At 46.6% G+C, this 57,671-nt stretch carries 59 protein-coding genes (2 of these 59 cut by a window edge); 21 read left to right on the top strand and 38 right to left on the bottom strand.

Annotated features, from left to right (window positions below; translation table 11 throughout):
- The 10 genes from FLM48_RS00810 to FLM48_RS00765 form a co-directional block, all read right to left on the bottom strand.
- Nucleotides 1-2,444, bottom strand: the 5' portion of a protein-coding gene (locus FLM48_RS00810) for a formate dehydrogenase subunit alpha (protein ID WP_028772827.1). The gene continues 424 nt to the left of window position 1, outside the view; only the first 2,444 of its 2,868 coding nucleotides appear in the window; the start codon lies at nt 2,442-2,444; its stop codon lies beyond the left edge, outside the window.
- 18 nt (nt 2,445-2,462) lie between these two features.
- Nucleotides 2,463-2,660, bottom strand: a complete 198-nt coding sequence (locus tag FLM48_RS00805; RefSeq protein ID WP_028772826.1) for a formate dehydrogenase — start codon at nt 2,658-2,660, stop codon at nt 2,463-2,465.
- A gap of 767 nt (nt 2,661-3,427) precedes the next feature.
- Nucleotides 3,428-4,441, bottom strand: a complete 1,014-nt coding sequence (locus tag FLM48_RS00800; RefSeq protein WP_179022874.1) for a formate dehydrogenase subunit gamma — start codon at nt 4,439-4,441, stop codon at nt 3,428-3,430.
- Between the two features lie 57 nt (nt 4,442-4,498).
- Nucleotides 4,499-5,089 (bottom strand): formate dehydrogenase FDH3 subunit beta, encoded by a 591-nt coding sequence (gene fdh3B / locus FLM48_RS00795; protein WP_028772824.1) that lies wholly within the window; start codon nt 5,087-5,089, stop codon nt 4,499-4,501.
- A gap of 27 nt (nt 5,090-5,116) precedes the next feature.
- Complete coding sequence (locus FLM48_RS00790; protein ID WP_028772823.1) at nt 5,117-7,966, bottom strand: formate dehydrogenase subunit alpha; 2,850 nt, start codon at nt 7,964-7,966, stop codon at nt 5,117-5,119.
- A 42-nt stretch (nt 7,967-8,008) separates the two neighbouring features.
- A complete protein-coding gene (locus FLM48_RS00785; protein ID WP_028772822.1) occupies nt 8,009-8,206 on the bottom strand; it encodes a twin-arginine translocation signal domain-containing protein in 198 nt (65 codons plus the stop codon).
- Nucleotides 8,207-8,384: 178 nt separating this feature from the next.
- Complete coding sequence (locus FLM48_RS00780) at nt 8,385-9,050, bottom strand: molecular chaperone (RefSeq protein ID WP_179022872.1); 666 nt, start codon at nt 9,048-9,050, stop codon at nt 8,385-8,387.
- 10 nt (nt 9,051-9,060) lie between these two features.
- On the bottom strand, nt 9,061-10,746 hold the full coding sequence (locus FLM48_RS00775; protein WP_051484525.1) for a 4Fe-4S binding protein: 1,686 nt from the start codon (nt 10,744-10,746) through the stop codon (nt 9,061-9,063).
- A 155-nt stretch (nt 10,747-10,901) separates the two neighbouring features.
- Entirely contained in the window at nt 10,902-11,501 is a 600-nt protein-coding gene (locus tag FLM48_RS00770) for a DUF3306 domain-containing protein (protein ID WP_179022871.1), read from the bottom strand.
- A gap of 2 nt (nt 11,502-11,503) precedes the next feature.
- Nucleotides 11,504-11,971 (bottom strand): DUF3305 domain-containing protein, encoded by a 468-nt coding sequence (locus FLM48_RS00765; protein WP_028772818.1) that lies wholly within the window; start codon nt 11,969-11,971, stop codon nt 11,504-11,506.
- A 305-nt stretch (nt 11,972-12,276) separates the two neighbouring features.
- Here FLM48_RS00765 and FLM48_RS00760 point away from each other — a divergent pair, with 305 nt between their 5' ends.
- Both FLM48_RS00760 and FLM48_RS00755 read left to right on the top strand, forming a co-directional pair.
- Entirely contained in the window at nt 12,277-13,116 is an 840-nt protein-coding gene (locus tag FLM48_RS00760) for a formate dehydrogenase accessory sulfurtransferase FdhD (RefSeq protein WP_372847440.1), read from the top strand.
- 39 nt (nt 13,117-13,155) lie between these two features.
- Nucleotides 13,156-14,061, top strand: coding sequence for a helix-turn-helix transcriptional regulator (locus FLM48_RS00755; protein ID WP_028772816.1), 906 nt, complete (start codon nt 13,156-13,158; stop codon nt 14,059-14,061).
- 25 nt (nt 14,062-14,086) lie between these two features.
- Here the strand turns inward: FLM48_RS00755 and FLM48_RS00750 are convergent, their stop codons facing one another.
- Together FLM48_RS00750 and FLM48_RS00745 are read right to left on the bottom strand one after the other, a co-directional pair.
- Nucleotides 14,087-14,581: a GNAT family N-acetyltransferase gene (locus FLM48_RS00750; protein WP_179022867.1), complete on the bottom strand. Its 495-nt coding sequence runs from the start codon at nt 14,579-14,581 to the stop codon at nt 14,087-14,089.
- A gap of 7 nt (nt 14,582-14,588) precedes the next feature.
- The gene (locus FLM48_RS00745; protein ID WP_218645322.1) at nt 14,589-15,038 is read right to left on the bottom strand and encodes a GNAT family N-acetyltransferase; all 450 of its coding nucleotides are present in this window, start codon (nt 15,036-15,038) and stop codon (nt 14,589-14,591) included.
- 116 nt (nt 15,039-15,154) lie between these two features.
- Here FLM48_RS00745 and folX point away from each other — a divergent pair, with 116 nt between their 5' ends.
- The 3 genes from folX to folM all read left to right on the top strand — a co-directional run bounded on the left by folX (nt 15,155) and on the right by folM (nt 16,972).
- The gene (gene folX, locus FLM48_RS00740; RefSeq protein ID WP_028772813.1) at nt 15,155-15,523 is read left to right on the top strand and encodes a dihydroneopterin triphosphate 2'-epimerase; all 369 of its coding nucleotides are present in this window, start codon (nt 15,155-15,157) and stop codon (nt 15,521-15,523) included.
- Nucleotides 15,524-15,550: 27 nt separating this feature from the next.
- Nucleotides 15,551-16,186, top strand: coding sequence for a GTP cyclohydrolase I FolE (gene folE, locus FLM48_RS00735; protein ID WP_211237692.1), 636 nt, complete (start codon nt 15,551-15,553; stop codon nt 16,184-16,186).
- 78 nt (nt 16,187-16,264) lie between these two features.
- Entirely contained in the window at nt 16,265-16,972 is a 708-nt protein-coding gene (folM, locus tag FLM48_RS00730; protein WP_179022865.1) for a dihydromonapterin reductase, read from the top strand.
- Between the two features lie 7 nt (nt 16,973-16,979).
- On the opposite strand, the gene FLM48_RS00725 is transcribed toward folM, so the two are convergent.
- From FLM48_RS00725 to FLM48_RS00715, 3 genes are all read right to left on the bottom strand, one after another.
- Nucleotides 16,980-17,351, bottom strand: coding sequence for a hypothetical protein (locus tag FLM48_RS00725; protein ID WP_179022863.1), 372 nt, complete (start codon nt 17,349-17,351; stop codon nt 16,980-16,982).
- A gap of 345 nt (nt 17,352-17,696) precedes the next feature.
- Entirely contained in the window at nt 17,697-18,848 is a 1,152-nt protein-coding gene (rlmF, locus tag FLM48_RS00720) for a 23S rRNA (adenine(1618)-N(6))-methyltransferase RlmF (RefSeq protein ID WP_179022861.1), read from the bottom strand.
- 73 nt (nt 18,849-18,921) lie between these two features.
- The gene (locus FLM48_RS00715; protein ID WP_372847462.1) at nt 18,922-19,299 is read right to left on the bottom strand and encodes a flagellar basal body-associated protein FliL; all 378 of its coding nucleotides are present in this window, start codon (nt 19,297-19,299) and stop codon (nt 18,922-18,924) included.
- Between the two features lie 232 nt (nt 19,300-19,531).
- Here FLM48_RS00715 and FLM48_RS00710 point away from each other — a divergent pair, with 232 nt between their 5' ends.
- The gene (locus FLM48_RS00710; protein WP_028772807.1) at nt 19,532-20,107 is read left to right on the top strand and encodes a chorismate lyase; all 576 of its coding nucleotides are present in this window, start codon (nt 19,532-19,534) and stop codon (nt 20,105-20,107) included.
- Here FLM48_RS00710 and FLM48_RS00705 read toward each other — a convergent pair.
- Nucleotides 20,104-22,275, bottom strand: a complete 2,172-nt coding sequence (locus FLM48_RS00705) for a trehalase family glycosidase (protein ID WP_179022859.1) — start codon at nt 22,273-22,275, stop codon at nt 20,104-20,106. The genes FLM48_RS00710 and FLM48_RS00705 overlap by 4 nt on opposite strands.
- A gap of 86 nt (nt 22,276-22,361) precedes the next feature.
- The gene (locus FLM48_RS00700) at nt 22,362-22,961 is read right to left on the bottom strand and encodes a YhgN family NAAT transporter (RefSeq protein ID WP_028772805.1); all 600 of its coding nucleotides are present in this window, start codon (nt 22,959-22,961) and stop codon (nt 22,362-22,364) included.
- A gap of 301 nt (nt 22,962-23,262) precedes the next feature.
- Here FLM48_RS00700 and FLM48_RS00695 point away from each other — a divergent pair, with 301 nt between their 5' ends.
- A complete protein-coding gene (locus tag FLM48_RS00695; protein ID WP_179022857.1) occupies nt 23,263-24,861 on the top strand; it encodes a metal transporter in 1,599 nt (532 codons plus the stop codon).
- A gap of 78 nt (nt 24,862-24,939) precedes the next feature.
- A complete protein-coding gene (locus FLM48_RS00690; RefSeq protein WP_179022855.1) occupies nt 24,940-25,710 on the top strand; it encodes an NRDE family protein in 771 nt (256 codons plus the stop codon).
- Here the strand turns inward: FLM48_RS00690 and FLM48_RS00685 are convergent.
- Entirely contained in the window at nt 25,707-26,129 is a 423-nt protein-coding gene (locus tag FLM48_RS00685; protein ID WP_179022854.1) for a DUF4440 domain-containing protein, read from the bottom strand. The genes FLM48_RS00690 and FLM48_RS00685 overlap by 4 nt on opposite strands.
- Before the next feature lie 68 nt (nt 26,130-26,197).
- Nucleotides 26,198-26,395, bottom strand: a complete 198-nt coding sequence (locus tag FLM48_RS00680) for a hypothetical protein (RefSeq protein WP_028773712.1) — start codon at nt 26,393-26,395, stop codon at nt 26,198-26,200.
- Nucleotides 26,396-26,566: 171 nt separating this feature from the next.
- Between FLM48_RS00680 and FLM48_RS00675 the strand changes: the two genes are divergently transcribed.
- Together FLM48_RS00675 and FLM48_RS00670 are read left to right on the top strand one after the other, a co-directional pair.
- Nucleotides 26,567-27,130, top strand: coding sequence for a lysophospholipid acyltransferase family protein (locus FLM48_RS00675; RefSeq protein ID WP_179022853.1), 564 nt, complete (start codon nt 26,567-26,569; stop codon nt 27,128-27,130).
- Nucleotides 27,131-27,270: 140 nt separating this feature from the next.
- On the top strand, nt 27,271-27,897 hold the full coding sequence (locus tag FLM48_RS00670; RefSeq protein WP_179022851.1) for a LysE family translocator: 627 nt from the start codon (nt 27,271-27,273) through the stop codon (nt 27,895-27,897).
- A gap of 51 nt (nt 27,898-27,948) precedes the next feature.
- On the opposite strand, the gene FLM48_RS00665 is transcribed toward FLM48_RS00670, so the two are convergent.
- Complete coding sequence (locus FLM48_RS00665) at nt 27,949-29,220, bottom strand: mechanosensitive ion channel family protein (protein WP_179022849.1); 1,272 nt, start codon at nt 29,218-29,220, stop codon at nt 27,949-27,951.
- Between the two features lie 202 nt (nt 29,221-29,422).
- On the opposite strand from FLM48_RS00665, the gene FLM48_RS00660 reads away from it, so the two are divergent.
- Nucleotides 29,423-29,962 carry a TonB-dependent receptor gene (locus FLM48_RS00660; protein ID WP_179022847.1) on the top strand — a complete coding sequence of 180 codons (540 nt, stop codon included), beginning with the start codon at nt 29,423-29,425 and terminating at the stop codon, nt 29,960-29,962.
- 55 nt (nt 29,963-30,017) lie between these two features.
- On the opposite strand, the gene hutH is transcribed toward FLM48_RS00660, so the two are convergent.
- From hutH to hutC, 3 genes are all read right to left on the bottom strand, one after another.
- Nucleotides 30,018-31,550, bottom strand: a complete 1,533-nt coding sequence (hutH, locus tag FLM48_RS00655; protein ID WP_179022845.1) for a histidine ammonia-lyase — start codon at nt 31,548-31,550, stop codon at nt 30,018-30,020.
- Between the two features lie 2 nt (nt 31,551-31,552).
- A complete protein-coding gene (gene hutU, locus FLM48_RS00650; protein ID WP_179022843.1) occupies nt 31,553-33,229 on the bottom strand; it encodes a urocanate hydratase in 1,677 nt (558 codons plus the stop codon).
- A gap of 82 nt (nt 33,230-33,311) precedes the next feature.
- A complete protein-coding gene (hutC, locus tag FLM48_RS00645) occupies nt 33,312-34,016 on the bottom strand; it encodes a histidine utilization repressor (protein WP_179022841.1) in 705 nt (234 codons plus the stop codon).
- A 186-nt stretch (nt 34,017-34,202) separates the two neighbouring features.
- On the opposite strand from hutC, the gene hutI reads away from it, so the two are divergent.
- Entirely contained in the window at nt 34,203-35,429 is a 1,227-nt protein-coding gene (gene hutI, locus FLM48_RS00640; RefSeq protein ID WP_179022839.1) for an imidazolonepropionase, read from the top strand.
- Between the two features lie 292 nt (nt 35,430-35,721).
- Nucleotides 35,722-35,922, top strand: a complete 201-nt coding sequence (locus tag FLM48_RS00635; protein ID WP_179022838.1) for a hypothetical protein — start codon at nt 35,722-35,724, stop codon at nt 35,920-35,922.
- Nucleotides 35,923-36,044: 122 nt separating this feature from the next.
- Here the strand turns inward: FLM48_RS00635 and FLM48_RS00630 are convergent, their stop codons facing one another.
- From FLM48_RS00630 to FLM48_RS00610, 5 genes are all read right to left on the bottom strand, one after another.
- On the bottom strand, nt 36,045-37,376 hold the full coding sequence (locus tag FLM48_RS00630; RefSeq protein WP_256871010.1) for an ADP-ribosylglycohydrolase family protein: 1,332 nt from the start codon (nt 37,374-37,376) through the stop codon (nt 36,045-36,047).
- Nucleotides 37,377-37,461: 85 nt separating this feature from the next.
- Nucleotides 37,462-37,959: a Tfp pilus assembly protein FimT/FimU gene (locus tag FLM48_RS22830; protein WP_179022834.1), complete on the bottom strand. Its 498-nt coding sequence runs from the start codon at nt 37,957-37,959 to the stop codon at nt 37,462-37,464.
- A 124-nt stretch (nt 37,960-38,083) separates the two neighbouring features.
- The gene (locus tag FLM48_RS00620) at nt 38,084-38,599 is read right to left on the bottom strand and encodes a GreA/GreB family elongation factor (protein WP_179022832.1); all 516 of its coding nucleotides are present in this window, start codon (nt 38,597-38,599) and stop codon (nt 38,084-38,086) included.
- A complete protein-coding gene (locus tag FLM48_RS00615) occupies nt 38,596-39,036 on the bottom strand; it encodes a hypothetical protein (RefSeq protein ID WP_051484606.1) in 441 nt (146 codons plus the stop codon). Before FLM48_RS00615 ends, FLM48_RS00620 begins: the two co-directional genes overlap by 4 nt.
- A gap of 92 nt (nt 39,037-39,128) precedes the next feature.
- Nucleotides 39,129-40,301 carry an alpha/beta hydrolase-fold protein gene (locus FLM48_RS00610; RefSeq protein WP_256871009.1) on the bottom strand — a complete coding sequence of 391 codons (1,173 nt, stop codon included), beginning with the start codon at nt 40,299-40,301 and terminating at the stop codon, nt 39,129-39,131.
- Nucleotides 40,302-40,521: 220 nt separating this feature from the next.
- Between FLM48_RS00610 and mtnC the strand changes: the two genes are divergently transcribed.
- Nucleotides 40,522-41,202 (top strand): acireductone synthase, encoded by a 681-nt coding sequence (gene mtnC, locus FLM48_RS00605; protein WP_179022830.1) that lies wholly within the window; start codon nt 40,522-40,524, stop codon nt 41,200-41,202.
- A 69-nt stretch (nt 41,203-41,271) separates the two neighbouring features.
- Here mtnC and FLM48_RS00600 read toward each other — a convergent pair whose 3' ends face one another.
- Nucleotides 41,272-42,432: a hypothetical protein gene (locus FLM48_RS00600; RefSeq protein ID WP_179022829.1), complete on the bottom strand. Its 1,161-nt coding sequence runs from the start codon at nt 42,430-42,432 to the stop codon at nt 41,272-41,274.
- A gap of 196 nt (nt 42,433-42,628) precedes the next feature.
- On the opposite strand from FLM48_RS00600, the gene FLM48_RS00595 reads away from it, so the two are divergent.
- Nucleotides 42,629-43,522, top strand: coding sequence for a LysR family transcriptional regulator (locus FLM48_RS00595; protein ID WP_179022828.1), 894 nt, complete (start codon nt 42,629-42,631; stop codon nt 43,520-43,522).
- Nucleotides 43,523-43,607: 85 nt separating this feature from the next.
- Here the strand turns inward: FLM48_RS00595 and FLM48_RS00590 are convergent, their stop codons facing one another.
- From FLM48_RS00590 to FLM48_RS00580, 3 genes are read right to left on the bottom strand one after another with little or no spacing between them, the layout of a single operon-like run.
- A complete protein-coding gene (locus FLM48_RS00590; RefSeq protein WP_179022827.1) occupies nt 43,608-44,939 on the bottom strand; it encodes an FUSC family protein in 1,332 nt (443 codons plus the stop codon).
- Nucleotides 44,940-44,941: 2 nt separating this feature from the next.
- A complete protein-coding gene (locus FLM48_RS00585; protein ID WP_179022825.1) occupies nt 44,942-45,814 on the bottom strand; it encodes an HlyD family secretion protein in 873 nt (290 codons plus the stop codon).
- A 10-nt stretch (nt 45,815-45,824) separates the two neighbouring features.
- Nucleotides 45,825-46,058 (bottom strand): DUF1656 domain-containing protein, encoded by a 234-nt coding sequence (locus FLM48_RS00580; RefSeq protein ID WP_218645321.1) that lies wholly within the window; start codon nt 46,056-46,058, stop codon nt 45,825-45,827.
- 316 nt (nt 46,059-46,374) lie between these two features.
- Here FLM48_RS00580 and FLM48_RS00575 point away from each other — a divergent pair, with 316 nt between their 5' ends.
- The 6 genes from FLM48_RS00575 to FLM48_RS00550 all read left to right on the top strand — a co-directional run bounded on the left by FLM48_RS00575 (nt 46,375) and on the right by FLM48_RS00550 (nt 52,194).
- On the top strand, nt 46,375-47,844 hold the full coding sequence (locus FLM48_RS00575; RefSeq protein ID WP_179022823.1) for an amidohydrolase: 1,470 nt from the start codon (nt 46,375-46,377) through the stop codon (nt 47,842-47,844).
- A 102-nt stretch (nt 47,845-47,946) separates the two neighbouring features.
- On the top strand, nt 47,947-48,627 hold the full coding sequence (locus FLM48_RS00570; RefSeq protein ID WP_179022821.1) for a trimeric intracellular cation channel family protein: 681 nt from the start codon (nt 47,947-47,949) through the stop codon (nt 48,625-48,627).
- Nucleotides 48,628-48,812: 185 nt separating this feature from the next.
- A complete protein-coding gene (locus FLM48_RS00565; protein WP_179022819.1) occupies nt 48,813-50,132 on the top strand; it encodes an amidohydrolase in 1,320 nt (439 codons plus the stop codon).
- 244 nt (nt 50,133-50,376) lie between these two features.
- Complete coding sequence (locus FLM48_RS00560) at nt 50,377-51,342, top strand: linear amide C-N hydrolase (protein ID WP_179022817.1); 966 nt, start codon at nt 50,377-50,379, stop codon at nt 51,340-51,342.
- Between the two features lie 159 nt (nt 51,343-51,501).
- The gene (locus FLM48_RS00555) at nt 51,502-51,933 is read left to right on the top strand and encodes a thioesterase family protein (RefSeq protein ID WP_179022815.1); all 432 of its coding nucleotides are present in this window, start codon (nt 51,502-51,504) and stop codon (nt 51,931-51,933) included.
- A gap of 15 nt (nt 51,934-51,948) precedes the next feature.
- Nucleotides 51,949-52,194 (top strand): GNAT family N-acetyltransferase, encoded by a 246-nt coding sequence (locus FLM48_RS00550; protein WP_028773737.1) that lies wholly within the window; start codon nt 51,949-51,951, stop codon nt 52,192-52,194.
- On the opposite strand, the gene FLM48_RS00545 is transcribed toward FLM48_RS00550, so the two are convergent.
- From FLM48_RS00545 to FLM48_RS00520, 6 genes are all read right to left on the bottom strand, one after another.
- Nucleotides 52,189-52,599 carry a thioesterase family protein gene (locus FLM48_RS00545; protein ID WP_028773738.1) on the bottom strand — a complete coding sequence of 137 codons (411 nt, stop codon included), beginning with the start codon at nt 52,597-52,599 and terminating at the stop codon, nt 52,189-52,191. The genes FLM48_RS00550 and FLM48_RS00545 overlap by 6 nt on opposite strands.
- 138 nt (nt 52,600-52,737) lie before the next feature.
- Entirely contained in the window at nt 52,738-54,531 is a 1,794-nt protein-coding gene (locus FLM48_RS00540; protein ID WP_028773739.1) for a long-chain fatty acid--CoA ligase, read from the bottom strand.
- 352 nt (nt 54,532-54,883) lie between these two features.
- Nucleotides 54,884-55,396 (bottom strand): hypothetical protein, encoded by a 513-nt coding sequence (locus tag FLM48_RS00535; RefSeq protein WP_028773740.1) that lies wholly within the window; start codon nt 55,394-55,396, stop codon nt 54,884-54,886.
- Nucleotides 55,396-55,713, bottom strand: a complete 318-nt coding sequence (locus FLM48_RS00530) for a hypothetical protein (RefSeq protein WP_179022813.1) — start codon at nt 55,711-55,713, stop codon at nt 55,396-55,398. The genes FLM48_RS00535 and FLM48_RS00530 overlap by 1 nt, the downstream gene beginning before the upstream one ends.
- Nucleotides 55,714-55,739: 26 nt before the next feature.
- Complete coding sequence (locus FLM48_RS00525) at nt 55,740-56,336, bottom strand: hypothetical protein (protein WP_179022811.1); 597 nt, start codon at nt 56,334-56,336, stop codon at nt 55,740-55,742.
- A gap of 162 nt (nt 56,337-56,498) precedes the next feature.
- On the bottom strand, nt 56,499-57,671 hold the 3' portion of the coding sequence (locus FLM48_RS00520) for a hypothetical protein (RefSeq protein WP_179022809.1). Its footprint extends 96 nt past the window's final position; 1,173 of the gene's 1,269 nt are visible here — the last part of the coding sequence; its start codon lies off the right edge, out of view — the gene reads right to left on this strand; its stop codon occupies nt 56,499-56,501.

Raw genomic sequence — 57,671 nt, 5'->3', positions numbered from 1 at the left:
TTATCTAGATCGTCACTAATCACCTTATCTTGGATAGTCTTGAACAAGGTCGGTAGACGATGAACTTGCATATCTTCATGAGTTGGGTACTTAGCAATAAGATCACGACGCGAGGTATACAGCGGCTCACGGTGAGTTGGGATCTCATCAGGGAAAGTCCATACACGACAACGGGCTTTAGCGTTACCGTATGGCACCATGTTGTGCGCTAGCGCAACACGAACAATACCGCCGCCTAAATCAGTAGCCCAAGTGCGGTTCTCTGCCAGTGCTTTCTCTTCGTCAGTTAGCTCGTCCCACCAGCCAAGTTGCTTGAGCATCTTGTCATCAAATTGTGGGTAACCATCTTGGATTTCAGCATCAACTGATGCAGAACCGTCAGCCAGAATGCTTTCACCTTCGTACTCAACACCAAAGCGAGCACGGAAGTTACCACCACCTTGGTTTACGTTCTTACCAGTACGGTAAAGAATTTGTGTACCTGGGTGCTTCTGCTCTGGCGTACCCCAGCATGGCCAAGGTAGACCGTAGGTCTCGCCTTTGTTAACGCCGCCTGGAGCTTCCAAAGTTTCAGCTGAGAAATCACCCCAGTTCATGGTGTGGTTACGAATACGCTCTGGGCTCCAACCTGTGTAACCAACACTGCGCATACCACGTGCGTACTCACGCATTACATCATCAGGGTTTGGCATGTTGCCATCGACTGCGATGTTTTTAGTGAAGGCTTCACCAATACCAACATGCTTAGCAAGGCGGTACATGATTTCTAAGTCATTCTTAGATTCAAATAGCGGCTCAACAACCTGTTGACGCCACTGGGCGCTACGGCCAGAGTTGTTTACCGAACCTTCGCACTCAAACTGAGTCGCAGCCGGTAAGATGTAAACACCGTCTTTACGGCGATGCATGACACCTGCCATTGTTGGATAAGGATCCACAACAACAACGGTTTCTAGCTTATCAAGTGCATCACGTACTTCCATCTGACGAGTTTCAGTGTTGATAGACTGACCCCAGAAGAAAGCTAAACGTAGATTGTCTTTTTGCGCTAGGTTGTCTTTCGCTTCTAACACACCGTCTTGCCAACGAGAACAAGGCATACCTGGTGTAGTCATAGGATCGCGACCTAAGTATGGCGCTTGGTCGAAACGTGCTTTGACGTCTTCGTACGGCAGATCCCATACGCGAGACCAGTGCTGCCAAGCACCTGTAGCTACGCCGTAGTAACCTGGTAGGTTATCGAACAATAGGCCCATATCTGTGGCGCCCTGAACGTTATCGTGGCCACGGAAAATGTTAGTTCCGCCACCTTGAATACCCATGTTACCGAGTGCAAGCTGTAAAATTGAGTATGCACGAGTGTTAGCATTACCAACTGTGTGCTGAGTACCACCCATACACCAGATAACCGTACCTGGACGGTGCTCTGCCATATGCTTAGCTGCTGCGTATACGTCTTCACGCTTAACGCCTGAAACGTGTTCAACTTCTTCAGGAGTCCAACGCTTCACTTCTTCGCGAATCGTGTCCATGCCCCAAGAACGGGTACGGATTGCGTCTTTGTCTTCCCAGCCATTTTCAAAAATGTGCCACAAGATACCGTAAACTAATGGGATATCGGTACCTGGACGTAATGGTAGGTGAATGTCTGCATGGGCAGCTGTACGAGAGAAACGCGGATCAGCAACAGTGATCTTAGCGCCACGCTCTTTAGCAATCATGATGTGCTGCATCGCTACTGGATGCGCCTCTGCTGGGTTAGCCCCAATCAGGAAGATATTTTTTGCGTTACGAATATCGTTAAACGAGTTCGTTTGTGCACCATAACCCCAAGTATTCGCTACACCGGCTACTGTGGTTGAGTGACAGATACGTGCAGAGTGGTCAACGTTGTTCGTGCCCCACATTGCCGCAAGCTTACGGTACATGTAAGCGCCTTCGTTAGAAAACTTAGCACTACCCATGAAGTAAACTGAATCTGGGCCAGATGTCTTGTTAATCTCAAGCATCTTGTCGCCAATTTCGCTAACAGCTTGTTCCCAAGACAGCTTCTTCCACTTTCCGCCTTCCAGCTTCATTGGATATTTCACACGCTTATTTGAATGTGTGTGATAACGTAAGCTCGCGCCCTTGGCACAGTGTCCACCAGAGTTAAATGGGTGGTCAAATGCTGGCTCTTGGCCAGTCCATACGCCATTTTGTACTTCTGCATATAGACCACAACCGACTGCACAAGCACTACAGATAGTACGCTTGATTTCGGTAGGAGCATCGTGCGGAATGGTTTTGGCTTCTGCTTTACGCATCATGCCAGTACCCAGTAAAGATACAGCAGCAATACCACCAGAGGTGATACCAGCGTGTTTCATAAATTGACGACGGCTGATCCCAAGCGATTTTTTAGCCGCTGTTGGTGCCTCGTTAGATTTGCGCGTTAATTGCATCGCAGTAATTCTCCTCGGTTAGCTACGCAAGCTGTCATAAAAGCTGCGAATATGCGCAGTTTCGTGGTAGCCATTGGTGTTTTTCTTAACAGGCGATGACTCAGTAGATTGAGTTGCGCTAACACCGGTAACTGCCAATGCTGCGGTTGCAGAACCGCCGATTGTCAGTGCCTTCAGCAGCGATCTGCGATTCAGATCTGGCTGTTGCTTTTTCATTCTTACTCCTAATGAGAAAATGACCCCATTTCAGGGTTACTGTAGGAGGCGGTTAGCTGCCTAAATAAGGGCAATATTGTCATCACTCAATCGTTAAGCAAATGTATATAAAACGTAGACCTACGCTTCGTATTAACCGCTTCCTGAAATGTCGAAGTCACTATAAGTAGAGTTAATTGACAGAATATTGATCTAAAGTAATTTCCGGTTCGGAATTAAGGGGGATTTGGAAGGATTTGTTAGCTAGATCATATAAAAAAACCAAGCTTAAAACAGCCTTAAACTTAAATTAAAAACACATTAAATCATAAGCTTAACTTTCCTTAAGATAAGCTTAAATTAGCACTGATTTTGTTAATTCAAGGTAAATATTGTTAGCGATTATCATTGCTTGAATACTAATTTTATTGGCCAAAATAACCAACTATCGGCGAGTAAATTGCTAGCTCAATAGCACCAAAGCGCTGGCTAACGGATGGGAGTAAAAAGCCTGCTATAACAGTAAAAATCAATCATTCTCATTAGCGTGAATTAACCTACTGTGTTCAGCATGATTGGCCGCAATAACATTACCCCAAGCCTGGCAATACTGCGGCAAAACAATCTCTGAACCTCTAGTGGGAAAACTCGCATACTGACTTAAGCCTTTGGTACAAAATAACAACAGGTTTAGCGCGGATAAATTGAAAGACACATCTAAAATACACATAAAAAAACACCTCACAGGTTGCCCTGCGAGGTGTTTATATTAACGCGGGTTAACGCAATTAATCTTTGTACTGTAAGGTGCCATTATCTCTGATTTCATCGAACCAAAGATTATGATGTTGCACAGCCCAGTTCTCGTCACAATAACCAGAAACCATAGCTTCCATACCGCCTTCACTGAGCACAGTTGCCATCCAAATATGCACAATCGTAAATGCAATAAGGATAATGGCACTGATACCGTGGATCAGTAACGCCGCCATAGAGGCTTCACGCGGTAAATCTAGTCCTGGAAGCACCAGCATGATACCCGATACACTGATAAACAGACCGAACAAAGTCAGTGTCCAAAACCACATTTTCTCACCGGCATTGGCAAAACCACTATCAGGGTGCTTACCTTTAAATGGTCCAAAGTTGATGTAACCACCTACCACTAAGAACCACTTCAAGTCGTACATCTTAAACGTTTGTAGCGGCATCCACTTCACCACACACAAAGCCCAAGAAACGATAAAGATTGGACCTACCCAATCATGCACAACTTTACTACCGTAAATCAGTGCGGCCCATATACCTTCTGCCACATAAGGCTGCAGTACATGTTTACCGAGCATGATATTTAACCCGGTGAAAATCAGGCCCATACAGGACAGCGCCATCACCCAGTGAAGCCAAATATCAGCTTTAGTCCAACGTAGTACCATCTTGCCTGAGAAACCTTTACTCAGTTTCGATGGACCGTTGACGAAATAGAACACTAAAAATGCGCCAAATACACCCAATACAGCTAAGCCCATTACTGGGGTGAGGTATTTGTTGCGAACATCTTTACCTTGGTTACCTGCCACATTGATAAGTACATTGGCATCAATGCCCTTATCTGTGCTGTAACCTTTTTCTCCACCTTTAACCGCACGCCAAAGATCGGCATCGCTCGAAGTCGAGTTTGCCATCTGTTGGCTAGTTTGGTCATCGGCAGCAGCAACCGTGGTTGCCATACCTAACCCTAAAGTTAAGACAACGGGCAATACCAGTAAAGCAAACAGGCCGCGCAGTGATTTCAATAACATAGTCACTCCCTTATCGGATAAGCACTAGGCGGTGAGCGCACTCACCGCCAAGTCTTATTACGCGCCAGTTTGTGGGGTGTAACCCCAAATTGCGCCTGGGTTACCGCGTGCAGCAATACGTTCACGGTAGATGGTCGATACGATCTCGGCATCACCCGCTAGCAGTGCTTTAGTTGCACACAACTCAGCACACATAGGTAGCTTACCTTCAGCAATACGGTTTGCACCGTACTTCTGACGTTCAGCATCAGAATGGTTCTCTTCTGGGCCACCGGCACAGAAAGTACACTTATCCATTTTGCCACGGCTACCAAATGCGGTTTTCTTAGGGAACTGCGGCGCGCCAAATGGGCAAGCATAGAAGCAGTAACCACAACCGATACAGGTATCTTTGTTATGTAGCACAATGCCGTCTTCAGTACGATAGAAGCAATCTGCAGGACAAACTGCTTGGCAAGGCGCATCAGTACAGTGCATACATGCTACTGAAATAGACGCTTCACCTGGTTCACCATCGTTAATTGTAACAACACGGCGACGTTGAATGCCCCACTCTAGCGCGGCATCGTTTTCGTTCTTACATGCAGTGACACAACCGTTACACTCGATGCAGCGTTTGGTGTCACACAAAAATTTCATGACTGCCATAATGGCTTATCTCCTCATCAAGTTCAGTTAGGCTTTCGTGATTTGACACAAGCTAGACTTAGTCTCTTGCATCTGTGTCACAACATCATAACCATAGGTCAGTACGGTGTTGGCAGACTCACCAATCACGTAAGGTACTGTGCCTTCTGGGTAGTTCTTCTCAAGGCTCTTGCCTTCGAATACACCCGCGAAGTGGTATGGCATGAAACTCTCACCTTCGATAACACGAGGTGTGACCATGGCTTTCACCGTAATCTTCGAGCCTTCTGGACTGTGAACGAATACGTCGTCACCATCACGAATACCGCGATCTGCTGCATCTGCAGGGTTGATCTCGATAAACATCTCTTGCTGAAGTTCAGCAAGCCATGGGTTAGAACGCGTTTCTTCACCACCACCTTCATACTCAACCAAACGACCTGAAGTCAGCGCTAATGGGAAGTCCTTAGCAAAGTCTTGGTCCTGAATTGATTTGTACAAGGTTGGTAGACGAGCAACCATACGGTCTTCATAAGTTGGATACTTAGATACCAAATCACGACGTGGCGTATATAGCGGCTCACGATGCACAGGGATATCATCTGGGAAGTTCCAAACGATACAACGTGCTTTCGCATTACCGTATGGGATACAACCGTGCTTAATGGCCACACGTTGAATACCACCAGAAATATCGGTCTTCCAGTTTTTGCCTTCAGCGTGTTGCTTCTCTTCGTCAGTCAGATCATCCCACCAACCCAGTTGCTTAAGCATCTTGTCGGTAAACTCTGGATAACCATCTTGGATTTCACTGCCTTTAGAGAATGAACCTTCAGCCAGAATATTGTTGCCGTCGTGTTCAACACCATAACGCGCACGGAAGTTACCACCACCGTCTTTAACGTGACGGCCAGTGCGGTACAGAATTTGTGTACCAGGGTGCTTCATCTCTGGTGTACCCCAACATGGCCAAGGTAGACCATAGGTTTCACCGCGAGCTGGACCGCCCGGTGCTTCAAGCGAGTTAATGTCGAATGTGCCCCAATTTTCTTGGTGCATCTTCAAACGCTCAGGGCTTTGACCTGTATAACCTACAGTCCACATACCTTTGTTGAATTCACGGGTGATATCTTCAATCAACGGCTCATCGCCATTAACCTTAATATGCTTACAGAATTCTTTTTCGATGCCCCATTTCTTCGCTAGCTTGTACATGATGACATGGTCAGGCTTAGCTTCGAATAGTGGCTCGATAACCTGAGTACGCCACTGTAGCGAACGGTTTGATGCAGACACTGAACCGTAAGTTTCAAACTGGGTCGCAGCAGGTAGCAAATACACGCCGTCAGTACGTTCGTGCATGACACCAGCCATTGTTGGGAATGGGTCAACAACGACCACGGTGTCCATCTTGTTCAATGCTTCACGCACTTCACGACCACGGGTTTCGGTGTTAACTGACTGACCCCAGAAGAATGACATACGGATGTTATCTTTCTGAGCAATCTTAGATTTGTCTTCCAATACACCATCATGCCAACGTGAACATGGGATACCAGTCGATGTCATTGGATCTTGGCCAAGGTATTGGTCTTGGTCGAAACGACCTTTAACCCACTCGTAGTCTAAATCCCATACGTTACACCAGTGCTTCCAAGAGCCTGTTTTCAGACCGTAGTAGCCAGGTAGCGTATCAAACAATAGACCAAAGTCAGTTGCACCCTGTACGTTATCGTGACCACGGAAAATGTTAGTTCCGCCGCCTTCTACACCCATGTTACCTAGGGCAAGCTGTAAGATACAGTATGAACGCGTGTTAGCATTACCTACGTGGTGCTGAGTACCACCCATACACCAAACGATGGTGCCAGGCTTAGTTTCAGCAAGCATTTTAGCGACGCGGCGCATTTGTGTTTCTGGTACACCAGCGACGTTTTCAACTTCAGCAGGTGTCCACTTAGCCACAGCTTCGCGAATACGCTCCATGCCGTATACACGTTGGTTGATAAAGTCTTTGTCTTCCCAACCATTTTCAAAGATATGCCAAAGCAAACCGTAGATGAATGGGATGTCCGTACCCGGACGAATATGCACGAACTCATCAGACTTAGCTGCAGTTCGGGTGAAACGAGGGTCGACAACGATGATTTTCGCGCCGCGCTCTTTACCTTCTAGGATATGTTGCATTGACACAGGATGCGCTTCAGTTGGGTTTGACCCAATGAACATCATGGCTTTTGCTTTACGAATATCGTTGAACGAGTTGGTTTGCGCACCGTAGCCCCAAGTGTTTGCAACACCGGCTACCGTGGTAGAGTGACAGATACGTGCAGAGTGGTCGACATTGTTTGTGCCCCACATAGCAGCGAACTTTCTGTACATGTAAGCTTGTTCGTTCGAGAATTTCGCACTACCCATGAAGAATACTGAATCTGGGCCAGACTCTTGACGAATTTGCAGTGCTTTAGCACCCACTTCTTCAATCGCTTGATCCCAAGATAATTTCTTCCACTTGCCGCCTTCCAGCTTCATTGGGTACTTAAGACGCTTCTCACCATGACCGTGCTCACGCAATGCAGCACCTTTTGCACAGTGACCACCAGCATTGAATGGGTGATCGAATGCTGGCTCTTGACCAGTCCACACGCCATTTTGTACTTCAGCGTAAATACCACAGCCCACTGAACAGTGAGAACAAATAGTACGCTTTACTTCAGTTGGTGCATCATAAGCTACATCTTTTGCTTCCGCTTTACGCATCATTCCTGCGCCAAGCATAGAAGCCGCAGCAATACCACCAGTTGCAAGACCTGCAGACTGTAGGAATTGACGACGGTTTAGACCTAGGGCAGGCTTATTTGTTACCGTTGCCTGGTCTGTTTTGCGGGTTAATCGCATCACACATCTCCTTTAATTATTCTTTAAGTATTAAGTGGTTGATTACTTGCTACGTAAAGAATCGTAATAACTACGAACATGATCTGTTTCGCGGTAGCCATCGCCTTTTGCTGTAGGCTCAACAGATGGCGCAGCCGCAACGGCTTGACCACTTACTGTCGCAACAGCACCAGCAGCACTACCCAATGCCAACGCTTTTAGCAGTTGACGGCGGCCCATGTCAGAAGCTTGCTTCTTCATAGTGTCTCCTAATTGTTTTTATTACTTAAGGTGTGACTTATGCCGCTACGTACCGTTGACTCTCACATCTCGTACGTAACAACATAAGTACCACCCGACTCTTGCAAGGGTTGCCCCTCATTTCTTGCTCGTCACTTCAACGACAAAATTCTAAAGTGACGTCATATCTACCCAAGTCCTATGAAGCGAGTTCACTGGTCGTTGGGGTGATTTTTTCTGCTTCACTGCCTGGGCAGTTAACAGGAATGTCTAAGCTCAATTGCTCAAATTCGTTGGCTTCAATGGCAAAGAACGCTTTAGCTAGCTGTGCCACAGTGGCATAGAAAGCGGCACTAGGTGTTGCTGCTAATGTGTCGCAGAAACGTTCAATCCAGCTACCAATGTGACGCTGATAGAAGGCAAGTTGACGATAGCCTGGTGCCTCAAGAATGAGTATGCCCATCACTTCACACAAAGCAGCGACGTGATCTTCTGGCTCTTTCACTTCTTCTTCGCGCTCAAAACCAAGCTGCATCAAGTCTTGACGTAACAGTGCTAGCGGCTTATCCATTAATGAGCCCGTCATAAACCAGCTGCCATAAGGTAAGATTTCACCACTGCCTACCCCCAAGAAGATGTTGAAATACTCATCTTCAAGTTGGTCACTGCTGAACTGGCCAGCCGCTAATTTCAGCGCTAACCAAGCTTTGGTCATCTCGCTGTCATCATTAGCGTCGACTTCCAAGTTCTGCAAAAACTCCAATAGCTCAGCGCTTGGCTGACTGCGTAAAAGTGCCGCTAATAAATGATAAATATCGGCTCTTAACTGATCGTTTTCTGATACTTCTCTTACTTGTTCGGTCATAGTTAAACTCTTATCGCAGTTGCTTTTCAGGATCTTGAAGGATGTCTTCAAACATATCTTTAACCCGGCAGTCGCCGCACATTTTTAAGCGCTCAGTGTTGGCACTAAATGCACTATGGCCACCGACTACATCCAGCATCCGTTGCACCATGGATTGGGTTGCGAAAGCGGTGCCACAACGAATACATTCGAATGGGGCTTCCTCTTTCAACGTTTGACGCTGTTGACGCGCCGCTTTATCAAAGTTGATTTGTGGTGTCAGGCTAATCACTTTTTCAGGACACGCTGATTCACACAAACCACACTGAACACAATCTTGTTCAACAAAGTTCAGTGCAGGTAAGTCACCGCCATCGGTCAACGCTTGTGTTGGACAAGTCGACACGCACGATAAACACAAGGTACAGTTTTCAGTGTTTACACTGACCTTACCAAATGGAATATTGCTCTTACTTAGGCAGCTATCGATTGATGCTGCTTGCTCATTGAGATGGTCAACAGCAGCGTACAAAGTGTCACGCTTGGTCGTTGGCGCAAATTCACCTGGCACAATCACTGGCCAGTTAGCACTGGTCGCAATCAGGCTTGTCAATTCACCCATATCAGCTTGGTTAACCACGCTAATGCGTTGTGGTTGACCCATCTCATCCAAAATATCGTTAGCTAACTTTTGCTCGCCGTTCAACATTTGCGTGAGCGTTGGTGCCGTGGCATCGGTATTAAGCACGATAATTTGGCGGGCACCCCATGCTAGTGCTGACATCCAGTGGTCCATACTGGCCACGGTAATTTCTTCCAGCTCAACAGGGATAATGGCACCGGGTAAATCTTCGCTAATTAACGCCGCGCCATTGGCTGCATCATGAAATAGAATCACAGGGGCAGTTTGCGCTTGCTCGCGGAAGCGGCCAACCAACTTATGTAAATATGAATGCAGCGCTTGTGGTGTAGGTAAATCGTATGCGATTGCGCCGGTTGGGCAAGCGTTAGTACAGCTGCCTGCGCCATGGCAAAGATAAGGGTCTATCTCAATCATCTTGTCGATGCTTTGAATCGCATCAGCAGGACAGAAGTTCAAGCAACGATTACAGCCATCAAGTCCATTACGGTGATGGGCACAAATTTCGCTATTGACCTTAACGTAACGAGGCTTATCAAACTCACCTATCATGCTAGGCAGCTGTTCGATAGCTTCATCAAGTTTGGCTTGGTCTTGACCCACATAGAAGTAACCTGGTGGCAGCATTTCTAAGTTGATAGATGGCGCCATGCTCAGGTCAAGAATCAGGTCAAAATGGGCTTTACGAATTGCCGCTAGGCTTAAGTCGATAGCGCTAGTTTCAGTGGCCGACTCCGGCTCAACTTTAACTTGGAACTGACCCAAGAAGCCTTTAATTTCAATTAATTTGTTGTAGTAACTTTCGATGTGCTCAGCCGACTGCATCACCTTTTCTAGGTGCGCTTCGTCTTGGCTGGTAATTGATTCGTTGGCAAGGATTGCCACCTGACCCATGTTGGTCAGACGGTCAGCCGCTAAACGGGCTAAATCTTCAGGCCCGATCACCAACACATTCCCTTCAGTGGTATAACTCACTGTGGGTGGGATCAGATTCTGTAGAATCTGGGTTTGCCCCAATACTTGCTGACGGACCTGCTTTAAGTCAGCTGATTCACTACTATTTAAATGTATGCTCACATTGCGTTCCTGAACAGTTTTGGCCGCTGCTGTCGGCTAGGTGGCTGATTTGCTCTAATGGCTGCGCTTAAATGCGCCAGCTTCACCTATTTATACTTATTACTACAGCAATTCACGTACCAAATTTATGGGTTTAATAACTCTCCAAACTTACCTTAAGCAACAGTTCCCTTTGTTCCACCGTCCACTTCTGGTTCATTTTGGGACACTTGCTCATTAACTTCGTCCAAAATGTCCGCGCTAGCGGTATCGGCGATTTTCGCCTCTTCAGCATCGGCTTCAGAGGTAATATCAGCAGTCATCTCTTCTGCTGACTCTGGGGTTTCTTCTTCGTCTTTAGTGACGTGACGGAAAATCTTTTTGGTGAGCTCCTGTGACACATCAGCACTCAACTTTGGTTGGTTGCTGTAATCTAATGCGTACTCAAGCAAACCATCAATTTCGTTGTAATGCGGCTGTTTCCATAGCGCACGCAGCGCAGCAGCTTTGGCCGCTGGGTCGACATTTTCAGCCATAAAACTCGCAAAGCTGCCACCCACTTCAATTTGCTCAGGATCTGGCAGCTCTTCAGCGCTAACAACTTTGGCTTCTTCGCTCTGTTCACCGGCGTCGAGCTCAGATGCTTGTGCTTGGGTCTCTAGGGACTCCGCTGCCGCTTGATTAGCTGCTTCAGTTTCTTCTGCTAGCTTCTCTTCTTCGACTTTCTGACGACGAAGGTTCCAACGTGATAACAAACCACTCGATTGTTCACTCATAATTAGCCTCGCCCATGACTGTTACTTTGACTTGGGCCTTCACCTTTACGGCGATTAACATGCTTGCGGCGATGGGCACTGATTTCGACTTCGCCGTGGCGGGTAATGAACGCTTCGATCCAGCAGGCAATGGCACTTGGCATTTGCATATTAAGTACCGGTGTGTCGCCCTCTAAACAGCCTGCTGCGACATTTTGGTCAGCCGAAATAGCTGCTGGTACCCAAGTACCATCTTCTAATTCGTCACAAACGATGTAGAGCATGGTGTTATCCATGTCTAGGTTGAGGCGGTAACTGGCTCGTTCATCTCGATACAATTCAAGCATCACCAGCTTGGCGCCTTCTGGGGCTTCATGGGTGGCGGGTAAAATCTGATCGATTTCCCATTGGACTGATGTCCAGCGACCCACAAGTTTCTCTGTTTTTTTCAAAGATACGTACATGGGCCATTGACTTTCGGTATGCTGCATTCCGTCTCCGTCTTGCTATGGAAAGCCGACTCTAACGGGGAGTCAGCGATTTTCCGCTCAGCGATGTCTATACAGCTGCAATATTGATGCCAGTTAAATAACGGCAATAGTTTGAACTAGATCATCATTTCCACAATAAGCGTAGGACAATTTGTCCAAGCCGCCAGTCTGATCGGGACAATAAAGGGCGCTCGCTGCCACAATAATCGACCAGATCACGCATTTAATTAAGAATCGCTGCATAAGGAATGAATATTGCTATGCTTGAGCCAGCCTTCAGTGACTAGAAATCAAATATGAGCCCAATGAAACGTAATCCAACCTTATTAAAAACCGATGTTGAGGTACCCTTGACCATTGCCGTAAAGGCCATTAATGAGCAAGGTGAAGCTGTTGATAAATACATTGCTTGTGAACGGCCACTGACGGTTTACCTCAACTGGCAACCCATAGTGACCTTGATGACTTTGGGTGCTCGGGCTGAGTCTTTAGCATTGGGGTACCTTAAAAATCAGGGATTTATTTCAGACGTCAAACAGCTGGAATCTGTGATTATTGATTGGGATGTCAACTCCGCCGCAGTATTAACCAAAGAGAGCACCGCAGATCTAGACGAAAAGCTGTCCGAGAAAACCGTCACCACGGGTTGCGGTCAAGGCACAGTTTATGGTGGCTTTATGGATGGGCTCGATGAGATTAATCTGCCACAACCGCAGCTAAAGCAAAGCATGATTTATCGTTTGTTGAAGAATATCAACGAATATAATGAAACCTATAAAAATGCCGGCGCAGTGCATGGTTGCGGCCTGTGTAAGGAAGATCAGATCACCGGTTTTGTCGAAGATGTGGGCCGCCATAATGCCGTAGATACTTTGGCAGGTGAGATGTGGCTTAACCAAGAAGTGGGTTACGATAAATTGTTTTACACCACAGGTCGCCTCACCTCAGAGATGGTAATTAAAGTGGCCAAAATGGGGATTCCCGTGCTGCTATCTCGCAGTGGCGCAACTCAGATGGGCTTAGAGCTAGCACAAAAGCTAGGGATTACCATGATAGCCCGCGCTAAGGGTCGCCACTTTCTGGTGTACAACGGCGCCGAGAATATAGAGTTTGATGATATGCCGCCAAAGCGCGCCGCCAAGTAACATGCCAATAGCCACTATTTTTGCCGGTAAGGACAAGCGATGACAGAGCCCAGTGAACTAATCTACATGAGCGCTAAACAAGTTGCTGAGTACTTAGATCTCAATGAGAAAAAAGTCTATGCCATGGCTAATGACCGCATTCTTCCTGCCACTAAAGTTACAGGTAAATGGTTATTTCCCAAGATTTTAATTGATCGCTGGGTGATGGATTCTTGCCACAGCGGCATGTTGTCCGATCGTATGCATATCACCGGCAGTGACGATCCTTTGCTGTCTATGTTGGTCGCCCGATTAATGTGCCGTATCGGTAAAAGTGACTTAGTCAGTTACAGTGCCACAGGCTCGCGAATGGGACTGGACTTATTGTCGCGCGGCTACGCTGATGTGTGTACCTTGCACTGGGGCAGTGTTGAAGAAAGCAACGTCAGACACCCCGCATTGCTTAAAGGTTACGCCAATCATCAACAATGGGTGATGGTACACGGTTACACCCGCAAACAAGGCTTAATGATGCGTGCCGACATGCATCAACGCTGCCAAGAAGAAGATAAAATTGTCAGTATGCCCTGGCGCTGGGTTGGCCGCCAAGACGGTGCAGGCAGTCAACAGCATTTGGAACATTGGCTGATGAAACAAGGGGCGGCGGTAAGCCATTTGAGCTTTTCGGTCACTGCCCATAGTGAACGGGAGCTGGCAGGATTTATTACTCGCAACGAAGCAGACATTGGTTTTGGTTGTCAGTCTGTCGCCATGGAAAGCGGATTGAGCTTTGTGCCGTTAATTACTGAATCATTTGATTTTGTTATGCCACAAGGCATCTATTTTAGACGCCAACTACAAGCGTTGTTCGACCTACTGTCTAGCACCCAAACTAAACAACTGGCGGCGACACTCGGCGGATATGACTTAACCGACTGCGGCAAGTTAATCTGGACCCCTTCATAACCGAGTTCGACCAACGCCGTGTGGATCAACTCAGGCTGAGCTGGTAGTGCAAACTTCCGTCAGCTTGAGTGTTATCCAATACAAAGCCTAATTTTTCCAATAAGTTAATTGATGCCAGATTATCTGCGCTGACCCCAGCTACGAGCCGATACCAAGGGCTTTCGCACTGACATAGGTCAATCAAGCCTAGCAGTAATTCAGTGGCCAAGCCTTGGCGCCAACAAGTCTGAGCCAGTAAATAGCCTATGTGCGCGTAAGTTGGCTGTATATAAAGAAATACCATACCAACCAATCGCTGAGTCGCTCGGCTATAAACCAAGAGCAGTTCACCATCTTGGTTGATTTTCTCTAGCCACTGCTGCGCAGCTTTTCGGTCACGAATCCCCTTAAAGGCATTAGGTAAGTCCCTAACAACTTCAGGTGTCAATGTTGCCACAATATCATCAAGCAAATTGGCGCAAACCTCGACTTGAGCCAAATGGCGCACCTGTAAACGTGAGGTCGTATAATCGTACTTCATGGTCACCCTATGTTTGAGAAAGTGGAGGTTTAATAACAAACCCACGTTCTATGCCGCTTTGCATGCCGACCGACTCATATAAACGGTGGGCACCGTGCAACTGCTCACCAGATAACAACATCACCTTATAGCAGTTCAATTGCCATGCGAACTCAATCGCAAAACCCAATACTTGTTGGCTCAGACCGCGACGACGAAACGCGCTAGCAGTGATTACGTGCTCAATCATCCCAAACGGGCGTGCGCCGTTGGTAAGGCCAATGTTGAGTGTCAGCGCGCAGCTGGCCGCCAATTGGCCCTCTACTTCGGCAACGACAACATGACAGTGAGGGTCTGCGCACATCTGCTGCCAAGTTTGCTCTGCCTGCGATTCGGTCAACAGCGGGTCCTGCGGACGCAGCTCATGATACAACGCCAAGACGGCGGCTAAGTCTTGGCCTGTGGCAACTCTAATCATCCAGATTACTCCAGCGTAATGCCTTCTTTGGCGACATGGCTATCCAAGAAAACAAACTGATCCTTATTCATATTTTCAACGTATCAGATTGAAAATGAGAAGGAACTACTATGAGCATCAGTAATGCAAAAATCAATGTCACCAATTTAAGGTTGCGCACCTTTATCGGCTTTAATCCCGAAGAACGTGAAAAACAACAAGATGTGGTGATCAACATAGAGATTCATTATCCAGCCTCACTGTCAGCCCAAACTGACGATGTGGCGAACGCGCTTAACTATAAGACCGTCACCAAGAAGGTGATTCAACACGTTGAAGAGGGGCGGTTTCTACTATTGGAAAAGTTGGTCTCAGACATTCTGGCCATTGGCTGTGAGCATCCGTGGGTGCGCTATTGCCAAGTTAAAGTAGATAAGCCCCACGCGCTACGGTTTGCCGACTCAGTCTCCCTCACCCTTGAAAGTCATTTAGCCGAGCGCCAATAACCATTTTCACTATATTTGGAGTCCATTATGTCGCCAGTTGCCGAGCAAGTTAGACAAGCACTTATTGCCCAAGGCCTAGAAACGCCACTTCAGCCTAGTGAGCTCAATAGCGAACAAAAATATCAGAAGATCAAACACCTAATGACCGATGTCGTCGCCACTTTGGGACTAGATTTGAACGACGACAGTCTATGCGAAACCCCGCACCGCATCGCCAAAATGTACGTTAACGAGATATTTTCAGGTCTAGACTACGACAACTTTCCCAGTATTGCCCAAATTGACAATAAAATGGGCCTCGATGAAATGGTCAAGGTCAGTGACATCAGCCTCACCAGTACTTGCGAGCATCACTTTATAACCATTGATGGTCTCGCGAAAGTGGCCTATATTCCCCACAAATCGATTTTGGGACTCTCTAAAATCAACCGCATTGTGCGCTTTTTTGCCCAACGTCCCCAAGTGCAAGAGCGTTTAACCCAGCAAATTCTGTTGGCGCTGCAAACCTTACTGGACACTCAAGATGTCGCGGTAACCATTACAGCCACTCATTATTGTGTCAAATCACGTGGGATAATGGACAGCCAGTCGGCCACACAAACCACCGCACTCGGCGGGAGTTTTAAAACTAATCCCGACACGCGAGCGGAGTTTTTAGCCTAGGCATGTTGGCCTGCGCTATTTTTCGCTAACATAAGGCTCAGTCATAACATGCAACAACCTTTAATCGATGGAGTTTTGATGACAAAAACGGTTCTCATCACCGGTGTGGGCAAACGCATTGGCCTCTACCTCGCCAATGCATTTATTCAGCAAGGCTGGCAAGTCATTGGCACGTATCGGAGCCATTACCCTAGCATTGACGCCTTAGCTGAATCTGGCGCAGACTTATATTGTTGTGACTTTACCGACAATCTACAAATTCAGCACTTCATTGAAAAAGTTTTGGCTGCCTACCCACAGCTAGATTGCGTTATTCATAACGCTTCTCTATGGTTGCCTGACAACGCAGACCTGGCTAGCAGCGACATTATGGCCACTATGATGCAGGTGCATGTGAGTGCCCCTTATCAGATCAATTTGGCCGTCGCACCGTTACTTCAAGCCGCTGAGCAGCAAAGTAATATTATCCACATTACCGATTATGTTGCTGAAAAAGGGAGTAAAAAACACATCGCTTATGCTGCAAGTAAAGCCGCAATGGAGAACATGAGCCTGTCATTTGCAAGCTTATTAGCACCCAAAGTCAAAGTGAATAGCATTGCACCGGCGCTGATCTGTTTCAATGAAGGAGACAGCGAGCAATACCAACAAAAAGCGCGCAATAAATCGCTCATGCAACAAGTTGGCGGTGAACATGAAATGTGGGACGCCATCCAGTATTTACTATGCAGTCACTACATTACCGGTCGGTCATTACCGCTTGATGGTGGGCGTCATCTTAAGTAGCGCCATATCACGGGGTCGGCTTGGCTTCGGCACTGAGACTAAATTGGTCCTCATCGGCTAAATGGCTACTGCTGCTCACATTAGGAGATAACATTAAGCGCTGCTGCAAAGGTTGCGACAGTCGTTCACTGTGGATTTCGCTATCAAGCTGCAGTAAACCTGAATCCAACAGCTGAGTTCGACATGTGATTGTCATCAACTCATCTGATAGGGTCACAGTTTCACCGATATTAAGCGTAGCAGTTTCACTAAATAGGCATTGATTGTGTTGAAAAAAGTGCAACCTCAACGCTATACCAGTGAGCTGCTGCTGTTGCCACTTGAGTGTTTGTTGACGCTTGGCTGCCGCCAAATAATACCCACCTAACGGACTGCTCATATATCCTTACTCGCTGCTTAAAATCCCTAAATTCAACTGTACCACAGCCCGGTTAATTCATACCAATCAGTATAAGAATTTGATCTACTCAGCGCGCTTTTGGCAAACTAATTCAAGGCGAATAACTGAAACAATGGTTGCTCCCTTGTGAGGTTATTCAACGCAGAAGTAGGTAGCCTAAAACGCGCCAGAATGGCGAGTTTTAGCGATTTTGATGCTGTGTTAACGAGCTTAACCGTAGAATAACTATGCTCTTCACTCGTTGCCTTGCCTCAGAACCGCTAAACTCTCGCTGAGTGACTAAATGTTTATACTGATTGGTATCAAATCAACAGCCTATCCTGATTAACGGTATTTTGCCCACAAAGCCTGCTGCTTAGCATCTAAAAACGTCCATGCTAACACCCTCGTCAACTTACTGCCTTGGGTCATATTAATAGTTTTGACCGAGATGGCAGCCACTTTGTCGAGTGCCTTGTAACACGCCGTTAGGTTTTCTTTTTTAGAAACCAGACTGGTAAACCACAAGCATTGCGTTGCAAAGGCCTTGCTCTCAGCGATCATATCAAGCAAAAACCGCTGTTCGCCGCCATCACACCAGAGTTCAGCTTTTTGACCACCAAAATTTAGCTTAGAGGTAGCCTTACTGGCTTGATGGCCCTTGGCGGCTCGATTGGCGGCCAAATTGGCGAGTTTACGCTGGCTCCCCTGACTGGCCTCGGCTAGCGATGCATGGAAAGGTGGATTACATAGCGTGATATCAAAGCGCTCATCGGCGCCGATAATACCGGTAAACATTTTCGAGCTTTGCTGCTGCAAGCGCACCTCAAGCGACTGAGACACCTTGGTATTAGCGGCTGCAATTTGCTGCACATTGCTAACCGATTGTGGGTCAATATCGCTAGCCACAAACTGCCAGCCATACTGACTAATCCCCAACAGTGGATAGATGCCATTCGCTCCAGTGCCGATATCTAACGCCTTAATTTTGTTTCCATACAATCGCTTAGGGATAGTTGGGACATTTTGTCCATCAAGCGGTTGCGCCGAAAGTAAATCGGCTAAATAGTGCAGATAATCCACCCGCCCCGGAATAGGCGGACATAAAAAACCCGCTGGGATATCCCAAGCATCGATTTGATAATGATGCTTTAGCAAGGCGGCATTAAGGTGTTTCACCGCATCAGCATCAGCAAAGTCGATTGACAGCTTACCGTACGGATTCGGGCGAACATAAGCGCTCAGCGGTGCATAAGCCTTAATAAGCGCGTTGAAATCGTAATCTTGTCGATGGATATTGCGCGGGTGCAGCCCCGTTTGATAAGCCGCAATGATTTGATGCTGAGCAAGGTATTTGCCGCTGGATTTTGAACCTTGAGTTTGACGCTGTCGCTTGCCGCTAGCAGGCTGAGGTTTACCCGCTTTAACAGTTTTATCAGCGTGTTTTTTTTCTGATGGGTGGGTGCGCACATAACTGTGCCGCGACGGTTTGCTCATAAGCTGGGTTACCCAAGGCCATGACAACAGCCACGGAGCCACCCAGGTGGCTCCGCAGTTTGCCTAGGCAATATTAATCGTATAAATACTTAGTGAATAGCAGGTTAACCACCATAGCCTTGCCCGTTTCGGCTTCAAGCAAATTATTGATGGTGTCGTAACACTCGCGGCGAATATCTTCTTTGCCAGTTAACGACTTCACTTTGTCCTCGGTTTGCGAACCAAGAATTTCTACAATGGCGGCACGCAATAGTGGATCGTGGCGTTCTAAAGCAATCAAATCTTCAGGATCTTTCACCATCAACTCCACGCCAATGCGCACAAAACCAAGCTTCTTTCGATTTGAAATGTAATTGGTGACAATTTCTGGCTCAAATCCGTAATAAGCATAGGTATCTAGCTTTTCTTCGTCTTCAGCAGAGACAGATGCAGAAAAAATGCTCAGGGCCATAACGAGCCACAGTGACACTAACTTTTTCATACCTAACAATAACTCCTAAATTGGCGCGCTGAACACACTCACTGCGCCAATTATGACAGAGGTGCGTGAATATTTCCTGTTCTGTTGTTGTTCTATGCCAATTCTCATTGATTTGTAAGCATCGAAACCATCGCTTTGCTTTCGAGAAAGGCCGAACACATGATAAACTGCTTCAGTTTGCTAGCATTGTACCGAGAAATGAATGAGCGTGACTAGGTTAAGCTTCCCCTACGGAGAAGCAGTTCAATGGTATACACCGGAAAAAATCGCCCCACTACCTGCATCAGCATTTAGAGAATGGTTATTGAGCACCGGCAGTCTCACTAAGAAACTGCGTGAACAATGCCTGCAGTTTGAGGTAAGAGTGCTAGGTGAAGGCAATTTAATGCCATTAGTCGGTGAGCTTCCACAGCAGCAACAAACTTGGGTACGTGAAGTATTGCTGTGCCTTGATGGCACCCCTTGGGTGTTTGCCCGAACGCTTATCCCGGCAGAGCTAATGTCGCAAAGCCAGTCTGACTTTATGGGCTTAGGCACTCGTCCCCTTGGCGAATTGCTGTTTACCAGCGATCAATTCACCCCAGGACATATTGAAGCCTGCCACTTTACTCCCTGTAATAAGCTGGCGGCCCTAGTCGAGCAACTGCAACAGGATGCGGCCCAACCACTATGGGGTCGTAGACGTTATTTTGAACATCATGACAGCCAATTGATTGTCAGCGAAATATTCCTGCCAGCCGCACAAGCTGCAATTGAAGCCCTGCCGCAACAAGCCTAGTGCGATTGTTGATGCAGCCAGTCGGTATACAGTAACAACAGCACTGACGCTGACCAGCTAAAGTTGGTGCAATGCAAACCTTCACCCGTGAGCGGATGATAATTTTCTCTTATCGGCTGCTGGGTTTGCATGCCCTCACCGGCACTGACTAGCTGCCGGGCTAATTGCTTGGCCTGCTGCTCATATCCATAACGCGCTAACCCATGTAAGGCAAAGTAGCTTTGGTCTAGCCACACGGGTCCTCGCCAATACTGGCTCGGCGCGAATGCTGGGCTATCAGCACTCACAGTGGGAAACGGCACTTTAGTGGCAAAAGCCGACTCATTAACATAACGTTCAATCATCTGTTTCGCTTGCGCGTCTGTTGCCACTCCAGCCCATAATGCCACCCAGCCCTCTACGCCACGACCGGCCTCAACTAAACGCCAACTGCGCTCGCCATTAAAGCGAACGTCATAGAAAAACTCACTCTGTGGGTCAAACATTTGTGTCTGAATTTTGTGTTTCAGCGTAGCCGCCTGTTGCTGCCATTGGAGGCTTTGTTGTTGCTGTCCTAATAGATCGGCGATTTGTGCTAGCCATTGCTTTTCGGCGTACAAGTAAGCATTGAGGTCTACCGACTCTTGTGAAATAGAGTAGCCCAGCAATTGCGGCTCCGTTGCCCCAGGGCCGATACCTACATTGCTGAGTATTTGCAGATCATCACTGTCATCAAAGCGGGGGGCATTATCCATACCTGACTCCCACGCGGCGGCTTCAATAATCGCTTGGCGATCAATGACGCCTTGCTTTACATGCATGGGATGGACGTTCGCGCCGTATTCAACTAATCCGTTGCCGTTATGATCCCGATTGCGATACCACCACTGATGATAGGCCACTAATTTAGGGTAGAAACGCTGCAGCAGTGCCAAATCTTGAGTTTGTTGATAGATCTGCCAGACAGCCCATGTGGCAAGTGGCGGCTTACCGTTACGTTCATTCCAATTGCCGCCGTCACCACCGCGGTTATCATCTTGATTGTAAAAAATCGCATCGGGTAGATTGCCAGCATCTTGCGGCCGCACGCTATCATGTTGGTCAAACTGATAGTCGAACATCGCGCTAACATTGGCCTGCGCTAATTGGGGGTCAAACTGGGCCAACGCCACCGCTTGCTTCCAAGTATCCCAAGCCCAAACTCCGTTAAACCATTTGTAAGTAATGGACGGGGTTATCGCATCATGAATAATCGCCCCAGCCGGGCTGCGCCAGTTATGAATTAAGGTTTGCATGCTTTTAGCGGCCATACGCTTGTCGAGCATACTGCCACCACGATTGAGGTTGGCCAGTCGTTGTTGCCAGCGGCTATGATTTGCATCTAATGAGCCATCAACCCCAGACCAGTCAAACACCCCTGCCGCCTTACGCGCTTTTTGGGTATGGAAGTAACGCTGAGCGCTGCGTAATGTGGTTTGCTCCAAAGGCGCCAACGTGATTACTTGGCTACTGGCTTGATATTGACTGTTATTAATCTGGATATCAGTGGCTTGCTCAAATAACAGCTCATACTGGGCATCAGCCAACATCAGTTGCCATTTTTCGCGGACTGGATTGAGCTGCCAACGCACACCATTGCCAACATTCTCGGTCGCAGCGATAAGCTGGTAATCTTTTAGGTTGGGGTGCGAATCGAATGGCTGCCCCTGCCAGTGCAGTTGCCACTGTTGCTGAGTATCACTGCGATTAATCAGGGTTGTACTGACCACGGCCGTGCGGCTATCACTAAATTGTGATTGAGTTTTCAAGGTCAAAGTTGGCCACTGAAACTCTTGCACTAAACTGCCAGAGACACTGTAAATATGCTGTTTAGTCGCCTCAGCTAACGACCAGCTTTTGCCACTAAGCCTATCCACAAGCGCTAACCTTTGTAGGGCATCACTAAAATGGACACTGTATTCTTGGGCAATGATCAATGGCCCCGTAAACGCACCAAAGTCCGTCTCATCAGCCGGTAAGTGAAAGCCGTGCCAAGCGCCTAAGTCGGTGTAAACGGCAGGGATAAGCAAATTGCCTTTAGCATCCCGTTGCTCCATCGACTGCGGCGTGCCCTGGTAATCCAGCAGGTTGGTATCAATCGACGTTGGCGCCAATGTGCAGGCGGCGCAGAGCATAACAGTAGCTAGCATAATGGATAATCAATTACTTAAATACGTTGGATACAATATTCAATAATTACAAACTATCAAGCATTATGCAAATAATGCCGATGCGGTTAGCCTTGCCCTGTATGAGCAATATAGTTAGCCACACCGTCGAGGAACATCTGCACCGATAGCATAACTAACACCATACCCATTAGGCGCTCTACCGCTGTCAGGCCTTTTTCGCCGAGCACCTTAGTAAAGACTTTATAGAAGAGTAGAATCACCGCACTCGCGCCCCAAGCCGCAAACAGGGCGATAGTCCAATCTCCCATTCTGGTACTGTCTGTGTGTGCCAGTAAGATCAGCGCAGCTAGCACAGAAGGACCGGCCATGAGCGGAATCGCCATCGGCACAATAAAGGGCTCTTCACCTGCGGCGAGGCCTACAACACCACCTGGCTGTGGAAATATCATTCTGATAGCAATCAAAAACAGAATGATACCGCCGGCAATGCTAACGGACTCAGAGCGTAAATTGAGAAAATTAAGAATGGCTTCACCAGCAAACAAAAACAGCAGCATAATCACTAATGCTATGAGCAGTTCGCGTATTAACACTCTACGGCGCTTTTTCGGCTCAATATGACGTAAAATTGAGGCAAAAATGGGCAAGTTGCCTAGCGGGTCCATAATTAAAAACAGCATCACTGCTGCAGAAAGAGTTTCCATGGCGAAAGCTTTTGTCACATGTAAAAACTATATTGTATAACCTTTTCAGCGCAACAATCATTACATAGGCCAACTTTTACAACAATTTCATTAGCATTTGTAGCAAAATGCTGTCGAGAAAAGCCTGTGGCTTAGCCTAGCCTCAGCGCAAGTTTACTGAGCTCACCAGCGGCCTTGCAGGGATAACGCGGTACAATAACTTGAATGTAAATCCCATTAGGCTGCCCAATTGCTCATGAACTAAATACAATTGGTATGATATACTCTGTCGCTTCCCTAGGCTCCTTCACTTATATTGCCCATGTTATATCTCGTTGCCAGCTGTATCGCACTATTGCTTGGTCCTTTGTTCTACCGTTTTTTCACAACGGGAGCTGGACTGCATAAAGGCTTAGATGGCTTTATTTTTGTTTCGCTTGGCGGCTTAGTACTCGTACACATTTTGCCAGAACTGCTGCAACACGGCGGCTTTATGGCCATTGTATTTGTGATGATCGGCATTTGGGGACCGACCTTAAGCGAACGCTTATTTCATCGATATTCTGAAGTCACCCACAACCTAACACTCACTTTAGGTATTGGCGGCTTACTCCTGCATACCATCACCGACGGTGGTGCTATGGTACTGGCACAACAAGAAGGCGCATCCACGCTATTAGCCCTAGGCATTATTCTGCATCGCTTGCCTGTGGGTTTAGCTATTTGGTGGCTATTAAAGCCACAAGTTGGCACCCGCTGGGCTTGGGTGGTCTTGCTGTCAATGATGGCACTTACCGGTGTGGGATACTTTGCAGGTGAGCAATTACTTACTCACCTAAGTTTGGATAACACGGTTTATCTACAAGCTTTTGTCACGGGCTCTATCCTACATGTGGTATTGCATCAGCCCCACGGACAACAAATTGATGACCGCCAAGGCAAATATGAGTACCAAGCCGGTATTGGCAGCCTACTTGGATTAGGTTTGTTGGCGTTATTGCTATTGGTGGACTCTGGCGGCCACGAACACCACCATCACGATCACAGCACTGAACAGCTTATTGGCTGGTTAACGACCATCGCACCGGTACTGTTACTGAGTTATCTGTTTGCAGCGCTGCGATTTACCCTGGGGTTATCACCGCAAAGTAAGCATCTGCCATTGCAATGGTTGCAACGCTTGCTCGGTCCGGAAGCCCTAATTATCACCGCGCTGCTGCTTGGCCCTGAATTTGCCCTGGCGCAACTGCTGATTTTAATGCTCATGGGGGCGATGCTAACCATGGCTAAAGTTACCCCCACCGATCCACACCTGCACTTACCGGCTCAAGGCTGGCGATTTGGTTTTGCCCACTTAGTTGACCGTAGTGCGCCGTGGATTGTGTTAAGCCTATTATTGGCTAACTTGATTGGCCACCCCTCTGTGCCCTTAGCAAACCCTTGGGTACAGGTGGCAGTATTATTAGCGCTATTTTTGCCGATGCGTTTTTGTAATTTAGGCGGCGCGGTATTAGCACTGGCCCTAGCATACAGTGGCTGGAGTAATGCCGCTGTAATGGTGGCTCTGATTGCCGCACCGGTGTTTAACCTCGCTCAGCTTAAGCTGATGTCGAAGTTGCAAATTGCATTGCTCAGCTTACTGATAACCGGTGGCATTTTTGTCACTGAGTTAATGCAACTAAACTGGCACATCGTACTGTCGGTGCCTGATAACACCAGTTTGATCGCGGTTATCCTGTTAGCAAGCCTGTTTGCGGCAAGTTTACTCAGGCTGGGGCCGAGAAAGTTTATGGCTAGAATTATGCTGTGGAAACCCAAAGCACATCACCATGATCATGATGGTAATCACTCCCACGGCCACTCACATGGTCATTCGCATGGCCATTCACATAGCCAAGAAAAAGGTCAGCATCACCATTAACCGTTGCAGCTTTTACTAGATCTTATGCGGTTGGCCGAGTAGATTGACCATTATCGGCCCCGCAATGAGACCTTACGTATGTGCATACTGTTTGTCGCCTATCAGGTGCATCCTGACTACCCGTTGATTGTTTGTGCTAACCGTGATGAGTTTCATCATCGTCCCACCCAAGGCCTGCATCTATGGCAACAACCACAAGGCATTATTGCAGGTAAAGATCTTGAAGCCGGCGGCACGTGGTTAGGAGTCAATCAGCAAGGAGAATTTGCCGCCCTTACCAATATTCGCGCCCCTGAATTACAGCAGCAAGATATGCGTAGTCGTGGCGATCTGGTACTTAATGCGCTCGACTCACAGCAGCCATTTGATCAGTTGTGGTTGACGCAGCACAGCGAGCAATACAATCCATTCAATCTGGTTTTTGAACAACACGATCAGCTGATGTGCTATAACAGCGTCAGCCAAACCAGCAGCCCGCTTAGCCGTGGATTTCATGCTATTAGCAATGGTGAGTTAGACGATGTGTGGCCTAAAATGGCCAAAGGTACCCAAGCCTTAGAGGATTACGTTAGCGGGCTACTACGTGATAACAGCGCGCCTAAAATGCAACAACTTGCCATGCTAATGAAAGATGAAAGCCGTGCTGCCGATGCGGATCTGCCACAAACGGGTGTAGCGTTAGAGTGGGAACGATTATTGTCAGCTATCTACATCAAGCATCCGGAGTATGGCACTCGTGCCACCAGCATTGTATTGCGCAATGCTAAGCAGCAAGTCGATATTATGGAGTTACGTTACGACGGCAAAGGCCGTCAACTGGGCTCTGATGTTTTACATGTCTCGGGTTAGTCAGAACTATGGTCATGGGTGATCACCCAACGATCATCGATGCGTTCCACTAGCAAAGTGAACACGCCATTAGGGTTATCTTTGGCCCGTTTTAGCTCCCAACGTCCCACCACTAATGCCGCATAATTACTCAGCATTTTGGTCTCTTCGATAGTGAACTTGAGCTGCCCTAGTGCCGCGGCATTAGGGTAGTTTTTCTTATAAGCCGCCAAGGTCTTTTCCCAGCCGTAGCTGAACTTATTGCCTGACACAAAGCGCATTTTTTCATTGTTCCAGTAGCCGCGCATGTAGTTATCGAGATCGCCTCGATTCCACGCCGCTTCTTGCTGAGATAATATTTCAGCAATATCATCGCTAGGTACCGCTTGCACCGAGGCGGCGATAAAGAGTACAAACAAGCCAATTGCTTTTTTAATCATCAGCTTCTCCACTATTGTGAATTTAAGTGTACTATACCTTATACCAATCAGTATAAACATTTAGTCACTCAGCGAGAGTTTAGCGGTACTGAGGCAAGGTCCTTAAATGCTCCTGCATTAATGACATTCACCACATCCATGTGGCTTGCAACGAGTGAAGAGCATAGTTGTTCTACGGTTAAGCTCGTTAACTCCGCATCAGAACCGCTAAAACTCGCCATTGTGGCGCGTTTTTGGCTACCTACTTCTGCGTTGAATAATTTCACAAGAGAACAACCATTGTTTCAATTATTCGCCTCGAATTAGTTTGCCAAAAGCGCGCTGAGTTGATCAAATTCTTATACTGATTGGTATTACATCACCAAATAACGCCCAATCCTACAAGTAAAACTATGATTAAAGGGTCCCAAGGCGTTAAATAATAAGAGTGAACCGATATGATACAAGCTCTATGCAAAATGCTGCTGACCGCAATAGGTTGGCAGGTAGAAGGCGCCATGCCCAAACAAGACAAGTACCTAGCGATTGTAGGACCACACACCAGCAACTGGGACTTCATCATCGGCGTGATAGCCCGTGGTGCCATTGGCGAGAAGATTAATTTCTTAGGTAAGCACCAGCTATTTATTGCCCCTTGGGGTTGGTTTTTTCGCGCCATTGGTGGCACACCGGTAGACAGGCGCAAAAGTAATAATCTCGTCGATGCTGTAGCGAAACTGTTTGCCAGCAACACCCAGTTCAAACTGGCGTTGGCCCCTGAGGGAACCCGTAGCCCAGTCACTCGCTGGAAAACCGGCTTTTACCACATCGCCAGCCAAGCACAGGTGCCCATTGTGACCGTAGGCTTAGATTTTGGCCGCAAAGCCGTGGTTATTGCTCCCGCGATGACAGTGAGCGGCGACATTGAACACGATATGGCCGCGATTCTCGGCTTTTTCCGCACTATCAAAGGCCGCCACCCTAAAAATATTCCGGATTATTCCGCCTCTGACCCTAAGTGATCGCGACTCGACCAGCATATAAAGTCACTGATGCTTGGGGCTTTAACAGCTAACAATGCGTCCAAAGCCAGTATACGGTTTGCTAAATCCGCCATCACTGGTTATAGTCCGCGTCACCACTCATTTTGTATACAATCCATATGAGCATTGAGACTTGGCTACTTTATCTGATGGCAATTCTATTAATTGCCATCTCTCCTGGCACCATGGCGGTATTGTCCATGAGCCATGGTATTCACTTTGGTAAAGTTCGCAGCCTAGCCACCGCCTTTGGCAGTGTTAGCTCTGCTTTGCTATTAATGTTTGCTTCTGCCGCTGGCTTAGGGGCATTGCTAAGCGCATCGGAATATGGCTTTACCATCCTTAAATACTGTGGTGCGGCATATCTGCTTTACCTCGGTATTCGCCTATTGTTAACCAAAGCTAGCGGTCACGGCTTAGACTTACAGCATATTAAGGGGAAAGGGTCTGCCAAACAGATGTTTAAAGAAGCATTTTTGGTTGGGATCAGTAACCCCAAAGATCTGCTTTTTTTTGGCGCTTTATTCCCACAATTTATTGATATGACCGCCCCGCAAGGACCACAACTCGCGATATTGGCCGTCACTTGGGCAATAGTCGATTTTAGTTTTGTGATGCTATACGCCAGTATGGCAAATGTATTGGCGCCTAGCCTAAAGACCAGTAATAAACTGCATTGGTTTGATCGTGCCAGCGGCGGGGTATTTATTGGCCTGGCAGCCATTTTGATCAGCAAGCAAAATTAACGACCCAGCCCGATGGGGTCACCACACCGGGCTGTTTGCTATAAAAATACGTTAACCTTGCTGCAAGCTACGCAAATCAGCACCACTCGGCGCTTGGAAGGCTTTTAAATTAAACTCTGGCAATATCGCGAAAATATGGTCGAAGATATCTGCTTGAATGTCTTCATAAACCGCCCAGCGAGTGTCATTGGTGAAAATATAAATCTCTATTGGCACCCCTTCTTTGCTCGACTCTAGCTGCCTGACCAGCAACGTCATCTCTTGATGTATTTGTGGGTGCTGCTTGAGGTACGCCAACATGTACGCACGAAACGTCCCAATATTGGTGAGCTTACGCCGATTTACCGGCGACTCCGCATCAATGACAGCGGCATTGTGCTGGTCTAGCTCCGACTGCTTCTGCGATAGGTAGCTCTTGAGGTGATTGATCTTACCTAAGCGCTGCTGATCTTCTTCAGTTAAAAAGCCTACCGTATCAATATCAATTACCACTGAACGTTTAATTCGTCTGCCGCCAGATTCAGACATACCACGCCAGTTCTTAAACGCATCAGACACTAAAGCATAAGCTGGGATCATGGTGATGGTTTTATCCCAGTTTTGCACTTTCACTGTGGTAAGTGACACTTCCTCAACCGAGCCATCAGCACCGTACTTGTCCATCTGAATCCAGTCACCTGGACTAACCATGCGGTTGGCAGCAAGTTGAATGCCGGCGACAAAGCCCAAAATGGTATCGCGAAACACCAACATCACTAAACCGGTTGCCACCCCTAAACCACTGAGGAAGATTAACGGAGATTGATTGGCCAATACCGAGATAGAGATAATAATGGCAACGAAAAATAAGAACAGTTTAAACAGCTGCACAAAGCTCTTGATTGGCAAGCGGCGGCTGACCAAATTGACATCGGCTATCTCGTTAACGGCATCAAAGGCACTGAAAATAGCCCTTACAAGCAAGATCACTATGGTCACGCTCAGTAAGCGGCTAGTTAAACTGCTCAGCAGATGGTATTCGGCCAGCGCCATCGGCACTAACAAGCTGAGCACCAATGCCGGGACGACATAGGCTAACTTTTCCAGCACTCGATAGCGCATGAAAATATCATCCCAAGAAACCCGAGAGCGCTGAATGACCACATTCATCGCCCGCACGACACCGCGGCGAACAAACATGTAGGCCAATAATGCAAAGACTAAGCTGGCCAATAACATGATAGAAGTTGAAGCGCCGTCACTTGGCACACTATTAATGCCCCATTGCGATAACCAGTCGCTCAGCTGAAGTCGTATCTCTTGATCTAAGGGTTGCTTTTCCATGTTGATTTTCCGTTGCCCACTAGCGATAAAATCCATTGCGTAAAAAATGACATCTACCCCAACCAGTCTACACTCGACCAACTAAAATGCTACAATTAATACACAAGTCTTTATTTTAAAATGAATTTTAGCACTTAAATTTGACTGGTAGAATCAGATTTACCACAATCGTTCGACTCGTTCAAATTGGGGGAATAGAGTAATGATTCGTACACTAATTGGCCTAAGTGCCATCGCCTGTTCGCTGCCAGCTTTGGCAAACACCTATACTGATGATGAAGATGTGCTTAAACGTAAGCCCGTTATGAGCGTCAGTGTCGACTACGTGCCCGCAGCAAACAACATGTACGGCGTTACATTCGCCCCTTATCATTATGACCCTGACTACAGTAACTGGGGTTATTATATTGGTTATGCCCGCAGCAAAGATGAAGATCTGGTCGTTGAAGAGCCAGGCGAAGCATACAGCCGAGAAACCCTTTGGCGTTTTGGCCTGAGCTATACCTTGGTCGACAATTTCAGTGTGTATGGCGGTGCCACTGCGTACATTTATGAATTGCACTCAACTAACAATATCACGCCTTTGTGTACCGACTGTAAACCGGTATGGGAAAAAGAGGATGATAAGACCTGGGGTGCCGAAGTGGGCTTTCGCTACATGATGGATATGGGTCTGATGATCGGCGCAGGGTATAATTCCGCCACAGAATCGGCAGTGATTAGCGTCGGTTTTGCCATGTAATACCACCAATAAAAAAGGGCCTGACGGCCCTTTTTTGTTGCTTTAAGCAATCCTCTTACAAGCTAGGTAACATACCTGCTGGTAAATACACATTATAGCTTGCGGTGAGCAACAACTCAGTTGCCGCTTCAATGTCTGGCCCAAAGAAACGATCTTTATCATAGTAAGTTACGCGCTCACGTAACTCAGCTTTAGCATGTGCGATTGCGGTAGCTGGTTGCAACGGCGCACGAAAATCTAAGCCCTGTGCCGCGGCTAATAACTCAACGGCCAACACGCCACGGGTGTTTTCTGACATATCTCGTAAACGGCGTGCTGCAAAGGTTGCCATCGACACATGGTCTTCTTGGTTAGCCGATGTAGGTAAACTATCTACTGACGCGGGGTGGGCATAGGTTTTGTTCTCTGATGCTAGCGCTGCAGCTGTCACCTGAGCAATCATAAAGCCTGAGTTAACCCCACCATTTTCAACCAAAAATGGCGGCAATTTAGATAAATTAGAGTCAATCAATAGCGCGATACGACGCTCGGCAATAGAACCTAATTCAGCAATCGCGATTGCCAGATTATCTGCGGCCATCGCTACAGGCTCAGCGTGGAAGTTACCGCCCGAAATAATATCGCCGGTATCTTGGAATACTAACGGGTTATCGGTTACACCATTGGCTTCGGTTTCAAGTACTTCTGCAGCATGGCGGATTTGAGTTAAACACGCCCCTAAAACCTGTGGCTGACAACGCAATGAGTATGGGTCTTGCACCTTCTCACAATTAACATGATCTAAGCTAATCTCTGATTCTTCAGCCAATAAATGACGGAATATCGCAGCGGAATCTATTTGGCCTTTTTGACCACGGGCAGCATGAATACGTGGATCAAATGGGCTGCGACTGCCCATGGCAGCTTCAACACTCATGGCGCCAATAACAGAACTCGCGGCGAATAGATCTTCTGCGTTAAATAGGCCTTCAAGTGCCAGCGCCGTTGATGCTTGGGTGCCGTTAAGCAGAGCCAAACCTTCTTTGGCGGCCAGTTCAATAGGCTTAAGACCGGCAATGGCTAAACCTTCAGCCGCTGTAATAATCTCACCTTTATGGCTCATCTCACCTTCACCAAGCAATGGTAAGCACATATGCGACAGCGGCGCTAAGTCGCCTGATGCCCCAACAGATCCTTTCTCTGGCACACAAGGATAAACTTCGGCATTAACCAAGGCGATGAGGAAGTTAATGACCTCGAGACGAATGCCAGAGAACCCACGGCTTAATGAATTGATTTTTAATACCATCATTAGACGCACGGTGGCATCTTGCATATACATGCCAGTACCAGCCGCGTGGGAAAGTACAATAGAGCGCTGCAATAATTGCAGGTCATCTGCGGCGATCTTAGTGTTTGCCAGCAAACCAAAACCGGTATTGATACCGTACACTGTGCGGCCTTCATCAAGCACTTGCTGCACTAAACCCGCACTGGTATTGATATCACCAATGGCACTTTGAGCCAACTCAAGGCTAACTTTACCACGGCTAATATCACGGATTTGTTTCAGGGTTAAGCTACCTGGGGTTAATACTAAATGGCTCATTATTACTTCTCCTCATTTAGCATTGGCAGATCTAGCCCCTGCTCTTTGGCACAATTTTTGGCAATATCATAGCCTGCATCAGCATGGCGCATAACGCCTGTCGCAGGGTCATTCCACAATACGCGACCTAAGCGCGCTGCGGCGTCATCGGTACCATCGGCAACAATCACAACACCTGAGTGCTGACTAAAGCCCATACCAACACCACCACCGTGATGCAGTGATACCCATGTCGCACCGCTTGCGGTGTTAAGTAGCGCATTCATCAGTGGCCAATCTGATACAGCATCTGAGCCATCTAACATCGACTCTGTTTCGCGGTTAGGGCTGGCTACTGAGCCTGAGTCTAAATGGTCGCGGCCGATAACAACCGGGGCTGAAAGCTCGCCATTCTTAACCATTTCGTTAAAGGCTAACGCCAAACGAGCACGATCTTTTAGTCCTACCCAGCAAATACGAGAAGGCAAACCTTGGAATGCGATACGCTCACGCGCCATATCCAACCAGTTGTGCAGATGCGGGTTATCAGGGATAAGCTCTTTAACTTTGGCATCGGTCTTATAAATATCTTCTGGGTCACCAGAAAGCGCCGCCCAGCGGAACGGGCCAATACCTTCACAGAATAACGGACGTACATAAGCTGGCACAAAACCAGGGAAGTCGAATGCGTTTTCAACCCCCTCTTCAAATGCCATCTGACGAATGTTGTTACCATAGTCGGTGGTAGCTGCGCCAGCCGCTTGCAGCGCTAACATCGCCTTCACCTGCACCGCCATTGACTGCTTAGCCGCTTTAACAACGGCAGCTTCATCAGTTTTACGCATCTCGATAGCTTGCGCTAACGTCCAGCCTTGTGGCAGGTAACCATTGAGTGGATCGTGCGCGGATGTTTGGTCAGTCACCACATCAGGGGTGATGCCGCGTTCAACGAGCTCAGCAAACACGTCTGCGGCGTTGGCAAGTAGACCAACCGAGACCGGCTTACCGCTGTTGTTAGCTTCATCAATCATCGCCAAAGCTTCATCAAGGCTGGTTGCCTTTTTATCTACATAGCGGGTACGAAGACGGAAATCGATACGGGTTTCATCTACTTCACAGGTGAGCACTGAATATCCTGCCATTGTCCCGGCAAGTGGCTGCGCGCCGCCCATACCACCAAGGCCACCGGTAAGAATCCACTTACCACTGGCATCACCATTAAAGTGCTGCTTGGCCATGGCAACAAAGGTCTCGTAGGTACCTTGAACAATGCCTTGCGAGCCGATGTAGATCCAAGAACCTGCTGTCATCTGGCCATACATGGCCAAGCCTTTCTTATCTAACTCATTAAAGTGTTCCCAGTTAGCCCAATGTGGCACTAGGTTTGAATTAGCAATGATAACTCGTGGGGCATTGTTGTGAGTCTTAAACACGCCCACCGGCTTGCCCGACTGCACTAGCAAGGTTTCATCATCTTCAAGACGTTGTAGCACTTCCACGATTTTGTCATAACACTGCCAATCACGGGCTGCACGGCCAATACCGCCATACACCACTAGATCTTCAGGTCGCTCAGCCACATCTGGATGTAAGTTGTTCATCAACATACGCATTGGTGCTTCCGTTAACCAACTTTTACAACTCAGCTTACTGCCAGTTGGCGCGATAATGCGACGACTAGGATCGTGTCTGTTATCCATTGGGACTACCTCGTTCAATTTGTTTTTATTTGATTATTGTTTATTGCTGTCTTGCTTGTGTTTACGTGCTGTTTCGGGCCAATTAACTGAAGGTCAAATGGCCACCTAATCTAAAGCGACTGCCAGGGTGTATTAAGCGTGCAAAGCTGACGACACCTTGGCGAGACCAAGTACGGCGACTAATTTGCAAACAGGGTTCACCGGCCGGGATACCCAGCAAATCGAGCTGTTGCTTCACCGCAAGTTTGGCTTCAATGGTGTGCTTCGCTTCGGTTAGCGGCGCCACCATAGATAAATATTCATGGGGAGTTTGTTGGGTAAAATCCTGCGCTAGATAATCGGGTACTAAGGCTGGGTTAACGAAACGCTCTTCTAACTGCAACGGCACCCCTTGCTCGCAATGTACCAATAACGAATGATAAACCTCTGCACCTTCTTCAAGGCCTAAGGCAATGGCAATCGCTCCAGTGGCCTGTGTTGATATCAGCTGCACTTGTTCAACGCTATAGCCATGGCCTCGATCTTTAATTTCATCGGCAATGTTGCGAATCGCCATCATTGATGACTGGCTTTTTAACCCCGCCACAAAGGTGCCTAACCCTTGCGAGCGCTCCAGCACCCCAGATTCAGTTAATTCGGTGAGTCCGCGCCGAGCAGTCATCCGGCTACAATTAAACTGTTCGGCCAACTGATTTTCCGATGGCACCCGCGTGTTCTCTGCCCAAGCGCCAGACTCGACCTGAGTTAAGATATATTGCTTAATTGCTGCAAATTTTGGCGTCGCCATCGGTGTTCCCTTTTTAAGCTACTGTCCCAACCCCGCATAACAACCGGTAAACAGCAGTGATTTACCCTGATCAAAAACTCGGCTACAATCCTAACTTGTATATACAAGTAAATACAAGCTAGCGATATATTTATTTTTGATGCTAGTATTCAATGTCGCCAAAAATAATGAATAAGAGAGTGCACCATGTCGTGGGATCAGGTCTGGATTGATATCAATATCGCTACAATGTCACCATCAATATCAACGCCTTATGGCGCTATTACCGATGGTGCCATTGCTGTAAAAGACGGTAAAATAGCCTGGATTGGTGCGCGGACTGAATTGCCAGAGTTTGACGTACTCGCGACCCCAATCTACAAAGGCAAAGGTGGCTGGGTTACACCAGGTCTCATTGATGCACATACTCACTTGGTATTTGCAGGCAACCGAGCTAACGAGTTTGAATTACGTTTACAAGGTGCCAGCTATGAAGAGATTGCTCGCAGTGGTGGCGGTATCATTTCAACAGTTAAAGCCTGTCGCGAAGCCAGTGAAGCAGAGCTGTTTGAGCTGGGGCGCCAACGCCTCAACGCTTTAGCCAAAGAAGGCGTCACTACGGTAGAAATCAAATCTGGCTACGGGCTCGATATTGAAACTGAATTAAAAATATTACGCGTTGCCCGCGAGTTAGGAAAACATCACCATGTCGACGTGAAAACCACCTTTTTGGGGGCCCATGCGATTCCCCCTGAGTTCAGTGGTGATAGCGATGCCTATGTTGACCTAGTGATCAATGAGATGTTGCCCAAAGTTGTCGCGGAAAACCTCGCCGATGCGGTGGATGTGTTTTGCGAAAATATCGCCTTTAATCTGGCACAAACAGAACGTGTACTTCAGGCGGCGAAAAAGGCAGGACTGACGATAAAACTCCATGCTGAGCAGCTCTCGAACATGGGCGGTTCAGCCATGGCGGCAAAACTCGGCGCTAAATCCGTGGATCACATTGAATACCTCGATGAAGCCGGTGTAAAAGCACTGAGTGAAAGCGGAACCTGTGCCACCTTACTACCTGGCGCGTTCTACTTTTTACGCGAAACCCAGCACCCACCAATCGACCTACTGCGCCAATACCAAGTGCCAATGGTGGTGGCCAGCGACTACAACCCAGGTTCATCGCCATTGTGTTCTAGTCTATTGATGCTCAATATGGCCTGTACCTTGCTGCGCTTAACGCCAGAGGAAGCCTTAGCCGGTATGACACGTAATGCCGCCAAAGCACTGGATATTGAGCAACAGGTAGGCGTATTAGCAGTCGGTATGCACGCTGATTTTTGCCTGTGGAATATCAGTACCCCTGCACAGCTAGCCTACACCTACGGCGTAGATGCCTGTGTCGATGTCGTTAAGAACGGTCAAATAGTGCATCAGTAATACCGACAAAAATTATATCAGGCTAGAAGTCACCTAGCTTGATATTATTTCCATACAGAAATCTAATTAAAGAACTATTTAATAAGTAATCAAAAATAATGATATTACTCATACTTTCTTCCTATTAAAGTTATCTTTACGAATATTTAAAACCCAATTTAATTCATCATCCTCATACCATTGACGGACCAACCTTTATTTTATACTTTCAATTGGCTAATTATTTATATTTATCATTAACATATAGATAATCACATTAAGGACATTCATACGAATGTAGATAAGGAATATCATGAATAAGAAATTAACTTTAGCTTTAGTTGGTATTGGTATGAGTATTGGTATGGCAACATCTGTGACCGCATCACCAGATGCGCGTTATTGTCAAATAGCTAAAAATAATGCCAACTACTATTGCAATGGCACTAATAATTATGAGCTTTGTCGTTATTGGGCAAATGAAGCTAAGCGCTGTGGTCCACTAGAGATCTAGTCAATATAAAAGCCAGCGAGTTATACTCTCTGGCTTTTTATGCTGAATTTAATCCAGCTTTAAATACATTTTTTCATGGTTAAATTAATATAATTAGCGTTTATTAAGGTAATCGTTCCCCATTAGTATGGCATCGGCTCTGCGGTATCAAAACCTAAGCCATTAACTTGTGGGATGCGCCATACTTGCCGCTCAGTATCGAGACTGCCACCAAGCTGCTCAATCACAACGTGATCAACAATTCCAACGCCTTTGGCTGCCATATCAGCAAAATTATCTATACCATTATTATCAAATCCGCCGCGGGTACGATGAATATTGAACTGGTCGGCAAACTGACGATCAAAAGCCGCTTCTATGCCTTGCTTACCAATGACAAAGCCCAGCAAACCGCCCCAAGTCGCGGCCGGGTTATCAGAATCCCAACCCGCTAAGCTGGCAATTTTAATGGTTTCCACAATATCTGCTTCGCCATAGAAAAAACTCACCAGACTCGCAGCAAAGTTAATCCCTGAAGCAAAGCAGCCATTACAATAACGTTGCTGCGCCGTAATATCGTAACCGTCTTCCTGGTTGAGTTGATATTTAACATATAACTCATCACGCACGGTTTCCCAGCGGGCACCAGTTAGGTAGCGGCTTTTGACAAAGTCATACATTTTAGCTGTATAAGATGAATTGGGTAATCGCTGCCGCGCCTGATCGGCAATGGCAAAAAGCTGTGGCTTTATCGACTTTGCTGGATCAATACCTGCCGCCAGCGCGTGCATGATGACATAAAACTCCGCCGCCCAAGCGGCATTTTCTCGCGCTGTAGTTCGGATCGGTAAATAGGCCATGTTCAACGCAACATCTGGGCGAGTAGGCGCAAACAGACCAAAAATTTCAGTGGTGAGTTGCGCATCAATCATCTCAAATTCTGGGTTGTTAGCCGGATCACTCGTCGACGGGGGTAAAAGGTCATGCTCGGCCATCAAATCATACGCACGCTGATTAGACACCCATAAGTAATTCTGCGCTTTACCAGCATCATCAACACCAAAGGGTGATTGCGATTCGGAGTAAATGTGGGTTAACCAACCGTCGCGGATCTGCTCTGCCGTTAATATCGAGGTTTGGTGCTTATCAAGCAAGTGCTGATAAATATATTCTATGTCAGTGTCATCATCAGAACCCCACACCTCACCAGGGTCTTTAAACACAAAATCGATGGTGGCCGATAAATCACTCGGGACCCCTTGGCCCCAAATACTAGGCTGATCGGCTTTCCCCCAGTCTTCTCGGGTATAAAACACACCATGGGGCCCGGCCCCGCCAATCTTATCCATCTCGGTAACCAGCCCAGTCCAATTGGCAATGCTCTGCCCTAACCAAAAGCCATAAAGCTTATCTTTATAGTCACGGCGTGAAATCTCGATGGCGGCTGGTGAAGAGACAACTTGGCTGTCGGTCACTTTGCTGCTAGAACTGCACGCCAATAATAACGACGCCAACAGTACCACTGCGCATACAGTTAAATTGATTACAGATGGCAATGGCCTAGCAATCATCTGTTAACGGTAGATAGAAAGGACCATCGGTGGTATTGGGTAACACAGCATATAGCAGTAGGCAGTTGCCGCTAAAAGGACGATCTTTGGGGATAATCAGAGTGATAAAGCCAAAAAAATCTATCACCCCCCAGTCTGCCGTAAACGGATCGGTTACCGCGCTAATCGACTCAAGTGACATATCCAGTGCATTGGCTAAGTTGCTACTCTCTGCAGAAACATAACCCATAGTGGTATTGATCGTGGTGTCATTGCTGATAATGGAGCCGTTATTGAGCTGGTGCTGATTTTTGATCACCGCTTTGGAATATACTAACGAGTTAGCCGAGCGTAGCGCCCCTTCAAGGGCTTCCATATTGGCCTTCACGGCGTCACTTTTTAAGTTAATAAACTTAGGCGCGGCGACCACAGCTAGAATGCCTAGCACAATGATAACCACCACCAGCTCGATCAATGTAAAGCCGGTATGGTTGCGCGGACTGATCATAAACTTGCTCCACTACTTAGCAATAACAGTAACTTGTGTAGATTACCTACTCTATCCTGATACTAGGCTAGACAAGTGTCAAGTCCGCTTATTTAAGTACTCAATCAAGCTGGACTCTGACGGTTTAGTAAACTGCTATAATCTCCACCAACTTGACGTTACCAGCAATATCGACTCTCACCTGTTCATCAAGATATTTGCCCAATAGTGCCGCACCTAGTGGTGAGGCAGGAGTAATGAGCATCACTTCATCAATGGCTAAGTCGGCTTCAATCTGCCGACAATCAAAAGCCACTTTGATACCGCCAGCACAAGGGGAAATAAACAATGCCTGCAACTGCTGCTGAGTATCTTCGATAATGACTAACGCCCCCACAGCGATGGCATCGGCCTGTTGAAAATACCTGACAGGCAAGGCATTAATTGCGTCAATGTTCTGCGCCAACTGAGCCACGCGTTGGGTTTGCCCATGAGCCAAATAGGAAGCTTCAAGGCCAAAGGTTTCATACTTGCTGCGCGCGACACTCTCACTGTGGGTCGCTGTCGCATGAGCTTGATTAGCCGCAACTTTAGCTGTGCTGTGCAGCTGGGTTAGCGCATGAATAATCTGCCGGATAAGCAGCGGCTTGACTTGTTTCACTCACTTAACCCAGTGTGGAGTTTTGAGCGTTGGCCTAAATTGGCGACCCCATAAACAACTAACATAGCCAAAGAAGAACTGATGGCCGAAATTGATTGGGCCGCAGTAAACAAGGTAGAAAAATCAAATGAAGGCGGGATCACCCAGAGTGAGATATAGGCCAAAGGCAGCTGCATCAGTACCGCACTAAACCAGTTATTCGGGTAGCGTTTAAATAGCTTGCTATACAACAGCAGTACTAGCGCGGCCAATAACAGTGCAGCCGTTAAGTCGTGCAATATCAAAATGATATTTTCTAAACTATTTGCATGAAAATCACTGATATTGCTCAGGTAAGCCAGCATATATTCGGCGGTGACACCAAAAATAATCAGGCTCAACTGAGCCAACAACAATCCGCACACCAAAGCGGGAATATAACGCAATAATTGACGCAACAGCAGCCACCCTTTAATCCTTGCTCAATTAGCGCATACTATTACGGATACCCCCGTTATCGCAAACCTAGCTGGGCGATGCCACAATATGGCTAGTCATCACCGCGCTGTAATTGACTAAATTGTTCAATGCTGTCGGTGTAGTGCTTTATCCAAAAAGGATGTTGGGTGTTATCGAGTGCTAGCTGCTGATGCTTAATTGCCATATCGTACTGTTTTAACTCGCCATAGGCTGCAGCAATCGCATCATGGGCGGTCGCCGACTGTGGAGATTGCTTAACTGCAAATAAATAAGTCTGCAGCCCCTGTTGCGGATCTTGCTCTGTTTGCAACTGCGCCAGCTTGATTAACGAACTAACAGGTGAGACCTCAAAGCCATATTTTTGGGTAGAGAGCTGTTGGTAATAATCAACAATTGCTTGCGCGCCTTGCATGGCGACCCCAGAGGTTGGCGCTAACGGAGTATGATAATCATCAAACAGTAACTCAATACCATAGGCCGTTGCTAATACGGGTTGGGTCATGTAATAAGTGCCATCAAAGCGTTTAATGCGATAATCAAGCCTATCGGTTGCGTGGGTTTTGAGTATCGCTTCCATCTGAGCAAATGACGCTAGCTGACCTTGTTCATACCCACTATCACTGGTGCTCATTAGCAGAAACCGAGATTTACCTTTCATTGCCGCCAGCTTTTTCGGTGCATCTTGCAGCACATAAGCAAAGTCTTGGCTCAGCACTGGGCTAGCAATAAAGTAGGCATTAAACAGTTCCGGGCGATTAATCAGCATATATAGGCCCAAGCCCGCATTGCCGGTAAAGCCGCTGAAAATGTTAAAACCGTTGCTGCGATACTTACTACTAATGGCAGGCAACAATTGCTGCTGCATAAAATCGAGTAACTGGGTGTCACCCTCTACTTCAATGGCCGCCTTTTTCATATTGCCAAGGGTTTCATTACCATCAGGTGCGGTAACAATAATAGTTTCTAGCCAAGGCCAGCCACTATTGTGGCTCATCCAATCGTGCATACCCGCCAAATAGGCATGACTACGGGGGTGAAAATCAAACAGCACCACATACTGCTTGCTGGGCTGTTGCTGATAACTGCTCGGGAGTGTCACGTTAAAGCTGATGCTCGATTGACTTTGTTTCAGCTTAACTGTCAGGGTATCTTGCTGTGCCCCGTCAGCTATCGCCATTGCATCGGTCGTTACCAGCAGTAGAAGAAGCGCATAACACATTGATAGTAAGTTATTTTTAAGCAAAATAAATATCCATTTAGTTTTGTTACTCCATAACCTAGCAGTATTTATTGGTGCTTAATAGATCAGTTTTCGTCTTCACTGCTGCACTCGCCGGTCAAATTCGGTAAATTTAATACAATTTGAGCAGCAAATAAGCTAGCCAAAGTGTTCATTTCGGCATAGGATCGTGGCTAAGCAGAGAGTGCATTGACCTAATTTGATAGTGGAGAACACCAATACCATGGGTATCAGAGCCATCGTTGTAGATACAGCAGGTACAACAACCGATCTTAATTTTATTAAAGAGACTTTGTTTCCCTACTCGGCTAACGCTCTCAGTGAGTTTTTAGCAGCTAATCAGTCTAACGTGCTAGTTGATAACTGCATTTGCGATGTCAGAGATATCGCCCTTGAGCCGGACGCGAGTTTGGAGCGAGTGGTTGAAATTCTTCAGCAATGGATCGCAGAAGACCGTAAAGCCACACCACTGAAGACCTTACAAGGGCTGATCTGGAAGCAAGGCTACGCTAAAGGCGAGTTTACCGGCCATATTTACCCTGACTTTATCGATGCTATCGACGCAATCAAAAGCCAAAATGTGCGTTTATATAGCTTTTCTTCTGGCTCAGCAGAAGCGCAGCAATTGCTATTTAGTCACAGTGATGCCGGTGATCTGACTCCTAAATTTGATGGCCACTTTGATACTCGTACCGGTAATAAGCTGTTTAAACAAGCTTATTGCAACATCATCAACACTATCAGCTTAGCGCCTAAGCAGGTGCTATTCATTTCAGATGTTGTTGAAGAACTCAAAGCCGCACAAGAAGCCGGTATGCGTACCCTGCAAATGGTGCGCGATGACGAGCAGCGCACTGCAGAGCATCCACAAATCACCAGTTTTGCCGAGCTAAGCCTTAGCTAGCAAGTAGTCAATAACAAACAAGGGCCATCATGGCCCTTGTTTGTATTAAAGCCCGCACTTAAGTCTCAGCTAATTAGTCGTAAATTGACCTGCTTTCATGGCTGGGAATGCTGGAGACACGCAAGGTTTAACCTCAAACCGGAAACCATCGGCGGCATCACGGTCAGTAAATATCTCTAATATTTCATAGTCATTGAGCTCGACCACTTTCGACTCTTCCGCTTTCTCACAACGTGACTTACTGTCGGCCTCTAAATTATACGCAAATTGCGCGACCATTTTACGCACGAACTTTTGATACTTTTCACGAGTATTGGCCTGTTGCTCTATCAGTTCAAGCTCTTGCTCGTCAGTCGTCGTTGGCTCACTGACTTGAACAACACCGTTAGTCAGCTCTTCTATCAATGAAGGGTCGCTAGATTCTGCATCCACATCTTGTCGTGAATTTCCGGCCTGTCGTTGCGCTTTAACGTCTTCTTGCGCTTCTGCAAGTAATTGGGCTGCTTGCTGTAACGCTGCATCCCCTGGAGCGAGTTGCTCAGTCAGATCAATGCCGATGTTGATATCGCTTACTTGACCATTGATGGTGTTCTCGACATTACTACCAATGTCATCTTCATTGATCTCAGGAACGATATATAACACCAAATAAAATAACAACGTCGAGGCCAGTACTAGCCTGACCAACAAAGTGGTTTTACGAAAATGCTCATTTTGGGTCAATCGTGGCAAGGTGATACCTAATGGCTTGAGCATCAAGATCAATATCAAGTAAAACGGCACCACTAATTGAATAGCCAATATGGCAAGGGCGGTAATTAACACAAACCAAGCAGGGATATATAACAATAACGCCATGTTATGGGTATAACTAAGGTGGCTAGCCGGCACACCGGCGACATCATTAACAATACCGGCGGCCCAACCTAGGGCAAAGTTGGCCACAATGGCGTAAAACAATAACAGTACCGCCTTACCAGCTAAACTGTGCCATATGCGTTCGAAAACCGGCCAGAATTCGATACTTAAACCCAACACGGTTAGAATTGCCACCCATGTAAAAGTGTCAGTGCCCACCACGAATACAAACGCCAAAAAATACAGCTTTTGTGCCACAGTCAATTTATCTAAAAAGGCACCTATCGCATTTTTAAACCAATACCAGGTAGAGCTAAACGGGTTAGGTAATGCTTTTATCGTGCTGCCAAAACGACGGTAAAGATCAGACATATTTGAAAATTCCATTTCTTATTTTTGTAGCCCTTAGCCATCATAAAGCTTTTAACGATAAAGTTCATTAGCCTGAAAACTTCATAACCTACAGCCAATCTACCTTATAAAAACAAACAAATAGTGCGTAAAACAGCAAATGCAGTATGATAGATAACACGCTAAACGGTTTGCACTAACATAGGGAGAAGTGACTGTGAATTTCAGCCTTGAGCAGCTTGCGGCATTTGTCAGCGTATATGAAGAAAAGTCTTTTAGTAAAGCAGCCATTAAGATTAATAAGCATCGCACTACGGTCGGCCAAGTCATCGCAAACTTGGAAGATCAGGTGGCAGTCACCCTTTTTGAACGTAATCCTCGCACTGTAGAGCCCACTCAAGACGGCCACTTACTTTATCACTACGCTAAGCAAGCCATTGAGCAAGCCAGAACCTTTGACAAGGTGGCTTTGAGTTTATCGTTTGGCGAACTCGATTCCATCACCATCGCCTATAGCAGCTTTATTCCTCACCTGGCGCTATCCCATATTCGCGAACAGTTAATTACCGACTTCCCGTCAATGCGCGTCAATATGTTAGTGCGAACTCAGCAAGAAATTCGCCAAGGGCTAGCAGATGAAACCATTCATTTTGGTATCGTCAATGTGCATAAAGCCAGCGCCATGAGTAATATTGATTACACCTTACTTGGCCAAATGCCATTTGTGCCCTATGCAAGTAAAGACAGTGAGTTAGCCAAGTTGCCCTCTTCACAAATATACACCGCCCTCAAATCTAGCCGCGAGTTCGTACTGAAATCACTCGTTGATGAAGGCATGTCTGATAGGGTGCTGCTGTCACCTAATTATGATGTTGTGGATCAGCTTGCCTTAGCAATCAAATTAACCCAAAAAGGGCTAGGTTGGACTTTGCTGCCTAAAAACCGCGATATCAATAGTTATATTGCGACTCACTTAGTTGAACTTAAGTGCCAACAAATTCGCGACGGTTTTACCATTCCGGTTGCGCTTTGGAGCCAGCAATCAAAGCCGATTATCGAGGTCAGAGAATCCATTAAACAGGGAATTGATAACTATCTGAGCCCTGAGTAGGCTCTGTCGCATAGTCGTTAGGCGATGAGTGATTAGCGATTTGCTGCAACACTTCGCTAATCACCGCAAGACCTGTTTCATAGCATCACTTTGCCGGCAACGGTATTAATTTGGCGAAGAACTGAATTAACGCCAATGATAGAAACAGTAAAAAAATCATCATGATTGGCCCTGTCACACCAAAGCTTGGAACGCTTTCAGTCGCACTGGCAGGAACATTAACGAGAATATTTCCTGCCAAGCTTTTCATTGCTGCCAATCCCAGCAAGTCACAGACTTTCCAAAACAACATACCATTGATTGCAAAGGTTGCTGCAAGCTGCCACCCTTGGGTAATTAGTGGTAAAAAAAAGATATACATCAACAGTATCCATGCAGCAAAAACCGCATAAAACACATAGACAAATTTCACCATTTTACCGGGAATAGACAACACATTGGCTGCTAATACACTTGCAAGAGTCGGAAACAACGCTCCGCCAGGCACCGGCAAATAGATCCACAATACAAAGCTACTTAGCATGACACACAGTGCCTGAGCGACCGAATACCAGCGCTGCTTAAACTGAGTTTGGCTTAACTCAGCGGCAAACTCTAGCTTGTTTGCATAACCCGCGCCTTTTTGAGCGGCCAATTCTGCATCAAACTCATTGAGCCGTATTTGAACTGGGCGCCAAGCTGCGGGCAGCTCACTATGCTGGCTTTCGGGTAATTGATGCAAAATTTGCTGTAATAGCCATAAAGCACTGGCGTAGTGTGACCTTTGACTAACCAACTCAAGACTTGCCGTTTCAGGTAAATCAAGCAACTCGGTCAATTGGGCTGAACTTGCCCTTAATCCATCTACTTCAGCCTGTACTTGCTGGTATTGGCGCTGTTCAATCAGTGTTTGTAACCTGGCTAATTGCTGACGAATATTGCTTAAACAAGTTGCTGCAACCTGCGCGGTGGTGACAGGCCAAAGGCTTCGGTAAACCAAAGAATAGAGCACCACGCCCAACACGGTATCTTGCAGTCTCAATACAGCAGTATTAAACACATTGGCACTGTCACCGGTTACTGCGGTCGAGATAATCAAGGCAACCGTTATGGCAATATTAAACATATAGCCCCAACGGCGGTGGCCACCCATATAAACACAAATGGCTAAAAACAATGCCATTGCTGCAATGAACATCCACCGCTGCTGCGCAAACAATGCAATGGCAACAAAAGCGTAGAGAGTACCTATTAGGGTACCAACAATTCGGTTACGACTTTTCTGCGCCACATACCCATAAGCACTTAGCCCAGAAAGTACCACGACGGTTAACATCGACCAGGAGGTTTTTGTCCACCCCAGTGACAAAGACACCACCATAGTCAAGGCCAAGGCAACGCCAAACTTAATCGCTTCTTTTGATGATAGGGATAACATCGCTAATCACCTTGATGCTCGAGTAGCTGGACCGACGCAGTGACTCCAACACGTAATTGCAGCGGCTCAGGAACTTGATCCAATATCACTTTAACCGGTAAGCGTTGCGCCAACCTAATCCATTGAAAGTTGGGGTTTACATTCGGTAACAGCGCGTTTCCGGTACTGCCATCTGCCTTAGCAATACCATAACCCACACTCTCAACCCGCCCTTGCAACACAGTGTCGCGATCTCCCATTAACATCACTTTTGCTTGTTGGCCTTGGCGAACACCACGAAGCTCGGTTTCTTTAAAGAACCCTTCCACCCAAAAGCTATCTTCATCAATCAGGGCCACCACAGGGCTATTGGCTACCACATTCGACCCTAAGTGGTAGTTAAGATTGGTAATAAAGCCACTAACAGGTGCGTACACTTTGGTGTGGTCCATCTGAATTTGTGCTTGAGTGACCTGTGCTTTTGCCGCAGCAAGATTTGCAGCAGCGGTTTCCACCGCACTGTCATAGTTATTCAAACTCAGTGTTGATATGGAACCCGCTGAACGCTTCGCTAAACCATGGGCACGACGTTGCTCATTGCTAGCTTTATTTAACATCGCCTCTGCCTGCATTTGATTGGCTTTGGCCGTTTTTAGCTCGGCAAGATACTGGCTTTGATCAATGATGAACAGTAATTGCCCTTGCTCAACCCTTTGTTCGTTATTAACCAGCACCTTAACAATTTGCCCCGTCACCTGTGGCGTGACTTGCACAATATGAGCCCTTACTTGGCCATCGCGTGTCCATGGGTTGGCGCTATTGTATTGATAGTACTGATGCCCCAAAACCAGTGCAGTCGCGCTTAGCAGCAAGGTTATCGTTATCTTATTAAACATCTCTTTTTCCTCATACAAACGGAATGAACATGCCAATCAATGCACATACCACAACAAACACACTCAGCTCCGCCACCGCAGGCGCCACAAGCAGTGAATAGACTCCTAGCTTGGCTAAACACAGGGACAACAGACCCGTCACGACATACGCGAGCACGGCCACTAACATCAAAGGCGGAACATAGATTTCACCTATCGCTATTTCATGGGGCATAACAACCTCTCCAGTTAATGAATATGCCACTATGCTAGCGCCATCGCGCCATCCTCCATAAGCTGCCAAGGAGGACTGAACCCTACACAACCAAATGTAGACACCAAATTCACCGAACAAAACCTGAGTCCAAACTACGCCACTTTAAGTTCATAGCCCCAGTGGAGCGTAATTCCCGCAAGAAAAACCCAAAGAACATTATCGCCAAAAGTATTTCTGATGATGATTCAATCATCTTCTGAGGAGTTAGAGATGCCATTGCTCACCATTAATATGGCCACATCGAAAGCTCGAGGGTTAACCAAGCCTCCAACTTTCTCATCCAACTGATTAAAGGTGAAACACAATGCAAAACTACACGAAGATCGATCAAGAAGTTGCCAAGCTAGAAGATGTTATTTGGAAGATGGCTTCTCAAGTCTGGGAATATGCAGAGCTCAGTTATGAGGAGTTCAAAAGCTCTGCACTAGAAAGTGCGGTATTGGCCAAACATGGTTTCGATATCACCGAGCGCGCTGTTGCCGGTTTAGACACCTCTTGGGTTGCGACATGGGGAACCGGCAAGCCTGTGGTCGGTTACTTAGTTGAATTTGATGCCCTACCAGGACTAGGCAACGACACGGTACCCACCCAAACACCCGCACCAAGTGGCAATACCAATGGCCATGGCTGTGGGCATAACTTAATTGGTTCATCATCCATTGGTGCAGCTATTGCACTAAAAAACCTGATGGAAAAAGAAGGTATTGAAGGAACAATCAAGGTTTACGGCTGCCCTGCAGAAGAAGCCCTCAATGGTAAAAATTACATGGCAGCCTCTGGTATTTTTGATGACCTCGACGTCTGTCTACATAACCACCCAGCAATGGTGAATACCGCAATCAACTTTCATTCTGCGGCAGCAGTTGATCTTTGGATTGAATGGCATGGTGTTACCGCTCACGCAGGAGCAGCGCCTTGGGAAGGCCGCAGTGCTCTGCATGCTGCCGAGATATTCTTAATGTCAGCCAACATGATGCGCGAACAAATGGAGCCAACGGGGCGATTACATTACCAAATTCTTAATGGTGGTGACGCAGTAAACGTTATCCCTGACTACGCCAAAGTGTTAGTACGTTATCGCGGTAAAAGCGCTGAAAACGTGCGCCAATATAAGAAATGGCTGGAGGAGATGGCAGAAGGCGCGGCGCTATCAACCCAAACTAAAGCTTCGGTAACTAACTTAGGCGGCATTTATGACTGCCTACCAAACGACGTGTTGGCCAATACCATTACCGAACATATGAATCGCTACTTCCCGATTGCCTGGACAGAAGAGGAACAAGAGTTTGCCAAAGCAATTCAAAAAGAGATGGGTAAACCGTTAGATGGACTAGCAACCGATGTACTTCCTGTTCAAACAGGCGTTGAGGTTGGGGGATCTTCCGATGTGGGTGACGTGAGTTGGAACGTCCCTACCATGGGAGCACTATTTGCTTCGTGGCCCAAACATATTCCGCCTCATCAGTGGGGATGTACTGCCTGTAATGGTATGAGCATTGGCCGTAAAGCTGGCCTGCAAGCAGCCCATGTTTTAGCCGCGCAAGGACTAGAGCTTATGACAGATCCGCAATTGATGGCACAAGTAAAAGCGGAATTTGAAAAACAAAAAGGCGGACAGGAGTACGTGTCATTAAATGACTATGAGGAAAATCCGCGCGGCAAACTGAATGATGCCCAACTGAGCAACTACGAATGCTGCTTACATACTGCCATGGAGCAATTTGGCGATATCGAACATGAGCACGCTGACAATATGCCTTGTCATCACCACTAATCAACCCGGCAAGTGAAGGCCATCGCTTTCACTTGCCGCAATAGCCTTCAAACGACCCAGGTGCATCTATGGGTTAAGGCTTTCACTATCGAGCAACCTATTATGTCACTATTAAATTTAGACTTTCTCAGTCATAGCTTTACAGTACTAGGCACTGCGGCGTTTGCTGTATCTGCCGTACTTGCCGCCGAACACAAAAATGTTGATATATTTACAGTGATTATCTTGGGCATTATCACCGCTGTTGGTGGCGGAACGATGCGTGACGGTATGTTAGATGTACCAATGTTTTGGTCACAAGATACCTCATTTTTATGGGTTTCGATCATCAGTAGTATTTTAGGCTTTATCTTTTTTGGGCTATTAAATAAGCGTTGGATACACAGCTTATATTTACACATCGACACCATTGCCATTGCCATGTTTGCGATTCAAGCCACAAACAAAGCCTGGAATTTAGGTTTTGGGCTGCCTATTGTGCCTATGTTTATGGGCCTGATTACTGCCATTGGTGGTGGCATGATACGAGACGTGTTGTTGCAACGCCCTACATTACTATTTTCACGTGAACTTTATGCCATTCCCGTGGCATTAGGCTGCGGCTTACATTGCATCGTTCTGGCTCTCGCACCGCAGTGGGCTGCCGTTAGTGCACTATGTGCCATTGCCTTTATCATTACCCTAAGAACCGTAAGTATTCAATTCAACATTGGTGTGCCTGCATGGGCATTACTCGGCCACCAATTCACCTTGGTAAAGCCACTAGCAGGTAAAACGCGTTAGTTTGTCTTCAATGCCGCGATCTCCAAACACTGCCAAAATGTCACTTTGGTGAGGATTCAGTCCTCCTTAGCAGAGTCGTATGGGGCTTAAAGCGCTGGTAAATTTATCTCATCAACTATCAGTACCTGCTTAGATATCGGCAGATTGTTGCCGATGACATTTCGCTTTACACCTAGGAGTGCACAATGAAAAAACTCACACTATCAGCATTAATCTCTGCCACTTTAGCTTTTACTGCCCCAGTGGCTCATGCTCAACCTTTGCAAGAAGCTGTTTTACAAGACAATGACAGGTTGATCGAAATTTTTGAGCATATTCATGCCAATCCAGAAGTGGGATTCATGGAGCATGCAACGGCCGCAATCGTCGCCAAAGAGCTAAGTGCACTTGGCTTTGAAGTCCATGAAGGGATTGCCGAAACCGGTGTGGCTGGCGTATTAAAAAATGGTGACGGCCCGGTGGTAATGTTTCGTGCCGATATGGACGCCCTGCCAATCAAAGAGGAAACCAACCTTGCCTACAAGGCCACAGGACTGACTCTCGACCGCCATGGCAATGAAACACCTGCCATGCATGCCTGCGGTCACGACGCCCATACAACTTGGCTAATTGGCATGGCAAAACAACTCGCCGCTAGTCAATCTCAATGGCAAGGCACTATGGTATTAGTGGCACAACCTGCAGAAGAGTTAATCATGGGCGCCACAGCAATGGTTGAAGATGGTCTATACAACAAAGTTCCTGTCCCTGACGTGCTCATTGCTGGTCACGTGCACCCACTGCTACCAGAAGGCACCGTTTCAGTAAACCATGGGCGCCGAATGGCTGGTACCGATCAGATTGACGTCACCATTCAAGGCATAGGCGGTCATGGTTCAACACCCCACGCCACCAAAGATCCGGTCATCATGGCAGCGATGTCTATTATGGGTTATCAAACCATTGTGTCACGGGTAGTAGACCAAGCAGAGCCAGCAGTATTGAGCGTGGGCGCGGTACAAGCAGGCGATAGCAATAATATCATCCCCGACTCTGCCACCCTAAAACTCAACTTGCGTTGGTATCAACAGCAAGAGCGTGACGCGATGATTCACGGCATTAAAAGCGTGACTGATAATGTCGCTCAAATGTATGGCATGGCAGCAGATCAAATGCCGACCTATGTAATGAAAGGCTACTCTACGCCGTTAATTAACCCGGAGGCCGAAGCAGCCATAGCCAAACAGGCGATGATAGAGGCTATTGGTGAAGACAATGTCATTAAAGGATTACCAAGCGTGATGGGCTCTGAAGACTTTCATATGCTAACCACAGATTATCCGGATGTTCCTGTGGTATTTGTCGAAGTCGGTGCTGCCACTCAGCAAACTTGGAATAACTTTACCGCAACGGGCGCATTTCCTAAATTCACCAATCACAACCCAAACTTTGTGGTAGAACAAGGTGCAATTGCCACCGGTACAACCGCACTGACCTCGGTCGTATTAGAGTTCCTTAAGCGCTAGAGAAGCATCATAACTTACACGCCGCCTTGTCTATGATAAGGCGGCGTTTTTATTTGTACCAGCCCCTAATACACAGCCTCCTTTAGATAAAAAGCACTGAAAAATGAGGATACAGTCCTCCGCTGTAGAGTGGGTGAATAATGCCTCCGCCATTAAGCTATGACTAACTTTTGAGACTGAGTTAAACCGGGCAATAAGTCACTAAATTTTCTTAACTTTAATATTCAAATTGGAGCACGCCACTATGTGTACACGTTTTATTTACCAAACTAACACCAATCAATTCATTACTGCGCGAAGCATGGACTGGAATGACCCTAAAGCTAAAAGCCGTGTCATGGTATACCCACGAGGCCTAAAGCAAACAGGTGGAAGCATGGACAATGCGCTAACTTGGACGTCTAAATATGGCTCAATCTTTACTTCTTTCTATGATGTTGCCTCTTCAGACGGTATCAATGAGTGCGGTTTGGTTGCCAATACCCTATATCTGGCTGAAGCTGACTACGGTGATGCTGCTTTAACTAATAAACCACGTCTATCTATCGGTGCTTGGAATCAGTACTTTTTAGACAACTTTGCGACCGTAGCTGAAGCTGTTAGTGCAATGCAAAACCCTGAGTTCATTATCACAGCGCCAACCTTACCCAATGGCCGCGCCGCATCAGTACACCTTGCCATCTCTGACCCAACTGGTGACTCTGCAATACTTGAGTACATTGATGGTGAGCTTGTTATCCATCATGGCGGCGAATTTCAAGTGATGACCAACTCACCAACTTATGATCAGCAGATTGCTATTAATGATTATTGGGAGCTTATTGGTGGTAATCGTATGCTACCAGGCACAATCAACGCCGCTGATCGATTTGTTCGAACAAACTACCTACTAAAAAGCACACCTAAATTTGAAGATGGTAATATGGCCACATCGGCTTGCACCTCCATCATCCGAGCAGTTAGCGTACCTCTAGGTATGGCTGACCCCGATCATCCAAATATTTCTGCTACGCTTTGGCGCACAATTAGTGACCACACAGCAAAACGGTATATGTTTGATTCACCTTTTAAATCTGCAGTATTTTGGCTAGACATTGACAAAGTCAACCTCGAAGCGGATGCCCCTATTATGGCGCTGAACCTTGATAGTCAACTATCTGGGGAATCCTCTGCTGAGCTAACACCTCACAAGGCAATCAACTGGTTATAGCTTTACCTATCATTAGTGAGGTGGCTTGCGCCGCAATGGCATACTCCACCTTCACAACACTCGTTCACTGATGACTTAATATTACATGTAAACTTTTTACTTGTTGCTACACAAAACGCCTGTTACGCTGGAATAAAATTCAAACAGGCGTTTACATCTATGCAAGACTTCAAACAACAATACCCCATCCATACTGCCATTAACGTTGCATGGGGGGAGATGGACGCACTACAACACGTTAATAATGTGGTGTATTTTCGTTATTTTGAAACCGCCAGAATCGATTTTTTCAATCAAATAGGCTTACTGGCTGATTTAAAAGTCACCCAAGTCGGACCGGTAATTAGCGAGAATCAGGCGCGCTATAAGCGCCCGGTGACCTTTCCCGATACACTGCTAGTGGGTGTATCAATTAGTGATATCAAAGCAGATCGATTTTTAATGCACTACCATATTTATAGTCAAAGCCAACAAGCGGTCACCACTATTGGCAGCTCTCAGGTGGTTATGTTTAACTTTAAAACAGGGCAAAAAGCGGTGTTAGATGGCCAGCTGCTTGAGGCACTACATAAATATTCCCAAGACGATTAATAGCGAGGAGTCGTTATGCATTCATTGACCATAGTCCATCAAGAACCACAACAGCAATTTGTCGCTGGTATCCCTGAAAACCAGGCTCGTCTGCAATATGAAGTGAACGGCCAAAACATCAATTTTCATCACACCTTTGTCCCCGACAGCATGCGCGGCCAAGGCGTTGCCCAGCAACTCGTAGAACGAGGGCTTGAATGGGCAAACAGCCAAAACTACGTCATTAGTGCAAGTTGCAGTTATGTGCAGAAATTTTTATGATGCTGGACCAGTCAGTGCCTGTAGCTGAGCTTTGACTTCAGCACCAATTGCTTGGCTGCGATTTTGCTGGTAATCATAGTGAACTAAAGTGGTTTGCGCCTCTGCGGTTTTCACTTGATTTTGCCAGCTCTGCTGGGTCACCTCAAAGCTACTATTGCCGACACGGCTAATCCAGGTTTTAACTTCTACCGGTGCGCCGTAGTGGGTTGGCGAGGTGAAAGCAATGGTAAATCCGGCCACAATCAAGTTCCATTGGCTCAAATCTAGCTGCGGGTTAAAGATTTCAAATACTGGCTCTCTTGCCGCCTCAAACCACACTGGAATCACAGTATTATTGATATGGCCTAAGCCGTCGGTTTCGTTAAATCGTGGTTGGATGGTTAACTGGAATAAAGATTCTGACACTTGATTGTCCTTATTGTCGGTCGGAAACGTTTTCGATAGCAAATCATACCACTGCCCAGCAGATTACTATCGACTAAATATTAAAAAATGGTGGCCATAAAAAAGGGATGCAATGCATCCCTCTTTCACTGTTCTGCCCTAGCGATACATGGCACTAATTTCGCTGGCATACTTATGATAAATCATTTTGCGGCGCAGCTTCATGGTGGGCGTGATCAACCCCGCTTCCATAGAAAATGCTTCGGGTAGTAAAGTGAATTTTTTAATTTTTTCAAAACCCGCAAGCTCACTTTGCAGCGTTTTAAGTCGTTGTTCGAAATGCTCAATCACATGACTGTGGCGCAACAACTCTAACGGAGACTCATATTTCAGGCCTTTTTCTTCTGCCCAAGCTTCTAGCGACTCATAGGCCGGGACAATTAAAGCGGTCACATAGTTCTTGGCATCGGCCACGATGGCTACCTGCTCAATGAACGGGCAACACCCTACAGTGCCTTCAACCCGTTGCGGCGCGATATACTTACCATTAGAAGTTTTCATCAGCTCTTTAATGCGATCGGTAATGAACAAGTTGCCCTGCTCATCTAAACGGCCTGCATCACCGGTTTTCAACCAACCATTTTCAAACGTCGCTGCCGTTTCTTCCGGGCGATTGAAGTAACCACGCATGACGGTATCACCGCGGACTAAAATCTCATCATCTTTACCAATTTTCACTTCAACTTCAGGCAAGGTTTTACCATTCGAGCCCGGCACTCTGTTTTCTAATGTGTTGCAGGTGACAGTTGCGCAGGTTTCTGTCATGCCAAAACCACATAAAACCGGCACATCAATGCTTTGGAAAAATGCACTCACAGAGGGATCAAGTGCTGCACCGCCACAAGGCATAAACTTCAAACGGCCGCCCAAAACTTGTTTCAACTTACTAAAAACCAGTTTATCGGCTAGCTTCCACTGCAAATTAAGCCAGGCTGAACCTTGCTGACGTCCTTGCTGTACTTCCGATTGGCGATGACCCACATTCAAGGCCCAAGCAAATAGCTTCTGCCTTGCCGCCGGCGCTTTAGACACTTTTTCCTGTACAGCGCTATACACCTTCTCTAAGAAGCGTGGCACGACACAAAGCGTATGTGGACGTACTTTTACGATGGCTTCTTTGGCTTCCATCGGGTTTTGCAAGTACACATTATGGCCACCACGACACAAGACATAAAAGCTCCAACCACGCTCAAAAACATGACTTAGTGGCAAAAATGCAAGCGACACATCACCGGGAGTGAATGGTAAAAAGTTATCGTGCTGGCGCACAACCGATGCAATATTACGATAATCGAGCATCACCCCTTTAGGATCGCCCGTGGTACCAGAGGTATAAATAAGGGTTAACAGATCATCTAAATTGGCTGCATCCAGTCGAGTTTGTAATTCAAAATGCAAGTCTGCAGCAAACTCTCGGGCAATTAACTCATCAAAATGGCAGTGGTTTTCGTTGTCCTGTAACGTTACTTGGCGGTCAAAGACCACAATCTGGGCTAAACTCGGGCAGTCTTTAGTTAACTCACATGCCATATCATAATGTTGCTGTTCACCAACAAAAATCACCTTAGCTTCAGCATCATTAACAATATACTTAGCCTGCTCAGGAGTACTGGTTGGGTAGATGGGTACAACAACAGTGCGAGCCTTAAGCGCACCAATATCAGCACAGGTCCACTGCGGCATATTGTTAGCTAACAACGCCACACGGTCTTGGCTTTTTACACCAAAATGCAATAGCGCCAACGCCACTTTAGTGCTGATACTATCAAACTGGGTCCAGCTCACTTGATACCAAGGAGCTTGCATTTCGAATCCTTCGAGCGCAATGGCATCACCAAGAGATTGGCTTTGCTGTTTAATAAGATGGATTAGGTGGTATTGCTCGAGTGACATGGGTTTAGGCCTTATTTAGCGTACAGGTGTACCTGTTTTTTTAGTATTTTAACTTTAACATACACTAAAAATAAGAGCTTTTGCTCAAATTTTGTTAGCTACCGCACAGATTTTCAACTTTTGTGCTGTTACAACAAATCGCCTGACCAAAGTTTTTTCTTTCCAATCCATAGTGTTAAGCATGCTGGTAACACTAAAGCTACATCAATAAAAATCCAGGGAGAAAAGTGCTGCTCAGCCGACATCTGTGACATGGAATAGGGTAAATAACCGGAAATCCACCAGAGGCAATCGGCAATCATGCTGCAGAATTAAGCTTTACATCTTACCGGCTACATCACTATTTAAGACATTACAATTGATTGCGCTTCTTATCCGCATCCGCCTCTACTGCGAGTTCTGCTGCAAGCTCTGCCAATGCTTCCTTTTGGTCAGCAACAGCATCAAATTGATACTGCACAAAAGCTTGATAGTACTTATTATTTAACGCATAGAAAGTAAGTAGACCAAATACAATACCAATAAGATAAATTGGCAGCAGTTTCGATTGAGCATCCATAAATAGCACTGATGGTAAAAACACGCTAAAAAGAACAATCATATAGTAATTGAATGCGGTAGCCGCAAAAAAAGATCCTCGGGTCACCGCGAAATTAAAACCGCAAAAGACCAATATTGTCCCAAAAAAATAGCCAAGTTGAGGCTCAATGGAAAGTTTCGTATATGTCGCAAGAATTACGTAGTTAAGTGTAGTAATCGAAAAAATCATCAACATTGTTGAAGATAGAAAGGCAACAATGGCTTTTAAGGGGGGCAGGAGGCCAACAATATCATCATCGCTTCTTGGAATATTGCTCGGTTTCATTAGTCATTGACCTCTTCGTACACGCCGATAGCCAAGGCTTTCACAGTACCGGTTAGTGCACTACCAGAAAAACTCAAAGATGCACCAACCGCATCTTTGAGTTGTAAACGAAATGCATGGGTTATCTGGGTGCCAGTATACTTTTTAATCAGCCCCTTTCTGCTCAACGATTTAATCATCCGGCCAGAAGCACCAGGCAAATTTAATCTGGCTATTTCATTATTTAGTCGCCTTTTCTCTGGTCGAGATAAGCCTTTTAAAATCTGCAAAGTGCTCTTAGATGTGCCCACTTGCATCATTTTAATCGTCTTTATCATAGAGGCCGATGCGGCACCCGCTCCAGCTAAAGAGATAAGATCAAGTGCCCTTGTCGCTGTCGATACCACTCATTTGAATCTAGCAAATCATTAAACTGAGGCTTTGAATACTCATTGAATGTACGTATCCCACCATTTGCACACTGCAAAGCACTTGCTGAAGCGGCACCTACCGCTAGATAAGTCACCACACTACTAGTTCCACCCGTTAACGGAATCGCTGCACCACTGCCTAATATGACAGTCCAGCCAATAAAAGCTGCACCACAACTCAATATGGTGCCAGCAACTTCCGATACGAGTTTTGACTCTCGGATATTACCTTGACTCCCCCGCAAGTGGGACGCAAAGGCTGCTTGATTCATCGCTTTAGGCGGTTCCCGAAGCACTATTTTGACAGGGTCAATACGGCATACTGGCTCAAAGGGGCGTAATTCAACAATATTGAACTGACCATCAATATAAACAACACCCGCACCTGTGAGACCGGAGATAGCATCGATATTATCAAAGAGCGTTTTTGTGTCTAATTGTGATTGTATTCGCTGACTCAGTTGCTCATCAAAAAACGCTCGCGTACTTGAGTTGAATGTTGGCCGTCCATTTGCCATTGCTATTGTCATGGTTCCTTCCATGTTGTGAACACAAGGATGTTATTGTACTCAACAAAAATGAATTAACCATTGCCGCAAAGTATTACAAACAACCGAAGAACATCGCTTAGCACTATTTTTCAGCGCACTGCCAATGGGTTATTCACCAACAGAAACCACAACGAATTCAGCTTATAACAAATCGCCTGACCAAAGTTTTTTCTTTCCAATCCATAGTGTTAAGCATGCTGGTAACACTAAAGCTACATCAATAAAAATCCAGGGAGAAAAGTGCTGCTCAGCCGACATCTGTGACATGGAATAAGATAAATAGGCCGAATAAACCACCACCACCGCCATGGCGAGCGAAATATGTAGCACCCGATGTGATAAACAACCTAAGCCCAGCAGCAAAGCGCTGCCAACAAAAGTCGTGATCACCAAGTGAAGCCACATTAATAAGGTAATATCACTATTAAACGCCGCCACGATTGCGGCTGTCACGGCCATTAGCGCTACAATAATGCCAATCAGTCGATTTTGACCACGAATAAACAGCTCGATCATTCCCTGTTTTCCATCAAAACCTGGTAATAAATAGAGTGTTTCTACCCCGCGCCAACGCTGAATACGACACCAATGCACCATGGCGCACAACACACATATAAACTGCGAAAACAAAAATAACACAGGCATCTGACTGCCCATTGCCGCCGCGATAGCCGCGCCAACAATCGTCATGACCGGCAATACCAGTAAGGCCATCACCAATAGCGGACCGACAAAGTAACTCAAGGGATGCAAAAACGATTCAAGTCGATTGAGCAACTTGCCACTGCCTAGATTCGGCAGCCAAAACCAGCCCATTTCTAAGCCATTTTGATACACACTTCTGGCGTCCGCATGCCACGTAGCTGCCGACAGCTGCCGGTATAACAGTATACTTGCTGTCATGAGTACCACTGCGAGCAAACCGTTATATTGCTGTAAGTGACTGGCTAAATTCGGTAGAAAAGGCAAGCTGATAAACAACACAAAAGACATATGAAAAGTGGCCGGTCTTTTACGGGTTACACTAATAAAACCTAACCCCAGTAGCGTGGCCAACAAGAATTCTGTCAGATAGTGCTCAATCTGCCAAAACTGGGCTATTGCCATCGCCAAACAGCTAGATATCAACATGATGAAACCCGACTGCACGAGTAAATTTTTACGGTAGTCGGGAACCAAGTTAGCCCACTCGGTAGCATCGAGTCGCATTAGCTGCCATGCCACGGCAGTGGCACTTGAGACCTGCATCATGGATAGCATGATGCTGAAATCATTAATTTTGTCGGGTGCTAGCAAAGGTGCTACCACAATCAT

This window comes from Shewanella sp. Scap07 (assembly GCF_013394145.1).
GTDB lineage: Bacteria > Pseudomonadota > Gammaproteobacteria > Enterobacterales > Shewanellaceae > Shewanella > Shewanella waksmanii.
Note: the sequence above shows the minus strand (reverse complement) of the source record. Positions and strands in the feature narration are given on the sequence as shown.

Coding starts and splice junctions, on each gene's coding strand:
- mtnC (WP_179022830.1), top strand. CDS start 40,522: ATGGGTATCAGAGCCATCGTTGTAGATACAGCAGGTACAACAACCGAT.
- hutC (WP_179022841.1), bottom strand. CDS start 34,016: ATGGCGACGCCAAAATTTGCAGCAATTAAGCAATATATCTTAACTCAG.
- fdh3B (WP_028772824.1), bottom strand. CDS start 5,089: ATGGCAGTCATGAAATTTTTGTGTGACACCAAACGCTGCATCGAGTGT.
- FLM48_RS00540 (WP_028773739.1), bottom strand. CDS start 54,531: ATGTCACTCGAGCAATACCACCTAATCCATCTTATTAAACAGCAAAGC.
- FLM48_RS00660 (WP_179022847.1), top strand. CDS start 29,423: ATGATTCGTACACTAATTGGCCTAAGTGCCATCGCCTGTTCGCTGCCA.
- FLM48_RS00550 (WP_028773737.1), top strand. CDS start 51,949: ATGCATTCATTGACCATAGTCCATCAAGAACCACAACAGCAATTTGTC.
- FLM48_RS00785 (WP_028772822.1), bottom strand. CDS start 8,206: ATGAAGAAGCAAGCTTCTGACATGGGCCGCCGTCAACTGCTAAAAGCG.
- FLM48_RS00685 (WP_179022854.1), bottom strand. CDS start 26,129: ATGATTAAAAAAGCAATTGGCTTGTTTGTACTCTTTATCGCCGCCTCG.
- folE (WP_211237692.1), top strand. CDS start 15,551: ATGTCGCCAGTTGCCGAGCAAGTTAGACAAGCACTTATTGCCCAAGGC.
- FLM48_RS00635 (WP_179022838.1), top strand. CDS start 35,722: ATGAATAAGAAATTAACTTTAGCTTTAGTTGGTATTGGTATGAGTATT.
- FLM48_RS00555 (WP_179022815.1), top strand. CDS start 51,502: ATGCAAGACTTCAAACAACAATACCCCATCCATACTGCCATTAACGTT.
- hutH (WP_179022845.1), bottom strand. CDS start 31,550: ATGAGCCATTTAGTATTAACCCCAGGTAGCTTAACCCTGAAACAAATC.
- FLM48_RS00530 (WP_179022813.1), bottom strand. CDS start 55,713: ATGATAAAGACGATTAAAATGATGCAAGTGGGCACATCTAAGAGCACT.
- FLM48_RS00700 (WP_028772805.1), bottom strand. CDS start 22,961: ATGGAAACTCTTTCTGCAGCAGTGATGCTGTTTTTAATTATGGACCCG.
- FLM48_RS00770 (WP_179022871.1), bottom strand. CDS start 11,501: ATGAGTGAACAATCGAGTGGTTTGTTATCACGTTGGAACCTTCGTCGT.
- FLM48_RS00755 (WP_028772816.1), top strand. CDS start 13,156: ATGACAGAGCCCAGTGAACTAATCTACATGAGCGCTAAACAAGTTGCT.
- FLM48_RS00715 (WP_372847462.1), bottom strand. CDS start 19,299: ATGGCCCTGAGCATTTTTTCTGCATCTGTCTCTGCTGAAGACGAAGAA.
- FLM48_RS00570 (WP_179022821.1), top strand. CDS start 47,947: ATGTCACTATTAAATTTAGACTTTCTCAGTCATAGCTTTACAGTACTA.
- FLM48_RS00590 (WP_179022827.1), bottom strand. CDS start 44,939: ATGTTATCCCTATCATCAAAAGAAGCGATTAAGTTTGGCGTTGCCTTG.
- FLM48_RS00745 (WP_218645322.1), bottom strand. CDS start 15,038: ATGATTAGAGTTGCCACAGGCCAAGACTTAGCCGCCGTCTTGGCGTTG.
- FLM48_RS00560 (WP_179022817.1), top strand. CDS start 50,377: ATGTGTACACGTTTTATTTACCAAACTAACACCAATCAATTCATTACT.
- FLM48_RS00525 (WP_179022811.1), bottom strand. CDS start 56,336: ATGACAATAGCAATGGCAAATGGACGGCCAACATTCAACTCAAGTACG.
- hutU (WP_179022843.1), bottom strand. CDS start 33,229: ATGGATAACAGACACGATCCTAGTCGTCGCATTATCGCGCCAACTGGC.
- FLM48_RS00690 (WP_179022855.1), top strand. CDS start 24,940: ATGTGCATACTGTTTGTCGCCTATCAGGTGCATCCTGACTACCCGTTG.
- FLM48_RS00780 (WP_179022872.1), bottom strand. CDS start 9,050: ATGACCGAACAAGTAAGAGAAGTATCAGAAAACGATCAGTTAAGAGCC.
- FLM48_RS00790 (WP_028772823.1), bottom strand. CDS start 7,966: ATGCGATTAACCCGCAAAACAGACCAGGCAACGGTAACAAATAAGCCT.
- FLM48_RS00585 (WP_179022825.1), bottom strand. CDS start 45,814: ATGTTTAATAAGATAACGATAACCTTGCTGCTAAGCGCGACTGCACTG.
- FLM48_RS00575 (WP_179022823.1), top strand. CDS start 46,375: ATGCAAAACTACACGAAGATCGATCAAGAAGTTGCCAAGCTAGAAGAT.
- FLM48_RS00800 (WP_179022874.1), bottom strand. CDS start 4,441: ATGTTATTGAAATCACTGCGCGGCCTGTTTGCTTTACTGGTATTGCCC.
- FLM48_RS00725 (WP_179022863.1), bottom strand. CDS start 17,351: ATGAGCAGTCCGTTAGGTGGGTATTATTTGGCGGCAGCCAAGCGTCAA.
- FLM48_RS00695 (WP_179022857.1), top strand. CDS start 23,263: ATGTTATATCTCGTTGCCAGCTGTATCGCACTATTGCTTGGTCCTTTG.
- FLM48_RS00535 (WP_028773740.1), bottom strand. CDS start 55,396: ATGAAACCGAGCAATATTCCAAGAAGCGATGATGATATTGTTGGCCTC.
- FLM48_RS00675 (WP_179022853.1), top strand. CDS start 26,567: ATGATACAAGCTCTATGCAAAATGCTGCTGACCGCAATAGGTTGGCAG.
- FLM48_RS00750 (WP_179022867.1), bottom strand. CDS start 14,581: ATGAAGTACGATTATACGACCTCACGTTTACAGGTGCGCCATTTGGCT.
- FLM48_RS00665 (WP_179022849.1), bottom strand. CDS start 29,220: ATGGAAAAGCAACCCTTAGATCAAGAGATACGACTTCAGCTGAGCGAC.
- FLM48_RS00765 (WP_028772818.1), bottom strand. CDS start 11,971: ATGCAGCATACCGAAAGTCAATGGCCCATGTACGTATCTTTGAAAAAA.
- FLM48_RS00600 (WP_179022829.1), bottom strand. CDS start 42,432: ATGTCTGATCTTTACCGTCGTTTTGGCAGCACGATAAAAGCATTACCT.
- FLM48_RS22830 (WP_179022834.1), bottom strand. CDS start 37,959: ATGATCAGTCCGCGCAACCATACCGGCTTTACATTGATCGAGCTGGTG.
- hutI (WP_179022839.1), top strand. CDS start 34,203: ATGTCGTGGGATCAGGTCTGGATTGATATCAATATCGCTACAATGTCA.
- FLM48_RS00565 (WP_179022819.1), top strand. CDS start 48,813: ATGAAAAAACTCACACTATCAGCATTAATCTCTGCCACTTTAGCTTTT.
- rlmF (WP_179022861.1), bottom strand. CDS start 18,848: ATGAGCAAACCGTCGCGGCACAGTTATGTGCGCACCCACCCATCAGAA.
- FLM48_RS00710 (WP_028772807.1), top strand. CDS start 19,532: ATGAGCGTGACTAGGTTAAGCTTCCCCTACGGAGAAGCAGTTCAATGG.
- FLM48_RS00805 (WP_028772826.1), bottom strand. CDS start 2,660: ATGAAAAAGCAACAGCCAGATCTGAATCGCAGATCGCTGCTGAAGGCA.
- FLM48_RS00705 (WP_179022859.1), bottom strand. CDS start 22,275: ATGCTAGCTACTGTTATGCTCTGCGCCGCCTGCACATTGGCGCCAACG.
- FLM48_RS00670 (WP_179022851.1), top strand. CDS start 27,271: ATGAGCATTGAGACTTGGCTACTTTATCTGATGGCAATTCTATTAATT.
- folM (WP_179022865.1), top strand. CDS start 16,265: ATGACAAAAACGGTTCTCATCACCGGTGTGGGCAAACGCATTGGCCTC.
- FLM48_RS00760 (WP_372847440.1), top strand. CDS start 12,277: ATGAAACGTAATCCAACCTTATTAAAAACCGATGTTGAGGTACCCTTG.